We start from the raw sequence: 55,364 nt of genomic DNA on the forward strand, positions 1-55,364 counted from the left end.
GCTCGGTCTCCTCCAGCCAGCGCCAGGCCGCCGCTGCCAGTTCCAGATCGGGCGCGGGGACCACGGCCGCCTGCGCCTCCTCGGCGAGCTCGGCCATCCGCGCGCGCACCCAGTCCTGCCAGGGCTGGTCGTAGGCCGTCAGCGACAGCCAGGTCTCCAGCTGGGTGACCACCCGGATCCCGGACAGCTCCCCCTCGGTGTCGGAGAGGAAGACGGTGAGCGCCAGCGCGTCGCGGCCGGCCCGGAACTCGAAGGACGTCGGCGGCATCAGGTCTCCCGACCGCAGCAGCTCGTCGGCGATGTACTCGGCGTACAACCAGGCCATGGGGACGGTCAGTTCCCCGCCGCCGTTGCCGTCGGTGCTCTGATGACCTCTGTGCTGCATCCCTTCCTGCCTTCCTCCGGTGCGTGCGCGTCGCCCGACCCCGGACCCCGTACTGAAGGGCCCATCCGGAACACGGATGAGGACAGCCGATTACTCAACCGGGGTCCCGGGCAAGGCACTTTACGGAGGCTTGACCCGGCTTTCGGTTTCACCGCAGGTCGGCCGCGTATCCCGGTAGCACCCGGCGCAGGGCGCGCAGCGCGTAGTAAGCGCGGGACTTCACGGTACCGGGTGGAATGCCGAGGGTTTGCGCGGCTTCCGCCACACTCGCCCCTTGGAAATACACGAGCACCAGGACTTCACGGTGCTCCGGAGTGAGTGTCTTCACAGCCTCGCGCACATCCACGGTCGCGGCCGACCGTTCGGCGTGGTCGGCGCAGACCCGCGCGCTGTCCAGCACGGCGTCCCCGACCTCGGCCGGACGTGCCTGGCGGGCCCGCCGCGCGTCGATGGCGAGCCGCCGCGCCACGGTCAGCAGCCAGGGCCGTACGGATTCGAAGGCGTCGGCGCGCAGCGCCTCGGGGTGCCGCCAGGCGCGGACCAGGGTCTCCTGCACGAGGTCCTCGGCGCGTTGCCGGTCGCCGTCGCAGAGCCGCAGGAGCAGTGCGAAGAGGGGCCGGCCGTGCTCCCGCTGCAAGGCGGCGAGCTCGTGCTCGGCGGTCGTCGTCCCGGGGGTGAGAGTCGTCACGGCCGTCATGGGCGTATGGCATCGCAGCGATCCGTACCGGGACAGGGCGTGCGCACGGATGTGCGGCGGACGGTCGAACGCGTCGGCGAACGGTTCGACGAACGGTCCCGGACACCTCCATCCGCGCGGACCGGACGGGTTAAAGGGGGTGTGGAGGCCGTTTGGGGTGCCGGTCACCTTCGTACCTATTGGTCAGTAAATATGACCAATATGAGGTGAACGGATGATCGCACGCAGACGGCAGGTCGCCCTCGTCCTGACCGCACTCCTCACCGCGGGCGCCGCTTGTCAGGCCCAGCGCCACGAACCCGGAGCCGGACACCCGGCCCCCAGAGCCGCCGCCCCCCGCGGCTTCACCCTCGTCGCCTCCGGCGATGTCCTGCCGCACAGCTCGATCATCGACCGGGCCCGGTTCGACGCGGGCGGCACGGGCTACGACTTCCGCCCGATGCTGTCCGGGATCGAACCCGTCGTCGCCCGCGCCGACCTGGCGCTGTGCCACATGGAGACCGTCTACGGCGAGAACGGCGACTACACCGGCTACCCCGCCTTCAAGTCCCCGCCCGAGATCGCCCCGGCTCTCGCCGCCACCGGCTACGACGGCTGCTCCACCGCCTCCAACCACAGCCTCGACGACGGCGCGGCGGGCATCCTGCGCACCCTGGACGCCCTCGACAGGGCGGGCGTACGGCACGCGGGGACGGCCCGCACCGAGGCCGAGGCACGCACGGTCACCGTGCTGCGGGCCGGCACGGCGGAGGTCGCCCATCTGTCCTACACGTACGACACCAACGGCTTCCCGCTGCCCGCCGGACAGCCGTGGGCCGTGAACCTCATCGACGAACAGCGCATGATCACCGACGCCCGCGCGGCCCGGCGGGCGGGCGCCGACGTGGTCGTGGTGTCCGTGCACTGGGGCACCGAGTGGCAGGACGCCCCCGACGACCGGCAGCTCGCCCTGGCCCGCGCCCTCACCGCCTCCCGCACCGGGAGCCGCCCCGACGTCGACCTGATCCTCGGCACCCACGCCCATGTCCCGCAGGCCTACGAGAAGGTCAACGGGACCTGGGTGATCTACGGCATGGGCGACCAGATCGCCGGCGAGATGACCAACCACGAGGGCGTCCGCGACCCGCGCGGCAACCAGTCGAGCGTCGGCCGCTTCACCTTCACGCCGCCGGCCCGGCCGGGCGGGCGCTGGGAGGTCACCAGGGCCGAGTTCGTGCCACAGCTGTTCGACGTCGACGCGGGCCGGGTCGTCGACCTCAACGCCGCGCTCCGCCAGGGCGCCGACGTCAGAGCCGTGCGCGACCGCATCCGTGACGTCGTCCTCAGCCGGGGCGCGGCCCAGGACGGACTGGTGATGGCGAAGTGACGGCTTCTTGGGGACCGCCGGACACGGGCACCCTAGGGAACCACGGTCACCGGCCACCGCCCGGCCTTCACCAGCCGGATCGCCACCGAACCGACGATGCGGTGGCCGGCCTGCTCCGAGGCGCCGACGACCACGGCGTCCGCCTTGAGCTCGTCGGCCGCCTGCACCAGACCGGCGAAGGGGTCACCGCGGAGGGTGTGGAACTCCCAGCGCACGTCGAATATCCCCTTGACCCGTTCGGCCGCCTCGCGGATCTGCGCCACCAGGTCCTCCGCGATCCCGCCCGTCGCCTCCGCCACGGGCGCGCCCAGCGCCGCGCCCGCCGCCAGCACGGGCTGCACGTACACGACCGCGAGCAGCGCGCGCTGCCGCCGGGCCAGACCGCCCGCGTAGGCCGCGGCCCGCAGCGAGGAGTCCGAGCCGTCGACCCCGACCATGATGACCTTGGGGCCGTCGGTGCCCCGCTCGAACCGGTGCTGATCCGTCACAGCCGGAAATCTATCGGAACCCACGGCTCCGGCCCCGCCGGGGAGCCCGCACCGCCCGGCCGCCCCAGGGTCCGCCCCCGCCGGGCCGCTGCCGGAGAGCCCGCCCCGCCCGGACTCCGCCGGCGGCCGCCCCCGCCCGCCGTCTGCTGGCCGCCTGTGCCCGCTCGCGCAGTTCCCCGCGCCCCCGAAGGGCGGCACGCAGCCACACCACGCCGTCCGACGAACGGTCAGAACACCCCGACGCCCAAGCTGCCAACCCCCGGGGCGCGGGGCCGTATCGACATGCGGCTCCGCCGCGCGGGCGCGAACAACCCACCACAACCCGCACCCCGTCCCCGCCCGGCCGCCGCCAGGGGCCGCCCTCGCCCGGCCGGTCCGCGGCGCCCGCCCCGACAGGCGCCTCCGCCCTGGTACCTGCAGTCGGAATCATGAGCGCCACCCCTGAAGGCGGGATCATGACCGCCATCGTGCGGGCGGACTCGTGAGCGCCGGAGTGCGCGCCCCGCCCCAGCCCCGAACGCCCCAGCCCCGAACGCCCCGGCCCGGAACGCCCCCGCGCGGACCCGGCGGCCCGGCGGCGGCCACCTCGCCGAGGGGCCCCAGGCCTTCGCCGTCTTCTTCGGCGCCCTCAGCCTGCTGTGCGCCCTGCCGGCCCTGGTCCCGCCGCTGCGCGCCCCCTGCGGCCCGTCGTCCGTCAGCTCGACACCCTGATCGTCCCGGTCGGCGCGAACCGGCCTCCTCGTCCTGCTCTCCTTCGTGCCCAGGGGCAGCGAAGGCGTCTCGCGCCGCCGAACCGCGGGCGCGCTGGGCCGGGCGGGTGCATTCGCACCGCCTTACCGGTGGCGTGGTGGTGCGTCAGCCGTCCGCAGGGCGACTGATGAGTCATGAAGAAGGATCAGTTGTTCACCAGGCGCCGGGTGTTGATCGCCGGCGCGGCTGCCGCAGGTGCGGCCGGTACGGCCGGTCTGTTCGCGCTGGGCGGCGAGTCCGCCGCCCCTGTCGCCCCCGCGGCCGGTGCCCCCGCCCGCCGCTTCCCCCTCAAGCCCTCCGCCTACCGGCTCCAGCCGCTCACCGGCTACGGACCCCCGCGCGCCGCCCCGGCCAGGACGCTGGTGCGTCACGAGCCGCTGCTGCGGATCGCGGACCGCGGCCGCACGATGGTGCTGACCTTCGACGACGGCCCCGACCCCCGCTACACCCCCGACATCCTCGACACCCTGGGCGAGTACGACGTCCGGGCGATGTTCTTCGTGTGCGGGGGGATGGCCGCCGAGAACCCGGAACTGCTGGAGCGCATGGCCGACGAGGGGCATGTGGTGGGGAACCACACCTGGTCGCATCCGCTGCTGACCAAGCTCTCCCGATCCCGTATCCACTCCGAGATGAAACGTACCTGCGACGTCATCGAGGAGGCCGTCGGAGAGCGGCCCGAGTGGTTCCGCGCCCCCTACGGCGCGTGGAACCGCGCGGCCTTCCAGATCGGTGCCGAGCTCGGCATGGAGCCGCTGGCCTGGACCGTGGACACCCTCGACTGGACGACCCCCGGCGCCCGCGCCATCAGCCGCCGTGTCGAGAACGGCGCCGCCCCCGGTGTCGTGGTGCTCTCGCACGACGCCGGGGGCGACCGCTCCCAGAGCGTCCGGGCGCTGCGCGCGTATCTGCCGCAACTGCTGGACGACGGCTACCACGTCACCGTGCCGAGCCGGCAGCACCTCTGACGCCCGGCGCCCGCCCGGCCGGGGATCCGCTCAGCGGACCTCGACCAGGCGGGCGAAGGCGACCACGTTCCCGTCGTAGCCGTTCTGCTGGGAGAAGCCTCCGCCGCAGGTGATGACCCGCAGTTCGGGGGCGCCCTTGGAGGCGTAGACGCGGTCGCCGGGGAAGTCGTTCTTCTCGAACACCTCGATGCCGTAGATCTCGAACACGGCCGTCTTCCCGTCCTTGCGGGCGACCTCGACGCGATTGCCCTTCTTCAGTGCCCCGAGGCCGTAGAAGACCGCCGGGCCCTGCTTGTTGTCCACGTGCCCGACGACGACGGCCGTGCCCTTCTCGCCGGGGGAGACGGCGCCGGTGAACCAGCCCGCCAGATTGGGGTCCTCCGGCGGCGGCGCGCCGACCCAGCCGTCCGCGTCCAGACCGACGGACATCATGGGCGCGTCGACCCGGATCGCCGGGATCCGCACCCGGTCCGGTACGCCGTAGGGCAGCGGGTCCGGGCTCCGGCCGAGGACGCCGCCCACCGCCGTGCGGCCGTCGGCGGCCGCCGCGGACGCCGGCTGTGGCGGACCCACGTCGAATTCCCCGGACCCGTTGCGAATGAGCGCGAGGCCGGTCAGCAGAACAAGCGCTATCACGCCCCAGGGGGCGCGCTTCTTCCGCCGCTCCTCCTCTTCGGCCAGCTCGGACGCAGACATTCGCCATCCCCTCTCGACGCGGCCGTCGCCACGTCGTTTCGCGCATACGGGAACGCTAAGTCCCGCGCACGGAACCGGCGACGGGGGAGAGTCGAACGGGTTAAGCGGGGGACGGCCGGTGCGCCATCCGAGTAGCGCGGAACAGGATTTTTCTGACGGTCCGTGACCTGCGGCAATATCCGATTGTGCGGTTGTCTTACGGCGTGTTGCCTCACCAGGACGGACCATCGCCGAAATGCGGTCGTCCGCACGGCATCTGAGGGTCGTTCCGGGAGGCGCTTTCTCGCCGATCGACCGGGGACGGGCCCCGGGGCGTCTTCCGCGGAGGATCACATGCGCAATTCTCGTGCTCTGGCGGTCTCCGCCGCGGCGGTCGCAGCTCTCGGGCTCGCCGCCCCCGCGGCCGTCGCGTGGGACAGTGCCAGCAACATCGTCGCCCTGCCCAGCGTCATCGCGCGCGGTGGCCAGATGACCATCACCGTCGACGGCTGCCCCCAGGGCGGTACGGCGACGTCCAGCGCCTTCCCGTCCACCCACCTGTCGCCCATCAACGGCGCCAACGAGACGTCGAAGGGCACCGCCACCATCAACAACGACGCGGCCCCCGGGTCGTACAGCATCACCGTCAACTGCACCGGCCGTCAGCCGCTCACGCGGGACGCGGCGTTCACCGTCATCGGCGGTGTCCGCGGCGGTCTGGGCGGCAGCAGCACCACCGGCGCCACCCCGACCGACATGGCCATCGGCGGCGGTCTGGTGGCGCTGGCCGCCATCGGCGGCGGCGTGTTCTGGATGCGCCGCCGCGCCGAGAAGCGCGTCTGACACCGCCCGCGCGCAGCGACAACGGGCCGGCCCCGGATCCTGGGATCCGGGGCCGGCCCGTTGTCCGCCGCGAGCAGGGCCCTGGGGCCCTGCTGATGGGTCTCCGCGGCGTCACGGCGTCCGGCACGCACCCTCGACGCACGGTGCGAAGGGACAGGTGGCTCCGCCACACGACCCTCCGCACCGCACGCCGATCGCACGCACCGGACGCCGCTCCTACTCCCACGGAGACCCATCAGAAGGGCCCTAGCTCTCCTCGCCCGTGCGGCGGCGGGAGAAGTGGTACGCCGCCCCGATCGAGCCCGCGATCAGCGCGGCGCCGAGCCCGATCTCCTTGAGGTCGAACCCGCCGAAGGTGCCGCCCTCGCCGGCGTGCACACCGTACGGAGGGGTGAGGGGCACCGGGGTGTGGTGGTTCGGACGGCCGCCGGCGACGGTCAGGTCCGTGGAGCCGCTCACCCCGTCACAGGTGAACGTCACCCGGTACATCACCCCGGGTTTCGCGTCCCAGTCCACCGTCGCCGTGGCCTCGGAATGGTGCGGTTTGATGTGCACGGTGTCGAAGACGCCCGAGGTCACCGTGACCTTGCCCCGGCAGCCGCCGTCGCGGTCCACGCGGAGGGTGACCTGGCCGCCCGCGGCGATGGTCGAGGGCAGGACGCTGAAGCCGAACGGCGTGATGTCGTGGCCGCCCTCCGCGGCGGCGGCCGGCGCGAAGCAGGCGAGTGCGGTGGCCCCCAGCAGTGCGGCCGAGGCGACGCGTATCGCGCGCATGGTCAATCCTCCGGTCCCCGAGGAGCAGCTTGCGGACCTTTTCCGCTTGCGTCAGAAATGCACCTCGATGACCGAAACGCTAGAAAGGTGCGCACAGGTGCGCGAACGCTGTCGGGCGAATGGGGCACCTGCGTGCGCCGGGCGGGGGACGACGGCGGCGTGGCGGCCGCCGCCGGGCCGCCGGACGGTGAAGGGGCGTCAGTCCGAAGCCGCCCCGGCCGCGGGCGCCGGGTCTCCGCGCGCCTGAGCCCGGCGCGAGCCTGCTCCGGGGGCGGCGGCCCCGCCCCTCCGGTCCGTCAGTTCTCCACGCCCGGGAAGAGGTGCAGGAACGGCTCCGCCGACGCCGTGATGCCCCGGCTGTAGGGCGCGTCGAAGTCCCAGATGAGGAACAGCAGGAAGGCGATCAGCGCGGAGAACAGTCCGGCGAGGACGAGTTCGCGCGGTGTCCGCCGGATCTGGAGGGCCAGCACCATGCCGATGGTGATCACCGCCCCCGCCAGCAGCCCGAACCACACCACCCCCGGCATCGTCGCCCCGATCGAGGTGGCCCGGGAGGTGCGGGCCTGGTCGGCGGCGGCGACCTGGTCCACCAGCGGCTGGTAGGCCTGGGCCTCGAAGTCGCTGGCGGGCTCGTAGTCGGTGACGTCCTGGCGGATGCGCGACAGCAGCTCCTCGCCGCGCTCGGTCACCTCGCCCTGGTCGGTCATGTGCTGCCACTCGGTGTGCACGACGTGTCCGACATAGGCGTTGACATCCTCCCGGATCCGGTCACGCACGTCGGCCGGATAGACCCGGACCCGTTCCGAGATCTCGTGCAGCGCCTGGGCCTCGGCCCGCACCTGGTCCTCGGCGGCACTGCGGGCCTCCCAGACGCCCGCGATGGCGAGGCCCAGCACGATGGCGTACACCACACCGATCCACATCGTCATGTACTCGATGACGTCCGGGGTCTCGCTGGGGTCCTCGTCGTCGCTCGCCGCGCGGTGGCGCAGCAGGGTGATCGCGACGACCACCCCGCACGCGGCGAGCATCGCGAGGGTGAGAACAAGCCATTCCGGCAACAGGAGCCTCCAGGTTCAGCGCGCCCGCAGGGCGGCCACGGCGATCACCGCGGGAACGGTGATGAGCAGGACGAAGGTGAGCGGCGTGGTGCCGTGGCGCACGACGCGCTGCTGACGCGGTGCCTTGTACGGCGGGTAGCTCACCGGGGTCGCCGAGGTGCGCGGCGTGGGGGTCGGCTTCGGCTTCGGCTGGGGAGGGGGCGTGGGGGCGGGGGGTGGCTCCGGTGCCGGGGCGGGCGGGGGTGCCGGAGCCGGGGGCGTGGGCCGCGGGCGTGGCTTCGGCGGAGGGGGCGGCTCCGGCGGGGGCGGAGGAGCGGGCGTCGGCTTCGGAGGCGTCGGCTCGGGCGGTTCCGGGGTCGGTGTCGGGGTGGGGGTGGGCGTAGGCGTCGGTGTGGGCTCGGGGCAGGGCGGGGGAGGGGGAGGGGGCGGCTCGGGGCACGGTGTCGGCCAGGGCTTGCCGCCCGCGACCGCCACCGCCACCGTGCCGCCGGGCCCGGTCGACGCGTAGGCGCACGCGTCGGCGGCCGCGTCCCCGACCGGCAGGCCCGCCAGGGCCCAGGAGAGCGCCACCAGGGCCAACACCCGCACGACGACCGCGCGGCGGGTCGGTTCTGCTCGATGCACGACCAAGATCCTGAGCCCTCCCGGGATCCGCCATGCCCTGTCCCGGGGGTATTGCCCCGAACGGGGGACGTGAGGGCCGGGAGGTTCGAACGGCGTTGACGCGGCGGCGAGTCGGGCGCGGCGGTGTGACGCCTCGGACGCGCACGGTGACCCGCTGCCGGACGTCCCGGCGAACCTTCCGAAAAAGAAATCCCCCACCGGCTGAACACCGGCGCGCCCGCCTGCGTACTCCATGCCGTGCGGCGGCGGCAGCAGTCCGCCGCAACAAATTTGGAATCATGGGGAGTTGACGATGAAGACCTCCTGGCGGAGCGCCTCGATCGTGGCGAGCGCCGTGGCCGTGCTGGCGCTGACGACGGCGTGCGGTCAGGAAAAGGCGGACGGAGCGGGGGCCCAGAACGTGGGCGCGACCGTCCCGGCCGGTGGATACGGGGCGGACGCGGGCGGCGGGTACGACGTCGGCAGCGGAGGCACCCAGGACGGACAGGCCGGCGGGGCCGATGCCGCCGGACAGGCCGCCGAGGGTGCCGGCAAGCTCGCCGTCTCCGAGAACGCCGAACTGGGCGAGGTGCTCACCGACAACGCGGGCCGCACCCTGTACCGCTTCGACCAGGACACCGCGGAGCCGCCCAAGACGAACTGCGACGGCGACTGCGCCGCGGCCTGGCCGCCCGTGCTGTCCGACGACGCCAGCGCCGGCGAGGGCGTCGACCCGTCCCTGCTGGGCGAGGTCACCCGGCCCGACGGCACCAAGCAGCTCACCGTCGGCGGCTGGCCCGCCTACCGCTACGCCAAGGACGCCCAGCCCGGCGACACCAACGGCCAGGGCGTGGGCGGCACCTGGTACGCACTCGCCCCCGACGGCAAGAAGGCCAACACGGCGTCCGATCTGCCCGGCCTGTCCACTCGCAAGGACCCCAAGCTCGGGGAGATCGTCGTGGACGGCAACGGCATGACCGTGTACCGGTTCATGAAGGACGAGGCCTGGCCGAAGCCGGTCTCCGCCTGTGTCGACGCCTGCCTGGACAAGTGGCCGGTCGTCGCGCCGGTCGCGGTCAACGACACCAAGGGCGTCGAGAAGAAGGGCCTGATGACCTTCACCCGGCCCGACGGGGCCAAGCAGCAGACGATCGACTGCTGGCCCATCTACACCTTCGCGGGCGACAAGGCCCCCGGCGACACCAACGGTCAGGGCGTGGGCGGCACATGGTATGCCGTGTCGCCCGAAGGCAAGCCGATCGGCGCTCCCAAGGAGTAGCCGGAAGCCTGCCCCCAGTGGTCCGTCCCTCCGCCCCCTCGGAGGGGCGGACCGCTTTGGTGTGTTTGCAGTGGTTCACCGCACGTCTCCATAACGGCACGTGCCACAGGCAGTGACCGGGAACGGATGGTCAATTTCCGTTTCGGCTCGCTCCTTTGGCGGGCGATCAGTAGCCTCTGCTCGAACACCGGATCGCCAACGCCCTTGGAGAGATAGATGGAGCGTCCCGCCTGGGCCCCACGGAGCATCGACATCTCGGTGCCGAGCGTTTCCCGGATCTACGACTATTACCTCGGCGGTTCGCACAACTTCGAGGTCGACCGGGAAGCCGCTCGAAAGGCGATGGAGTTCATGCCGGGCCTGCCCAAGATCATGCAGGCGAACCGGGCGTTCATGCGCCGCGCGGTGCGGCACGCGGCCGGGGAGGGAATCACCCAGTTCCTCGACATCGGCTCCGGTATCCCCACGCACGGCGCCGTCCACGAGGTCGCCCAGGCCGTACACCCCGACGCGCACGTCGTCTACGTCGACCACGACCCGGTCGCCGTCGCCCACGGCCGGGCGGTACTGGCGGGCAACGAGCGCACGGACGTCGTCGCCGCCGACCTCAGGAAGCCCGAGGACATCCTCGGAAGTCCCGAAGTCGGCCGGCTGATCGACCTGAACCGACCGGTGGCGCTGCTTCTGGTTGCCATACTGCACTTCGTGGAAGACACGGACGACCCGTACCGAGCGGTGGCCGGGCTGCGCGACGCGCTCGCCCCCGGCAGCATGCTGATCCTCACGCATGCCTCGTACGAGGGAATCCCGGTCCCCGCCGAGCGGGCCGAGGGCGCGGTGGACGTGTACCGGGACATCCGCAACCCGCTGATCATGCGCTCGCGCGACGAGATCGCGCGGTTCTTCGAGGGGTACGACATGGTGGAACCCGGACTGGTGGCGATGCCGCACTGGCGGCCCGACACCGCACCGGAGGACGAGGATCCCTACGCGTTCTCCGGTTTCGCGGGCGTGGGGCGTACCGCGTGACCGCGGAACCGGACGGGCCCGAGGACAGACTGCGCCGGTTCGCGACGATCTGGAGCCGGGCCGTGTACCCGGTCACGGCGACCTCGCTGACCCGGCCGGAGTTCGAGACGCAACTGCTGCCGCTCGCCCGGCGGCTGAGCGCGGCGCTGCATGCCAGGGCGTTCGACGCGGCCGAGGGCCGGGCGGTCGGCGCCGCCCTCGTCGACGTCCACTGCACCGACCCCGAGGCCCTCAGCCGCACCCTCGACTGCGTCGACGCCTATCTGGTGCTCTACTGCGGCGAGGACGGCGTCCAGGAGGACCTGCGGGCCCGCTCCTCCCGCCTCCAGCACGCCATGGCCGCCGGGTTCGCCCAGGAGCTGCGCGAACGCACCCTCGCCGAGCAGGAGTCCATCGCGCAGGCCGCGCTGCGCGCCCAGGGCGTCGTGGCCCACGCCCTGCACGCCAGCGAGGCCCGCTTCCGCGCGGTCTTCGAGGGCGCCGCCATAGGGATCGGCATCTCCGACCTCGACGGCAACATCCTGGAGGTCAACGACGCGCTGCTGCGCATGTTCGGCGGCTTCGAGCAGAACGTACGCGGCCGCAACGTCCGCGACTGGACGCACGCCGAGGACGCCCCGCAGGTGTGGCGGCTGTACGAGGAGCTGGTGCGCGGCGAGCGCGAGCACTACCACGTCGAGAAGGCCTTCTACCGTCCCGACGGCACCGTCCTGTGGACCAACCTCACCGTGTCCCTGCTGCGTGACACCGAGGGGCGCCCCCAGTACCAGCTGGCACTGATGGAGGACACCACCGAGCGCCGGCTGCTCAACCTGCGGCTGCGCTACGAGGCCACCCACGACGCGCTCACCGGCCTGCCCAACCGCACCCTGTTCTTCGAGCGCCTGGAGAAGGCCCTCAACGCCGCGCCCGGCCAGCGCTTCGGCCTGTGCTACCTCGACCTGGACGGCTTCAAGACCATCAACGACAGCCTCGGCCACGCGGCCGGCGACAGGCTGCTCGTGGAGATCGCCGACCGGCTCCAGTCCTGCGCCACCGCGCCGGGCGAGATGGTCGCCCGTCTGGGCGGTGACGAGTTCGTGGCGCTGACGACCGGCCCGGACACCCGGACCGAGGTCGACGACCTGGCCGCCCGCATCATGAACGCGCTGCTCGCCCCGGTCCGCATCGACGGCCGTGAGCTCACCGTGCGCGGCAGCATCGGTGTCGTCGAGGGCCCGGCGGGCGGCGAGCGCAGCGCGGCCGAGGTGCTGCGCAGCGCCGACATCACCATGTACCGGGCCAAGTCGGCGGGCGGCAACCGCTTCGAGCTGGCCGACCCCGAGGCCGACGCCCGCGCGATCACCCGGCACGGCCTGACCACCGCGCTGCCCACCGCCCTGGAGCACGGCGAGTTCTTCATCGAGTACCAGCCCATCGTCCACCTCGGGGACGGTGGTGTCCGGGGTGCCGAGGCCCTGGTGCGCTGGCTGCACCCGCAGCACGGTGTCCTCGGCCCGGACCGTTTCATCCCGCTCGCCGAACACACCGGACTCATCGTGCCGTTGGGCCGCTGGGTGCTGGAGCAGTCGGTCCGCCAGGCCCGCCAGTGGCGCGAACGGCACGTCGGGGACGTCCCGTTGCGCATCAACGTCAACCTCTCGCCCTGCCAGCTCAGCCATCCCCGCCTGGTGCAGGACACCGTGGACATCCTGGAGGCCGAGGGCGTCACCCCCGACGCCCTGTGTCTGGAGGTCACCGAGTCGGCCCTGATCGGCGCCGACGACGCCCTGCTGAAGCCGCTGCGCCGACTGGCGGACATGGGCGTGGACATCGCCCTGGACGACTTCGGCACCGGCTACTCGAACCTGGCGAACCTGCGCCGTCTGCCGGTGAGCGTGCTCAAGCTCGACCGCTCCTTCACCCAGAGCATGCAGCAGTTCCCGGCGGACCCGGTCGACCTGAAGATCGTGGAGGGCATCGTCTCCCTCGCCCACAGCCTCGACCTCGCGGTCACGGTCGAGGGCGTGGAGACCGGAGCCCAGGCGGAACAACTCCGCATACTCGGCTGCGACACGGCCCAGGGCTGGTACTACGCCCGCCCCGGCCCCCCGGAACGCCTCCACGAACTGGCCCTGGCAGACGCCACGGGCTGAGCCAGGCCGCCCTGCCTTTCAACGCCGCGGAGCCGTACCACCCCACGGCTCCGCCGCCCTGCTTTCAGGGGCGCGGGGCTGTATGGATGTGCGGCTCGCCGCGGGGTCGTGACCGACTCCGGGGTGACGTCGTGGGCCGCGGGGCAGCAACGCCCTGCTTTCGGGGGCGCGAAGAACTGCGCGAACAACCACGACGAACGGAAAGGCCCGAAACCAACCCCGAGCCCCACGGCGAACAACCACGACGAACGGAAACCCCGAAACCACCCTGCGCCCCACGGCGAAACCGTCACCGCTCCAACAGCATCCGCTGCAACTCCCGCGCAGCCCGCGGCGGCGCCACGTCACTGCGATGCGCGAGCGCGATCGTGCGATGCAGTCCGGGCCGGGCCAGCGGCGTCACCCGCAGCCCGAGCCCCGACCGCGCCGCGACCATCCGCGGCACCACCGCCACCCCCAGCCCCGCCCGCACGAACCCCAGCACCGCGTCCATCTCCCCGCCCTCCACCGCGAAGTCCGGCTCGAACCCGGCGGAGCGGCACGCGGTGACGGTCAGCTCCCTCAGGTCGTACCCGTGCCGGAACATCACCAGCCGCTGCCCCTCGAGGTCGGCGACGGCCACCGTCCGCCGCGCGCCCGGCCACGGCGAGTCCGGTGAGGAGATCACCACGAGGTCCTCCCGCAGCAGCACCACCGTCGTCAGCGCCGGCGCCGGCGTCGGCAGCGGCTGCACCACCAGCGCGAGATCGAGCACGCCGCGCGCCAGCTGGCGTACGAGGTCGAGCGAGCCGCCCTCCTCGATCAGCAGCCGGATGCCCGGATAGCGGTCGTGGAAGGCCCGCAGCACATCCGGCAGCAGCCCCGTGCACAGACTCGGCGTCGCGCCCAGCCGCACCCGCCCGCGCTGGAGCTGCACCAGCTCCTGCACCTCGTGCCGCGCGGTGTCCGCGTCCGCGAGGATCCGCCGGGCCAGCGGCAGCAGCGCCTCACCGGCGTCGGTGAGCGTGATGTTCCCGCGCGCCCGCAGGAACAGATCGGCCCCCAGCTCCCGCTCCAGCGCCTTGATCTGCTGGGACAGGGACGGCTGGGCGACGTGCACCGCCTCGGCGGCCCGGGTGAAGTGCCGGGTCTCGGCGACCGCCACGAAGTACTGGAGCTGCTGGAACTGCATCCTGCAAGCATAGTCAGTGCCTATGGAAACGAGCCGGACCATGTCTTGGACCGATGGGGTCCGACGGCCCTAGCGTCATGACCCATGGCTCTGGCAACGCGGACGGACCGACGGCCGTCCTTGGCGCGCACCATCTGGGACAGCACCGTCGGCAAGAAGACCGTGATGGCCGTCAGCGGTGTGATCATGCTGCTGTACCTGGTCGTACACGCTTTCGGCAACCTCAAGATCTTCTTCGGTCCCGGGGACTTCAACCACTACGCCCACTGGCTGCGTACGCTCGGTGAGCCGTTCGTGCACTACGGCTGGACGCTGTGGCTGTTCCGTGTCGTGCTGATCGTCGCCGTGGTCGCGCACGCCGTCTCCGCGTACCAGCTCAGCCGCCGCGACATCAGGGCCCGGCCGGCCAAGTACGCGCACAGCAGGCTCCGGGCGAGCTACGCCACCCGGACCATGCGCTGGGGCGGGATCATCATGGCCCTGTTCATCGTCTGGCACCTCCTGGACCTGACCACCGGCCATGTGCACAGCGGCGGCTTCCAGGAGGGCCGTCCCTACGAGAACGTGGTCGACACCTTCTCCACCTGGTACGGCAACGTGATCTACATCGTGGCCATGCTCGCCGTCGGCCTGCACGTACGGCACGGCTTCTGGAGCGCCGCGCAGACCCTCGGCGTCGGCAGCCGCACCCGGGACCGTGCCCTGAAGACGAGCGCCGACGTCCTCGCCCTGCTGCTCACCGCCGGCTTCGTCGCCGTGCCCGTGGGCGTGATGACCGGAGTGGTGAGCTGAAGATGAACCCGTACACGCAGTACCGGACCGGTGAGCCGGTCGCCGACGGCAAGGCGCCCTCCGGGCCCGTCGACGGGCGCTGGGACAGGCGCCGCTTCGAGGCCAGGCTGGTCAACCCGGCAAACCGGCGCAAGCACACGGTGATCGTCGTCGGCACCGGCCTCGCGGGCGGCTCCGCCGGGGCCACCCTCGCCGAACAGGGCTACCACGTCGTCCAGTTCTGCTACCAGGACTCCCCGCGCCGCGCGCATTCCATCGCGGCCCAGGGCGGCATCAACGCGGCGAAGAACTACCGCAACGACGGCGACTCGGTGCACCGGCTGTTCTACGACACCGTCAAGGGCGGCGACTTCCGCGCCCGCGAGTCCAATGTGCACCGCCTCGCGCAGATCTCCGTCGAGATCATCGATCAGTGCGTGGCCCAGGGCGTGCCCTTCGCCCGTGAGTACGGCGGCCTGCTCGACACCCGCTCCTTCGGCGGCGTCCAGGTGTCCCGGACCTTCTACGCCCGCGGCCAGACGGGCCAGCAGCTGCTGCTCGGCGCGTACCAGGCGCTCAGCCGTCAGATCGCCGCGGGCAACGTGGAGCTGCATCCGCGCACCGAGATGCTCGACCTGATCGTGGTCGACGGCCGGGCGCGCGGGATCGTGGCCAGGGACCTGGTCACCGGCCGGATCGACACCTACTTCGCGGACGCCGTCGTCCTCGCCAGCGGCGGCTACGGCAACGTCTTCTACCTGTCGACGAACGCCATGAACTCCAACGCCACCGCGGTCTGGCGGGCCCACCGGCGCGGGGCGTACTTCGCCAACCCGTGCTTCACCCAGATCCACCCGACGTGCATCCCGCGCACCGGCGACCACCAGTCCAAGCTGACGCTGATGAGCGAGTCGCTGCGCAACGACGGCCGGATCTGGGTGCCGAAGGCCAAGGGCGACACCCGCCCGGCCAACCGGATCCCCGAGGACGAGCGCGACTACTACCTGGAGCGCATCTACCCGTCCTTCGGCAACCTGGTGCCGCGCGACATCGCCTCCCGCGCCGCGAAGAACGTCTGCGACGAGGGCCGCGGTGTCGGCCCCGGCGGCCAGGGCGTCTACCTGGACTTCGCCGACGCCATCGCGCGGATGGGCCGCAAGGCCGTGGAGGCGAAGTACGGCAACCTCTTCGACATGTACCAGCGGATCACCGACGAGGATCCGTACGAGGTGCCGATGCGGATCTACCCGGCCGTGCACTACACGATGGGCGGCCTGTGGGTCGACTACGACCTCCAGACCACCGTCCCCGGTCTGTTCGCGATCGGCGAGGCCAACTTCTCCGACCACGGGGCGAACCGGCTGGGCGCGTCCGCGCTGATGCAGGGACTCGCCGACGGCTACTTCGTGCTGCCGTCCACCATCAACGACTACCTCGCCCGTAACCCCCACCAGGAACCGGTCACCGACGAACACCCCGTCGTCCAGGAGGCGTTGGCGGAGACCGAGGACCGGCTCAATCTGCTGCTCTCGGTGGACGGCGACCGCACCCCGGACTCCTTCCACCGCGAACTCGGTGAACTGATGTGGGAGTTCTGCGGCATGGCCCGCAGCGACGCCGGACTGCGCAAGGCGCTGGAGCGCATCCCGCAGATCCGCGAGGAGTTCTGGCGGCGGATCAAGGTGCCCGGCACCGGCGAGGAGTTCAACCAGTCCCTGGAGAAGGCCAACCGCGTCGTCGACTACCTGGAGCTCGCCGAGCTGATGTGCCTCGACGCGCTGCACCGCGCCGAGTCCTGCGGCGGGCACTTCCGCGAGGAGTCCCAGACCCCGGACGGCGAGGCGGCCCGCCGGGACGAGGAGTTCTCCTACGCGGCCGCCTGGGAGTTCACCGACACCGGCGAGGCGCCCGTCCTGCACCGGGAAGACCTGGTCTTCGAGTACGTCCACCCCACTCAGCGGAGTTACGCATGAGGCTCAATCTGCGCGTATGGCGCCAGCGCGACGCCGACGCCGACGGCGCCATGTCCACGTACGAGGTGGACGGCATCTCGCCCGACATGTCCTTCCTGGAGATGCTGGACACCCTCAACGAGGAACTCATCCTGCGCGGTGAGGACCCCGTGGCCTTCGACCACGACTGCCGCGAGGGCATCTGCGGCGCGTGCTCGCTCGTGATCAACGGCGACGCGCACGGGCCGGAGCGCACCACGACCTGCCAGTTGCACATGCGGTCCTTCGAGGACGGCGACACGATCGACGTCGAGCCGTGGCGGGCGTCGGCGTTCCCGGTGATCAAGGACCTGGTCGTCGACCGGACGGCGTTCGACCGGATCATCCAGGCCGGCGGGTACATCACCGCGCCCACCGGCTCCGCCCCCGAGGCCCACGCCACGCCCGTGCCCAAGCCCGACGCGGACCTCGCCTTCGAGCACGCGGAGTGCATCGGCTGCGGGGCGTGCGTGGCGGCCTGCCCGAACGGCGCCGCGATGCTGTTCACCTCCGCCAAGATCAACCATCTGAACGTGCTGCCGCAGGGCGCGCCCGAGCGGGAGACCCGGGTGCTCGACATGGTGGCGCAGATGGACGAGGAGGGCTTCGGCGGGTGCACGCTCGCGGGGGAGTGCGCGACGGCGTGCCCCAAGGGAATCCCGCTGGTGTCCATCACCGGCATGAACAAGGAGTGGCTGCGGGCCGTGCGCAAGGCCAAGCGGTAGCGGCGTACGGGTGATGCCGTAGGGGACCTGCCGTGCGCGGATGCGTACGGGTGGTGCCGTGAGGGTCGGCCGTCGTCCGGACGTGGCCGTGCGGCCGCGGGGGCGCCGGCGCCCCTCGGGGCGTGATGTGAACGTTCGCCGGGAAGCGCGGACGGGCGGGGCCGGGGAGCGGTGCTCTTCCCCGGCCCCGTCTCGCGTCACGCCGCTCCGCCCCTGCCATTCAGCATCCTCACATCCGCGCTCCTGGCACAGGTCACGTACACGACAACCGGCATCGGGAGAACAGGGGTGTCCCCAGCCCCGCTCGACCGGCCCGTGCCCAGGAGAGAGCCATGTCCGGTGTCACCACCCTCGACCGCCCCCCACAGCCGGCGGCACCCACCCGCTACACCGTCACCCTGGCCCGCACCGAGGACGACGTGCGCGCCGCTCAGCGTCTGCGCCACGAGGTCTTCGCCGGGGAGATGGGAGCCCGCCTGGCCACCGCGCGGCCCGGGCTCGACATCGACGAGTTCGACGCCTACTGCGACCACCTGCTGGTCCGGGACACCCTCACGGACCAGGTCGTCGGAACCTACCGGCTGCTCCCGCCGGAGCGCGCCGCGGTCGCCGGACGGCTGTACTCGCAGGGCGAGTTCGAGCTGTCACGGCTGGACGGCATCCGGTCCGGCCTGGTCGAGGTCGGCCGCTCCTGCGTGCACCCCGACCACCGCGACGGCGCGGTCATCGGCCTGATCTGGGCCGGCATCGCCCGCTACATGGTCGACGGCGGCCACGAGTGGCTCGCGGGCTGCTGCTCGCTGCCCCTCGCCGACGGCGGCGCCCTCGCGGCCGGCACCTGGGACCGGGTGCGGGCCAAGCACCTCGCCCCGGAGGAGTTCCGGGTACGGCCGCTGGTGCCCTGGAACACCGAGGGCGTCACCCGCCCCGCCGGCCGCACCGAGCTGCCGCCCCTGCTGCGCGGCTATCTGCGCCTCGGCGCCTGGGTGTGCGGCGAGCCCGCGTACGACGCGGACTTCGGGGTCGCCGACCTGTATGTGCTGCTGTCGATGCGCCGGGTCGACGCGCGCTACCTCAAGCACTTCCTCTCGCTCGTCCCGGTCTGATGAGCGGCTGGCTGCCCAGCGCGCCCTGCACCTCCCGCGCGTGCGTGGAGGCCCCGGGGCCGTCCGCCGTGGCCGTGGCACGTGGTGTGCTGCGGCTCACGGCGGTGCTGGGGCTGGTCCTCGCCGGGGTCCTGGCGTCCCCGCTGGGCGGGCGGATCCCCCCGGACCTGGTGCGGCGCTGGTGCCGGTGGATCGTGCGCTCGGCGGGCGTGCGGCCGCGCATCACCGGTGACGCCGCCTCCTCCGGCGGGCTGCTGCTGGTCGCCAACCACATCTCCTGGCTGGACATCCCGCTGCTGGCCGCCGTACGCCCGGCCCGCATGCTGGCCAAGAAGGAGATCCGCGACTGGCCCGTGGCGGGCCCGCTCGCCGCGCGCGGCGCCGTGTTCATCGACCGGGACCGGCTGCGGGCGCTGCCCGACACGGTCGCCCGGCTCGCCGACGCCCTGCGCTCCGGTGCGGCCGTCGGTGTCTTCCCCGAGGGCAGCACCTGGTGCGGCCGCGCCCAGGGCCGGTTCCGGCGGGCGGTGTTCCAGGCCGCCCTGGACGCGGGCGTCCCCGTCCAGCCGGTCCGCATCCGCTACCGGCTCGCCGACGGCTCGGCCACCACGCTGCCCGCCTTCATCGGCGACGACTCCCTGCTCACCTCGGTGTGGCGGGTGGTCACCACCCGCCAGGTGATCGCCGAGGTCGACCTCCGGCCGCCCATCGCCCCCCTGTCCCACCCCGACCGCCGCACGCTGGCCCACGCGGCGGAACTCGGCACGGTGGGCGGCGGCCCCGACCGGACCCACGCGGCCCTCGTCGCCTAGGGACGGCCTCCAGGGCCCTTTGGCGGATCACCGCGGCGTCGTCAGAAGGGCCCTGGACCCGGGGTCCGGTGCCCGTCGCGGCCGTGCCCCACGGCGCAACGCCCGCGCCGGATACGGCGCCGTGGCGCTCCCTGCCGCCGCGCCCGCCTCCCGCGCGCTCCCCGCGGCTCTCGCCACCTCCCGCGCGCTCCCCGCGGCGACGGTCCGGCCGCCCGCCTCGCCGCCGCCCGGGCCCAGGTCGATCACCCGGTCCGCGCCCACGCGCAGGGAGTTGGAGAGGCTGGTGACCGTGCCGAGAGGCGGGCGCGGCGGCGGACGGTCGAGCCCGGCCGGGTGATCCGCCGGCCGACTCACGCCGTACCCGCCTACGGTGAAGCCCTGACCAGGCCCCTGGCGGCCTGGGCGCCGGAAGTGCCCGGTGCGCCGGTCACGCGTACTTCGTGGTTCGAACCCATGCGGGACCGCCCCTGGTCCTGTCGCCCGTCGGGGGCACCGCGTCACCACCTCGATCTCGGGCACTTCCGCGGCCCCTCCGGGCCGGGCGTACGCGGGCCGGCCCCGGGGACAGTGACTCCGCCCGCCGGAAGCCGGCGTTCCCGCTCCAGGGCCCTTCTGAGGGATCTCCGCGGCGTCGCGACGCCCGGCACGCCCTCCCTCACCGCCTCAGGGGCGTGGGAGGTGCCCCCAGCCGCACGGCGTGAAGGGACAGGTGGCTCCGCCACACGACCCTCCGCACCGCATACCGATCGCACGCACCGGATGCCGCTCCTTCTCCTGCGGAGATCCATCAGAAGGGCCCTAGGGTGAGCGCGTGACCACTGACAGCCGACGGCCGCTCGCCGTGTTCGACCTGGACAACACCCTCGCCGGCACCGCCCACCGCCAGCGCTTCCTGGAGGCCAGGCCGCGCGACTGGGACGCGTTCTTCGCGGCCGCGCCCCATGACCCGCCGATCCCGCAGGGGGTCGCGCTGGCGCTGGAGAGCTCCGGGGAGTGCGAGGTCGTGTACCTCACCGGGCGGCCCGAGCGCTGCCGCCGGGACACCCTGGAGTGGCTCGCGGCCCACGGACTGCCCGAGGGGCCGCTGCACATGCGGCGCAACGGCGACCGCAGGCCCGCCCGGCACACCAAGCTGGAGGTCCTGCGCCGCCTCGCCCGGACCCGTGAGGTCCGGATGCTGGTGGACGACGACGAGCTGGTGTGCGAGGACGCCGAACGGGCGGGCTTCCGCGTCGTACGCGCCCGCTGGACCGCCCCGTCGGGGGAGCTGAGGGCGGCCCAGGAGGGCGAGGGGCGGACCTGAGCGGGCTCAGCCCGTCTCGTCCAGGCGGAAGCCGACCTTCAGGCCGACCTGCCAGTGCGCGATGGTGCCGTTCTCGATCTGGCCCCTGACCTGGGTGACCTCGAACCAGTCCAGATTGTGGAGGGTCTGCGAGGCGCGGGCGATGCCGTTGCGGACGGCCTGGTCGACCCCGTCGGGCGAGGTTCCGACGATCTCGGTGACCCGGTAGGTGTGGTTCGACATGCGGGTGCTCCTCCTGAGACGACGGCAGCGCCGCGTGTGGCGCGCGTCACTCCACCGTGCCCCAGGCGGCGGCCGAGCGCGAGGCGTCGGCCGCCGCCCCTTGACCTTCGCATTGGTACATACCAAAATCCTGCTTCACCCGTGCGGGCGCCTTTGCCCGTCCCCCCACGTCGGGTTCCTTTGCCCTGTCCGTCAGGCAGAACAGGACCGACCCCGTGAAACGCCGCCTCCTCGCCCTCGTCTGCGTGTCCGCCTCCCTCGTCGGGGGATGCGGAATGCTGCCGGGCAGCACCGAACGGCAGACCGTCACCGTCTGGCTCATGAAGGACAGCGCCTCCGGCGAGTACATCGAACGCTTCACCGAGGACTTCGAACGCGCCCACGCCGACATCGACCTCGACATCCGCATCCAGGAATGGACCGGCATCGGCGCCAAGGTCCAGACCGCGCTGGAGGCGAAGGGCGAGGAAGCGGAGCCCGGCCCCGACGTCATCGAGGTCGGCAACACCCAGGTGCCGCAGTACGTCGACGGCGGCAGACTCCTCGATCTCACCCTGGAGTCCGTGCGGGACTGGGGCAGCGCGCAGTGGCTGCCCGGCCTCGCCGAACCCGGCAAACTCCGCGGCCATCAGTACGGCATCCCCTGGTACGCCGCCAACCGCGTGGTGATCTACCGCAAGGACCTGTTCGCCGAGGCCGGCGTCAAACCGCCCAAGACCCGCGAGAAGTGGCTCGAGGTCACCGAGAAGCTGGACTCCGACGGCAACCAGGGCATCTACCTGGCGGGTCAGGACTGGTACACCCTCGCCGGGTTCATCTGGGACGAGGGCGGCGAACTCGCCGAGGACACCGGCGGCCCCTGGCAGGGCGCCCTGGACAGCCCGGAGGCGCTGCGCGGCATGGAGTACTACCGCAGCCTCCAGGCCCTCGGCGACGGCCCCGTCGACGCGGACGAGGAACACCCGCCGCAGTCGGGCGAGTTCGCGAAGGGGCGGATAGCCCAGATCGTGGCCGTCCCCGGACTCGCCCGGGCGATCGTGCAGCAGAACCCCGAACTGGAGGGCAAGCTGGGCTTCTTCCCCGTGCCCGGCCGCGACGCGTCGCAGCCCGGCGCCGTCTTCACCGGCGGCAGCGACCTCGTCGTGCCCGAGAACACCGATGTACCCGACCGCGCGATCGAGGTCGTCGAGGCGCTCACCGGGGCCAAGTGGAACACCGACCTGGCCCGCACCATGAACTACGTGCCCAACAAGACCACGCTCGCCGCCGCCGTGGCGGGCGAGGAGGGCGTCGCCGCCATGGCGGCCGGGGCCGCGCAGGGCCGGGCCACCCCCACCACCCCCGAGTGGGCCAAGGTGGAGGCGGAGAACCCCATCAAGCCGTACATGACCCGGGTGCTGGGCGGCGCCGACCCCGAGACCGAGGCCCGCCGTGCCTCCGACCGGATCACCGACCAGCTGTCCCTGTACTGAACCGGCCGAGCGCCGGGCGGCCGCGCGGAGTCCCGCCCCGCCCGGTGCCGTACCGGGCGGCCGGACACCCGGGCCGCCCGGTACGCGCGCTCACCGCCCGGTACGCGCGCTCACCGCGCCGTGCTCAGCGAGAGCGCGAACCGTCCCTCGGAGTCCGTCCACCAGTGGCTCAGTTCGAGCCCGGCGGCGGCGAGTTCGCCGCGCACGCCCTCCTTGCGGAACTTCGCCGACACCTCCGTGCGCAGCTCCTCGCCGGCCGCGAAGTCGACCGCGAGGTCCAGCGCCGGGATCTTCACGGTCTGCTCGGCACGCGAGCGCAGCCGCATCTCGATCCACTCCCGCTCGGCGTCCCAGAGCGCCACGTGCTCGAACGCGGCCGGGTCGAAGTCGGCTCCCAGCTCCCGGTCGACCACGGTCAGCACGTTCTTGTTGAACGCCGCCGTCACCCCGGCCGCGTCGTCGTACGCCCGGACCAGCACCCCCTCGTCCTTGACCAGGTCCGTGCCGAGCAGCAGAGCGTCCCCGGGGGAGAGCAGCGCCCGTACGGAGGCCAGGAACGCGGCCCGCTCGGCGGGCAGCAGATTGCCGATCGTGCCGCCGAGGAAGGCCAGCAGCCGTGGGCCCGGCGTGTCCGGCAGACTCATCCCCGCCGTGAAGTCGGCGATCAGCCCGTGCACGGCGAGCCCCGGGAACTCCTCCACCAGCGACTCCCCGGCCTGCGCGAGGGCGCTCTCGCTGACGTCGACGGGGACGTAGGTCTCCAGCGAGGTCAGCGCGGCCAGCAGATGCCGGGTCTTGTCGGAGGAGCCCGAGCCCAGCTCGATCAGCGTCCGGGCGGGCAGCGCCGCGGCGATCTCGCCGGACCGGCCGAGCAGGATCTCCCGCTCGGCGCGCGTCGGGTAGTACTCGGGCAGTTCGGTGATCTGCTCGAACAGGTCGCTGCCGTGGGCGTCGTAGAACCACTTCGGCGGCAGCGTCTTGGGCCGCGCGGTCAGACCGTGCAGGACGTCGGCGCGCAGCGCGGCGTCCATGGCGTCCTCGGCCAGCAGGCGGGTGAGAAGGAACGGGCTCACGTACGGGGCTCCTTCGGGGTTGCGGGGGCCGAGGCGTCACTCGGTTCCTTGAGCGGGGAGAGCTGCACGTCCGTGGCGCTCGCCACGAGCAGCGTGCGGTCGGGCACCTCCTGCCAGAGCGGATCGTCGTCGTACGGCTCGGAGGCCACGGCCGTGCCCCGGCCCGGCTCCGCGCGGTACCAGAGCGTGTCGCCCCAGGCCGTCGCCGCGACGGCGGTGCCGTCGGTCAGAAGCAGGTTCAGCCGGGAGCCCGGGGCGGCCGAGGCCACCTCGGGCACGGTGTCGCCCAGCGCCCGGCCGAGGTCGTCCCCGGCCCTGAGCCGGGCCAGGACCAGCGCCCAGACGACCGCCGAGTCGCTGCGCGCCGCGAGCCGCAGCAGATCGACCGGGGGGAGGCCGGTGGCGATCCGGGCCAGGGAGTCCGGCCAGCCCGCCACCGCGCCGTTGTGGCTGAACAGCCAGTGGTCCGCGGCGAACGGGGCCGCCGCGGCCTCCCCGTCCGCGCTCGGCACGGTGGCGTCCCGGACCGCCGCCAGCAGCGCGGTCGTACGCACCACCCGGGCGAGATCGGTGATGCCGCCGTCGGCCCAGATCGGCCCGGAGCGGCGGTAGCGGGCCGGCACCGGATCGCCCTCGGCGTACCAGCCGACCCCGAAACCGTCGGCGTTCACGGTGCCGTGCCGCTGCCGGCGGGGCGCCCAGGACTGCCGGTACAGCGAGTGCGGTGGCTCGAACAGCAGTCGGCCGATCGGCAACTCGGGCCCCATGTAGGCCAGATGACGACACATCAGACGTCCTCCGAGCGGGCCGTGCGGAACCCGGAGAAGATCTGCCGCCGGATCGGATAGTCCCAGTTGCGGAAGGTGCCCCGGCAGGCGACCGGGTCCACGGCGAACGAACCACCGCGCAGCACCTTGTGCTCGGGGCCGAAGAACACCTCCGAGTACTCCTTGTACGGGAACGCGGAGAACCCCGGGTACGGCAGGAAGTCGCTCGCCGTCCACTCCCACACGTCGCCGATCAACTGCCTCACCCCGAGCGGGGACTCACCCGCCGGATAGCTGCCGGCCGGGGCCGGGCGCAGATGGCGCTGGCCGAGGTTGGCGTGCTCGGGCGCGGGGGCGGCGTCGCCCCACGGGTAGCGCCGGGAGCGCCCGGAGGCCGGGTCGAAGCGGGCGGCCTTCTCCCACTCCGTCTCGGTGGGCAGCCGCCGCCCGGCCCAGCGCGCGTACGCGTCGGCCTCGTACCAGCACACGTGCACCACCGGCTCCTCGGGCGGCACCACCTCGGTGACCCCGAACCGGCGGCGCAGCCACTGCCCGCCCTCGCGGCGCCAGAACAGCGGGGCGTGCAGGGAGTTGCGGCGCACATGCGCCCAGCCCTCGGCCGTCCACCAGCGCTCGGACCCGTAGCCGCCGTCCTCGATGAACCGGAGGTAGGCGCCGTTGGTGACCGGCGTGGTGTCGATCCAGAAGGGCGCCGTCTCGCGGACGTGCGCGGGGCGTTCGTTGTCCAGCGACCACGGCTCGGCCGAGGTGCCCATGGTGAACGGGCCCCCGGGCACCAGGACTTCGGGCGGCCCGGTGAACAGCGGCACCGGCTCCGGGTCCGGCGCGGTCAGCGCCTGCGGGCCGCTGCGCAGCTGATGGGTGATCAGCATGGTCTCGTCGTGCTGCTGTTCGTGCTGCGCGATCATCCCGAAGGCGAACCCCGCCTCGGTCAGCCGCGTGCCGTGCAGCGCGGCACCCTCCAGCACGTCCAGCACCCGGCCGCGCACCTCGGCGGCGTACCTGCGGGCCTCGGCCGGGGCCAGCAGCGGCAGCGTGGGCCGCTCCGAACGCGGGTGCTCGAAGGCGTCGTACAGGCTGTCGATCTCGGGCCGTATCGCCTCCTGCCCGGCGACGGCCCGCAGCAGCCACTGCTCCTCCTGGTTGCCGATGTGCGCCAGGTCCCACACCAGCGGCGACATCAGCGGCGAGTGCTGGGCGGTGAGATCCGGGTCCTCCACGCAGCTGGTCAGCAGGGTGGTGCGGGCGCGGGCCGTGGTGAGCGAGACCAGCGCCAGGTCGCGCAGGGCCTCGGCGTCGTGGGCGGGCTCGGTGGTCATGCGGGGATGTCCTTCCCGTGCGGCACGGACCTCTTCCCGGCGACCGGGGGGAGAGCCGTGTCATGGACGCGGTCGAGCAGATCGTCGGCGGGGCAGCGCCCGCGGGCCACGTAGCGCTCGGTGTACGCCGCGACGGTGTCGGTGATCTCCCGGCCCGCCCCGAGCCGGGGCAGCGCCTCCAGCGCGGCGGCGAAGCAGATCTCGGCCACCTCGCGCAGCTCCGGGTCGGTGAGTCCGTCGCGGGCCGCGTCGCGCCAGAGCGGATTGTGCGGCGCGGGCAGCGACCGCGACCGCTCCGCCAGCGGCTTCACCGCCCGGTAGGCCGTCTCCGCGGCCTCCGGGTCGTCGAACAGGGCGGTCGTCACCGCGAGCGGCACGATCCAGCCGTCGTCGCCCGGCTGGGCGTCGATCATGCGCAGTTCCAGATGCCCCCGCGGCCGCACCGGGGGGAACAGCGTGGTGATGTGGTAGTCCAGATCCTCACGGGTGGGCGGCCGTGGCACGCCCGAGCGGGTCCACTCCCGGAAGCTGAGCCCCTCGGGCACCTGCCAGGTCCCGCCGTCCCCGCGCACACACATCACCGGCGCGTCGAGCACATGGCGCGCCCAGGCGCCCCGCGGATCGCCGTCCAGCGCGGGCGCGCCCGCCCGGCCGGGGCCGATCCGGGTCCAGGTCAGCTGCCGGGTGGAGCGCCAGCCGGTGACCCGCCGGCCGGCCAGCGGAGAGTTGGCGAACGCGGCCACCAGCACCGCGCCGAGCTGGTGTGCGAGCCACCAGCGCCGACCGAGTCCGAGCGGACCCGGTTCCTCGTGACCGGCGTCCAGGCACACCTGGACGGAGGCCGAGGTGCACATCATGGCGCGGCCCTCGGGGCCGGTGCGGTCCAGGCAGGTCTCCATCGCGTCGTAGCGCGGGGAGTGCAGATAGCGGCGCGGCGGACGCCAGGGGTCCTGGCCGACACCGAGGAGCGCGAGTCCGTCCTCGCGCAGGGTCGCCCGCACGGCGGAGAGGTCCGCCGAGACCAGGGTCACCGCCTCCGTCAGGGACGGGGCGGGCGGCGAGCTCAGCTCCAGCTGGCCGCCGGGTTCCACGGTGAGCGCCGAGCTCAGCGGGACGGCGCGCAGTGCGGCGTACGCCGCGGAGAGTCGTTCGGGTGCCACCGGCTGCTGTGGCCGGAGCGGCTCGTGGATCAGCCACTCCACCTCCACCCCGACCGTGCGGGGTGGACCCGTCTTGAAGCAGATGCCGTGGACCAGCGCCTCGACCTCTGCCTCCGTGATCGCTGTACGGCCGCCCGTACAGTCGCCTACCGAATCGGACACGTCGGGGTCCTCCTGAGATTCCCGTATGCCGCCGACCCGGTTCCCGAGGGTCCCGGTCGGCATCACCCGTCCCACCCAAGACCCCCGTGACGGATTGCACAAGGGCACCCTTCGCGACTTCCAGGACGCCGAACCTCCGATTCCGCGGTGTCGTGGCCGTCCTCCCGAGGTGAGTCGGGGGCCGGGGCCCGGCACGCCTCCGTCCGTTTCCGGTCCGTTCCCTCCGCGCTCTCGCGATGTCGGCCCGGGTGCCCGGGCGGGGCGCGGGAAAACCCTTTGCCCGCCCCGTACAGCATCGCGCAGGATCTCTCCATGAGCACGACGGGGGAGGGCACGGGACGCGCGTTCACGGCGGCTACGGGGGTGGCGCCGTGAGCGCGCGCCTGCGTGGCATCGCCCGGCAGACAGAAGAGATCGTCGCGGCCGGGAGCTACCGCTCCGCCGCCGGACGGCAGGTTCCGCTGGCCGCGGCGATCGCGGCCGCCCGGGAGGGCACGCGGATGTACGGACCGGCTCCGGTGGCACCCCCACCGGCCGATCCGGTACCCACGAAGACCGAGGTCACCGGCGAGAGCAGCCTCGAGGCGGCCCGCCGCGTCGGCGGCCGGGTGGCCGTCCTGAACTTCGCCTCGGCCCGCAATCCGGGAGGCGGCTTCCTCAACGGCGCCCAGGCCCAGGAAGAGGCCCTGTGCCGCGCCTCGGCGCTGTACACCTGCCTGCGCGAGGCTCCGGAGTTCTACGACCACCACCGCACCCACCGCGACACGTTCTACACGGACCGTGTCATCCACTCACCCGCCGTGCCCGTCTTCCGCGACGACCACGGCGGCCTGCTGGACGAGCCGTTCCTCGCGGGCTTCCTCACGGCCGCCGCGCCGAACGCGGGCGTGGTCCTGCGGACGTCCCCGGAGCGGGCCGCCGAGATCCCGCGCGCGCTGCGCGGCCGGGCCGAACGCGTCCTGGAGGTGGCCGCCGCCGAGGGGTATCGCCGACTGGTGCTGGGCGCCTGGGGCTGCGGGGTCTTCCGGAACGATCCCGCGCAGGTGGCGGGCGCGTTCCACGCGCTGCTGCGGCCCGGCGGCCGCTTCGAGGGGCGTTTCGAGCACGTGGTGTTCGGGGTGCTGGACCGCACGCGGGGAGCGGTGGTCAGAGGCGCCTTCGAGCGCGTGTTCGTATAGGGTGTCGCTTCCGGACGCCCTGCGCGCGCCGGCCGCCCTCAGGTCCAGCCGTAGCGCTCCCGCAGCCGGTGGCGGACCAGGTTGAACCGCATCCGGTCCAGGGCGCAGGCCTCGCGCCGCATGCCCCGCTCGTGCAGCCGCAGCACCCGGTCTACGTCCACCCAGGACTCCCGCCCGGTGCGGTCCCAGGGGCCGCTGCCGATCGGCACCCAGTCGCGCCGGCCGTCGTGCCGCTTGCTGGAGAGCCGCACGGCGAGCAGGGTGCCGGCCGCCTCGCGGGCGACGACCAGTACGGGCCGGTCCTTGCCCCGCCCGTCGTTCTCCTCGTACGGCACCCACGTCCAGACGATCTCCCCGGGGTCGGGGTCGCCGTCGTGCACGGGCGCGTACTCCGTCCGCACTCGGCCCACCTCACGCGGCCGGGCGTCGGTGGTGGCGTACGGGCCGTGGCGGCCGGGGGTGTTCTCTTCGGTGGACGCGGTCACGGGGGCACCCTACGGGCTGCGGACGAGCGGGCGCCGGGCGCACCCCGGTTCGCGCCGAGCGACCGGGAACCGGCTCGCTCCCGGGCGATGGCCTGCGGGCCGGGACGGTTGCGAGGCGCGGCCCGGTGGCCGGACCGGCAACGGCCTCGTGGCGGGGGCAGTCCGTGACGCGCGTGCCCCGGTCAGGCCCGGCAGCGGCTTCGTGGCGGATCCGTGGGACGGCCGACGGGAACGTGGGTCCGTGGGACGGCCGACGGGAACGTGGGTCCGTGGGGCGGCTGACGGGAACGCGGGCCGTGGGAAGGCCGACGGGAACGCGGGTCCGTGGGACGGCCGACGGGAACGCGGTCACGGGGGCGAAGTCGACGCTCCCGTGACCGCGCTGGCCGACCGAGGATCAGGCTCCGTCGGCTCCGACCTTGTTCACGGCCGGCGTCGCGGTCCCGTTCAACGCTGAAGTGCCGTTTTCCGAGGGCGAGTTCTGCGTGTTCATGGACGCGAGGAGCTGCCGGGCCAGACCCAGCCCGGTGCCGCCCATGGTGAGCGCCTTAGCGAACAGGTCGGCCATGCCGTCGGCGCCGTTGAGCAGCACCATGTTGTCGACGTTGCCGAAGGCCGACGCGCCGGCCCGGACGATCTCCGGCCAGTTCTCGGCGAGTTGCTGGGCGACCACGGCCTCCTGGTTCTCGGCGAGGGCCGCCGCCCGTGCCTTGATGCCCTCGGCGTCGGCGAGCCCCTTGGCCCGCAGCGCCTCGGCCTCCGCCAGCCCCCTGGCCTGGGTGGCGGCCGCCTCGGCCTCACCGGTGGCCCGGGTCTCGCGCGCCTTGGCCTCGGCCACCGAGATCCGTGCGTCACGGTCGGCCTCGGCCAGCGTGCGCTTCTCGTAGGCCTTGGCGTCGGCGGGCTTGCGCACGTCCGCCTGGAGCTGCTGTTCGCGCCGCTTGGCCTCCAGTTCGGCGACCCGGGTCTCCTGGACGACGACCTCCTGTCTGGCCCCGGCCTCCGCGAGCGGCCCCGCCTGCCGGGCCTTGGCGGCGGCCTTGTCCTGCTCGGCCTGGTAGCCGGCCTTGAGGATCTCGCTGTCCCGGGTGGCCTCCGCCATCCGCGCGAACGCCTGCTGTTCGGCCTCGGTGGCCAGCCGGTCGGCCTCGGCCTGCGCGATGCGCGCGTCGCGGTGCACGGCGGCGGTGTGCGGGGCGGACAGGTTCTTGATGTAGCCGGTCGGGTCCTCGATCTCGTGGATCTGGAGGGAGTCGACGATCAGTCCCAGCTTCTCCATCTCCGTGCCACAGGCGGCCCGCGCCTGCCCGGTGAGCTTCTCGCGGTCGCGGATCATGTCCTCGACCGTCAACCCGCCGACGATGGCCCGTAGATGACCGGCGAACACCGTGTGCACCCGCTCCGCCATGAGCTTCTGCTGGTCCAGAAAGCGGCGGGCGGCGTTGGCGATCGACACGAAGTCGTCGCCGACCTTGAAGATGACCACGCCCCGCACCTTCAGCGGGATGCCCTGGTGGGTGACGCAGTCCACGTGCAGCTCGGTCTGGTTCAGGTCGAGCGAGAGCTTGCGCACGGCCTGCACGCCGGGCAGCACGAGCGTGCCCCGGCCGGTGACGATACGGAACCCCATGCCCTCCTCCAGGCCCTCCACCTTGTGCTTGGAGCCGGAGATGATCAGGGCCTCGTTGGGTTCCGCGACGCGCCACATCAGTTTGAACAGACCGGTCAGAACGAGCAGGGCGCCTAAGGCCGTCCCCGCGATGACGCCGACAGACATCGGCACACACCCCCTGTTCCGGGTGCCGTGAGGGCACCGAACGTACCGGGAGTGTGAGGCAGGGCACAGCGGGGTGTACATACACCACCGAGGGCCTGTTGCCCTCTTGGTACAGAGCACTTACGGGACGTGGGCCCTCAACCGCCGTACACGGCCGATACGTAGACCGTGCGGGGCGGCAGGTACTCGACGACCGTCACCACCGTGCCGCGCTCGATGCGGTCGGTCCCGGTGGCCGCGTAGGCGAGGAAGTGCTCGGCGCCGCCGCGCACGCGGACGATCACCTCGCCGACCAGGCCGGGCCCGATCGTGCCGGTGACCCGCCCGAGGAGCCCGACCATCGTGGTGTCGTCCATGGTCACAGCGTACGGGCCCGGCCCGCTCACGCGGCCGGTGAATCCGCGCTCAGCTCCCGCGGCGGCCACCGCTCGTGCCAGCGCAGCTCGGCCTCCAACTGCGCGGCGAGGGACACCAGCAGGGGTTCGCTCGCCGCGGGCCCGAGGAGCTGGGCGCCGACCGGCAGCCCCGCCCCGGTGAACCCGGCCGGGACGTTCACCCCGGGCCAGCCCAGCACGTTCCACGGCCAGGCGTAGGGACAGGCGGCGATCATCGCCCGGTCGGTGGCGAAGCCGCCGAGGCTCGCCAGCGCGCCGATCAGCGGCGGGGGAGCGGCCGTCGTCGGCGCGAGGATCACGTCGTACGAGGTGAGGAAGCCGCCGAGCCGGCGGTGCAGCGTGGCTTCCGCCCGGCGGGCCGCGCGCAGCGGGGCCCCGGACAGCAGCCGGCCGAGCCGGGCCGCCTCGCGCGTGCGCGGGTCCAGCAGCGCGGGGGAGGGCACGTCGCCCGCCCACTCGGCGAGCCCGGCCGTGGCGCGCGGCACGAAGGTCAGCCCGATCTGCCCGTAGGGCGGGTCCGCCTCCTCGACGTGGTGTCCCAACGCGGCCAGTTTCTCGGCGAGTTCGACCGTCCGGGCGCGGATCTCCGGGTGCAGCCGGGTGGGCAGCGCGGTGAACGGCGGTTTGAGCGCGAGGGCGACGCGCAGCCGTCCGGGGTCGCGGCCGGCCGCCGCCGAGATGTCCAGGGGCGCGGGCCGGTGCGGGTCGAGGGCGTGGTTGCCGCTGGCGGCGTCGAGCAGCAGGGCGGCGTCGGCGACCGTGCGGGCGAGCGGGCCGTTGACGGTGATGCCCTGGAAGGACTCGCCGCGCGGCCAGGTCGAGATCCGTCCGCGCTGCGGCTTGATGCCGACCAGGTTGGTCCAGGAGGCGGGGATGCGCACCGAGCCCGCGCCGTCCGAGCCGAGCGCGGCGGGCACCAGGCCCGCGGCGACCGCGGCCGCCGACCCGCCGGACGAACCGCCGGGCGTGTGACCGTGGTTCCACGGGTTGCGGGTCGCGCCGAAGGCGGGTCCCTCGGTGAACGGCCACTGTCCCAGTTCGCAGGTGTTGGTCTTGCCGACGACCACGGCTCCGGCCGCCCGCAGCCGCCGCACCGCCTCACCGTCCTCGGCTGCCGCCGGGAACTCGCCCGGGCAGCCGAACGCGGTCGGCTCCCCGGCCACGTCCATGTCGTCCTTCACCGCCACCGGCACCCCGAGCAGCGGCCCCCGCGCCCCCTCGGCGAGCGCCCTGTCCGCCGCGTCGGCCTCGGCGAGAGCCGCCTCGGCGCGCACGATCCGGAAGGCGTTGAGCGACCCCTGGGTCGCCTCGATCCGCGCCAGGGACCGCTCCACGAGCGCCCGCGCGGTCACCTCCCCGGCGGCCAGCGCGCGGGCGGTCTCCACCAGTCCGGCGGAACGGTCGAGCGTCATACGGGACACCTCCGGGAGCACAACTGTCCTACCGAACGGTAACGTCAGAAGCGGGCCCGCGGAACGCCCTTGGCCGAGAAGCCGGCCACCGGGTCCGCCGGGCCGGGTCTTACGGACCCATGACGTCCCCGGCAGGGCACGCCCTCGCGAGGCCCGGTCCGGCCTAGCGTGACGGCATGCGTGTACTGGTCACCGGCGGTGCCGGGTTCATCGGGTCGCATGTCGTCGAGGCGCTGCGGCGCCGCGGGCACGAGACGGTCGTCCTCGACGTCCGCCGGCACAGCGGCGACGACGTGCGCGCGCCGGACGCGGTCGCCGGGGTGCTGGCCGGCGTGGACGCCGTGTGCCACCAGGCCGCGAAGGTCGGCCTCGGTGACGGGGTGTCCGACGCCGCCGCGTACGTGTCGGCCAACGACCTCGGCACGGCCGTGCTGGTCGAGACCATGGCGGAGGCCGGGGTACGCCGGCTGGTGCTGGCCGGGTCGATGGTCGTCTACGGGGAGGGACGCTACACGTGCCCCCGGCACGGCGCCGTGCGGCCGGGTCCGCGGGCCGTCGCCGACCTGGACGCGGGCCGGTTCGAGCCGGCCTGCCCCCGGTGCCGCGCACCGCTGTCGCCCGGGCTGGTCGGCGAGGACGCCCCGGCCGACCCCCGGAACGTGTACGCCACGACGAAACTCGCCCAGGAACACCTCGCCGCCGCCTGGGCCCGCTGCACGGGCGGATCGGCGGTCTCCCTGCGCTACCACAACGTGTACGGGCCCCGGATGCCCAGGGACACGCCCTACGCGGGAGTCGCCTCGTTCTTCCGTTCCGCGCTCGCCCGCGGCGAGGCACCCCGGGTGTTCGAGGACGGGCGGCAACGGCGGGACTTCGTCCATGTCCGGGACGTGGCGGCGGCCAACGTCCTCGCGCTGGAGGCCGACTTCGCACCCGGCCTGCTGACCCCGTACAACACGGGCAGCGGTGACCCGCGAACCGTCGGTGAGATGGCCGGCGCCCTCGCCGCCGCGCACGGCGGGCCCGAGCCCCGGGTCACGGGCGAGTACCGGCTGGGCGACGTACGGCACATCACCGCCGACTCCGCCCGGCTCCGCCGCGACCTCGGCTGGCGGCCCGGGGTCGGATTCGCCGAGGGCATGCGGGAGTTCGCGGCGGACGAGCGGGCTTAGGGCTCTTCTGACGGATCTCCGCGGCGTCGCGACGCCCGGCACGCCCTTGAGGGCGTGGGAGGTACCCCCAGCCGCGCGGCGCGGAGGGACAGGTGGCGCCGCCACATGACCCTCCACACCACACGCCGAGCGCACGCACCGGACGCCGCTCCCACTCCCACGGCGATCCGTCAGAAGGGCCCTGACCCCACCGCGACCCCGCACGGGGCCTCGTCCCCGCCCTACGGCACCGTCGGCAGCGTCACCTCGAAGCGGCAGCCGCCCGGGATGTTGCGGACGGTGGCCCGGCCCCGGTGGGCCTCCACGATGCCCCGGACGATGGCGAGGCCGAGCCCCGCGCCCGCCGGGGGCGTACGGGCGTCGGTGCCGCGCCAGCCGGTGTCGAACACGCGCGGCAGTTCCTCCTCCGGGATGCCTCCGCAGCCGTCGGACACCGAGAGCACCACGCCGTCCGGGGAACGCTCGGCGGCCACGGCGACCGTGCCGTCGGCCGGGGTTCGCCGGATCGCGTTGACCAGCAGGTTCCCCAGTACCCGGCTCATCTCCCTGCCGTCCACCTCGACGGGCAGCGGCTCGACGCCGTCGCCCACCAGCCGCACTCCGTGCTCCCGGGCCAGCGGGTCCGCCCCCGCCAGCGCGTCGCCGACCAGGTCGTACAGGGACATCCGGGTGGGTGTGAGGGCCAGCGCGCCCGCCTGGATGCGGGAGAGCTCGAAGAGGTCGCCGACCATGTCGTTGAGGCGGTCGACCTCGGTGCGCATCTGCCGCAGATAGCGGTCCGGTTCGGCCGCGACCCCGTCCTCCAGCGCCTCGGACATGGCCCGCAGCCCGGCCAGCGGGGTGCGCAGATCGTGCGAGATCCAGGCGACCAGCTCGCGCCGCGAGGTCTCCAGTGCCCGCTCCCGCTCGCGGGATTCGGCGAGCCTGACGCTGGTGGCGGCCAACTCGCGGCTGACCGCCTCGAGTTCCGCCGTCGTCGGTCCGTCCGGCGCGGCGAAGGCGCCGCCGTCGCCGAACGAGCGGGCCGCGACGGCGAGGGCCCGGCTGCGGGCCACGACCCAGCGGCCCAGCAGCAGCGCGGTCGCCAGCGACACGACCGCCGCCATGGCGACGACCGTGGTGACGACGGTCAGGTCGTGCGGCGACAGGAACATCGCCCAGGCCACCGCCAGGGTCCCCGAGAGCATCGCCACCACTCCGACGGCCGCGACCACGGCCAGCGACGCGGTCAGCGAACGCCGCCGGATCAGGAACAGCGCCCCCGCCCCGGCCAGACCGGTCGCGGCGGCGCCCGCGAAGGCGTACAGCGCGATCAACAGCGTGTCGGACACTCAGTCCGCCTCCCCGCCGGGCTCGAAGCGGTACCCCACACCCCACACGGTCCGGATCAGCAGCGGCCGGGCGGGATCGTCCTCGATCTTGCCGCGCAGTCTGCGGATGTGGACGGTGACGGTGGACAGGTCGCCGAACTCCCAGCCCCACACCTCCCGCATCAGGTCCTCCCGGCCGAACGCCCTCCCGGGGTTGCGCAGGAAGAACAGCAGCAGGTCGAACTCCCGCAGGGTGAGCGCGAGTTCGGCCCCGTCCTTGGTGGCGCGGCGGGCGCCCGGATCGACCGTCAGGCCCGCCGCGGACATCCGCCCGCCCACCGGTGCGGGGCGGCTGCGGCGCAGCACGGACTCCACCCGCAGCACCAGTTCGCGCGGGCTGAAGGGCTTGGTGACGTAGTCGTCCGCCCCCACCTCCAGCCCCAGGACGCGGTCGTCCTCGTCGCCGCGCGCGGTGAGCATGATGACCGGCACCGGACCGGATCCGCGCAGCCGCCTGCACACCTCCAGTCCGTCCATGCCGGGCAGCATCAGGTCCAGCACCACCAGATCCGGCCAGTGCGCGGCAGCCCGCCCGAGGGCCGCCGGCCCGTCGTCGGCACGGTCGACGACATACCCGGCGCGGTCCAGATAACCGGCCACCACCTCGGAGACGGTCGGATCGTCGTCCACGACCAGGACGCGGGCCGGCGCCGGGTCTCGTGAAGGATTGTGCTGCTCCATGCCCCCAGCCTGGCATCTCACCCGCGGGACCGGGCGGGGGCGGAGGCGACGTCCGCGTTTCGTAAGGACCGGAAGTCCGAAATGCCCGGTGCGGATTCGTAGGGTGACAGCGTGACGACCCCTTCAACGGACGTCGACGTGGTGCTGCCCTGCCTGGACGAGGCCGAGGCCCTGCCCTGGGTCCTCGCGCGGATTCCGGCCGGCTGGCGCGCCCTGGTCGTCGACAACGGCTCCACCGACGGCTCCCCGGAGATCGCCCGCGCCCTCGGCGCCACCGTCGTGCGCGAACCACGCCGGGGCTTCGGCGCGGCCTGCCACGCCGGACTGACCGCGGCCACCGCCGACGTCGTCTGCTTCTGCGACTGCGACGCCTCCCTCGACCCGGCGCTCCTCGTGCCGTTCGTCGACGAGGTCCGCGCCGGGGAGGCGGACCTCGTCCTCGGACGCCGCCGCCCGAGCACCCGGGGAGCCTGGCCCGCACACGCCCGCGCCGGGAACCTCGCCCTCGCCCGGCTGCTGCGCCGCCGGACCGGACTGCGCCTGCGCGACCTCGGCCCGCTGCGCGCCGCCCGTCGCGAGCCACTGCTCTCCCTCGGCCTCTCCGACCGGCGCAGCGGCTATCCGCTCCAGATGGTGGTGCGGGCCGCCGACGCCGGATGGCGGGTCACCGAGCACGACGTGCCGTATCTGCCGCGCGCGGGCGCCTCCAAGGTGACCGGCACCTGGCGGGGCACCTGGCAGGCCGTCCGGGACATGCGCCGTGTCCTGGCCGAGCCCGGCGTCGCGTCCGGCGCGGACGGGAGGCCCGTACGGTGACCACGCTCCTCGTCATCGCCAAGGAACCGCGACCCGGCCGGGTCAAGACCCGCCTCACCCCGCCGTTCACCCCCGAGCAGGCCGCGCGGCTCGCCGAGGCGGCCCTCGCCGACACGCTGCAGGCCGTGGCGGCGACCCCCGCGGCCCGGCGCGTGCTCGTGCTCGACGGCACTCCCGGCCGCTGGCTCCCGCCCGGCTTCGACGTCGTACCGCAGTGCGCGGGCACCCTGGACGAGCGGCTCGCGGACGCCTTCGCGCACTGCACGGGCCCCGCCCTGCTGATCGGCATGGACACCCCGCAGGTGACGCCGGCCCTGCTCGCCGGAGGCCTGGACGGGCACGACGCCTGCTTCGGCCCCGCCGAGGACGGCGGCTTCTGGGCGCTGGGCCTCGCCGAACCCGATCCCGCGCTGCTGCGTGGCGTGCCCATGTCGACGCCGCAGACCGGAGCCGTCCAGCGGGAGCGGCTCGGCGCTGCCGGGCTGCGGGTGCGCGAACTGCCCCGGCTGCGGGACGTCGACACCGCGGCCGACGCCCACGCGGTCGCCGCCCTCGCCCCGCACGGCCGGTTCGCCGCCCGGCTGGCCCGCTGCGCCACGGCGGACCACCGGTGACCACGACCGCACCCGCCTGGGCGGCCGCCGACCCCTACGCCGGGGCCCTGCGCACCGGCCGGGGCCCGCTGTTCCTGCGCCGCGCCGACGGCTGGCTGCTGCCGCTGGAGGTGGAGCGCTGGTGCGCCCGCGCCGACGCGGCCGACCGTACGGCACTCGACCGCTGCGAGGGCGCGGTCCTCGACGTGGGCTGCGGGCCCGGACGGCTGGTGGCCGAACTCGCCGCCCGCGGCGGGACCGTGCTCGGCGTGGACGTCAGCCCGGCCGCCGTCGACCGCACCACACGGCTCGGCGGACCGGCCCTGTGCCGCTCGGTCTTCGACCGGCTGCCCGGCGAGGGCCGTTGGGGCACCCTGCTGCTGATGGACGGCAACATCGGCATCGGCGGCGACCCGCGCACCCTGCTGGAACGGGCCGCCCGGCTGCTGCGCCCCGGCGGGCTGCTCATCGCCGAGACCGACCCTTCGGACGTGGACGAGCGCGCCCAGGTGCAGGTCGTCGACCTGGTCGGCGCCCGGAGCGCGCCCGGCGCCGCGTTCCCCTGGGCCCGGCTCGGCACCCCCGCCCTGCTGCGGCACGCCCGCGCGGCCGGCTGGCGGGACGCCGGTCAGTGGGCCGTCGGCGACCGCCGCTTCGTCGCCCTGCGCAGCCGCAGCGCCAGCAGCAGCGCCGAGCCGCCGAAGAGGACCGCCGTGATCAGCAGCCAGCGCGCCAGGAAGCCGTCCGGGGACAGCCCCGTGACCGACCGGTAGCGCTCGTCCACCCGCCCGCCGATCAGCGGGAACCAGACGAGCAGCAGCAGGGCCGACAGGGCGGCGGGCACCCGCACATGGTTCACCCACGCCCGCCGGTCCACCGCCTCCGCCCCCCTCACGAGGGCCCGGTCGCAGGCGCCGTAGAGCGGCACCAGCACCAGGTCGTGCAGGAGGGCGACGCCCACGAACCACAGCGCGACGCTCCACGGGTCGCGGTCGAGCAGCCGGACACCGGCGTAGCCGGCCAGTGCGAACGAGCAGGCCAAAAGGAGGAGTTGGAACGGGCTGCCGAGCGGGATCCGGGTGCGCATCACAGGTCTCCGAACGTCATCCGGGCCACCCACTTGGTGTTGAGCACCCCGGGCGCGGCGGGCACGATCACCCGCGCCGGGTGGCCGTGGTCGGGGGAGAGGGGCTCGCCGTTGACGAACAGGGCGAGCAGGGAACGCTCGTCGGCGACCTGGTTCGCCCGCAGGGCCGCCCGGCGGAACGCGCCGCGCCGCTGGAGCGACTCCACGAGAACGTCGGGCGGATCGTCCGGGTGGCCGACCAGGGCCGCCAGGTCCCGCAGCCGCACCCCGCGCCACCACTGGTCCGAGGTCGACCAGCCCTCCACACAGGCGATCGGCAACGCGGCGCTGTACAGGGGGAGTCCGAGCAGTTCCGCGCGGCTGAGCCGGACCGTGCCGGTCCGGCCGGTGACCACCAGGCGCCACGCCTCCTCGCTCGTCTCCCGGGGCGAGACGCCCGCGTGGGCGGCGGTCTTGTTGATCTGGAAGCCGTTCGGGCCGCTGCCGGGCTCCGCCCCGCCGTGCGGTGCGAGCAGCGCGGTGCGCCGCAGCACACCGTCGAAGTTCTGCCCCACCGTGGTGAGGAACAGCAGCAGTGACCCGCCCCCGACGAACCACAGCGCGCCGCGCCGTGACACGGTCGGCTCGGCGGGCCGTGGCGGCACCAGGCCGTCCGCGTCCGTCGGCTCCTCCCGGACCACGTCCCCGCCCGGCCCCTTCCGCCCCGCGCGCTCCTCCAGCATCAGCCGTGCGTTCCGTACGGCGACGGGGAGTCTGAGCACCACGTGCACGGCGAAACCGGCGAAGAACACCCACGCCCCGTAGAAGTGCAGGCGGTAGAAGGAGCCGGGGAAGACATAGTCGAGCTGGATGTTGAGCACGCCGGTGACGAACTCGAAGAGCGCACCACCGACGAGGAGCAGCAGGGAGACCCGTTCCAGCGCGTGGGCCACGGACCGGGCGGGCGGCAGCGCGAACAGCTTCGGCACCACGGACCACAGCTTGGCCAGCAGCACCGGGATCAGCGTGATGCCGAGGGTGACGTGCACGCCCTGGTTCAGCCGGTACAGCCAGTAGGGGTTCGTCGGCCAGGGGAACAGATAGAAGCCGAGGAGGCCCTTGTCGGGCGTCTTGTCGTTCACCGGGGACAGATCCGGGTTGTAGGCGGCGTAGGACACCAGCCCGGTCAGGAACAGCACGGTGATGCCGACGAGCAGGACGAGGCCGAGGGCCGAGGTGAGAGCGGTCCCACGCAGCGGGCTGCGCCAGAAGCCGGGCGAGGTGGGGAGCCGGTGTGCGTCGCGCATGGCACGACGGTAGGCCCGCACCGGGCACCGGACGGGTGCGCGACCCGTGACGAAACGCTGACGTCGGGCGGGGTGACGCCCGTGCGGCGCTCCGCGCGGCCGGGACGGAACGCTGGCGTCCGGCAGGGGTGACGGCCGGGCGTCGCCCGCGCGGTCGGTGATGACACGCTGGCGTCCGGCAGGGCGGCGCCCCGTGCGGCCGGGAAGAAGCGCCGGCGTCCGGCACGGGTGACGGCAGGGCGGCGCTCCGCGCGGCCGGGACGGAACGCTGACGTCCGGCAGGGGTGACGGCCGGGCGTCGCCCGCGCGACCCGTGACGAAACGCTGACGTCCGGTACCGCCGGCGTGTTCGTGGCGCCCGCGCGGCCTAGCGTGCCGCTGTGAGCCGATCCCTCCGCCGTGATCTGTACGCCGTCCTGGCCGCCGCGCTGCTCGTGACCGTGGCCGTGCTCGTCGGGCGGCACATCCAGCACACCCGGCACACCCTGTTCGTCGGCTGGCCCCCGCTGCTGGCCACCTGGGAGCCGCACCTCGGCCCCGGCACCCCGGCCGCCCTGCTGGTCGGGGCCGCCGTGGTGGCGTACGGCCCGGCCGTCGCGGCCCGCCCGCGCTGGGGGCGGCTGCTCGCCGCGGTCTGGGCCGCGGGCACGGCCTGGACCGTCTCCCTCGCCCTCGTCGACGGCTGGCACAAGGGCATCGCGGAGCAGCTCACCACCCGTAGCGAGTACCTCCGCTCGGTCCACCGCTTCCCGGACATCCCCGCCGCCCTGCGGGACTTCACCGCGCACATCCTCATCGACGCCCCCGACAACTGGCCCGCCCATGTCGCCGGACACCCGCCCGGGGCCACCCTCAGCTTCGTGCTGCTCGACCGGATCGGGCTGGGCGGGGGCGGCTGGGCCGGGACCGTGTGCATCGTCCTCGGCGCGACCGCCGCTCCGGCCGTCCTCGTCGCCGTCCGTGCCCTGGCGACCGAGGAGCTCGCCCGGCGCGCGGCTCCGTTCCTGGTGCTCGCCCCGGCCGCCGTGTGGATGGGCACCTCGGCCGACGCCTACTTCGCCGCCGTCGCCGCGTGGTCCGTGGCCCTGCTGGCCCTCGCGGTCACCGGCCGCTCCCTCGCCCCGGCGGCCGCCTCCGGACTGCTGTTCGGCCTGACCTGCTATCTCTCCTACGGTCTGACCCTCATCGCCCTCGTCGGCGCCGCCGTACTGCTGTTGTGCCGTGCCCGCGTCCGCGAACGGCCTCTGGCGCTGTGCACGCTGTTCCTCGGTGGCCTGGCCGTCGTCCCGGCGGCCTTCACGCTCGCGGGCTTCGACTGGTGGGAGGCCTACCGGCTGCTGGTCACCCGCTACCACCAGGGCGCCGGAGGCGTCCGGCCGTACGGCTACTGGGTGTGGGCGAACCTCGCCTGTACGGTCCTCGTCACCGGCCCGGCCACCGTCGCCGGACTGCGGCGGACCGGCGCGCTGCTGCTCCGCGGGGGCGGCGGGAAAGCGGGCGGGTGTGGAGCGGCGAGGCTGGCGCTGCTCGTCGTCGCCGCGCTGCTCGCCCTGCTGGTCGCCGACCTCTCCGGCATGAGCAAGGCGGAGACGGAACGCATCTGGCTCCCCTTCGCGCTGTGGCTGCTCCCGTGCTGTGCGTTCCTGCCGCACCCGCGCGCCTGGCTCACCGCGCAGGCGCTGCTGGCGCTGCTGCTCAACCATCTGCTGCGCACGGGCTGGTGAGACGTACCAGGACCGTGACCCGGCCCCGCGTGCACCGCGGACGGCCGACCGCCATGGACCAGCGGAGGGCCGCCGACGCGGCGGCACGGTCGTCGTCGCGGCGCCCCCGGCCCCCGCGCGGCAACCGGACCGGGCACCGGACAGCCTGTTCACCGAACCCGCGTCCGACTTCGACGCGCTGCGCGCCGCGCCCGCCCGCGCCGATCGCCGGCCCCCGGCCACCCCGGCCTGGTCCTCGGCTACTCCGCCACGCCGCCCGGCGTCATCGCCGAGGGGATGGCCCTACTGGGCCGCGCCCTGCGTGAACTCTCCGGCGGGCCCGCTGAGCGGCACGGCGACGGGCCGCTGTGCGGGCGGTGACGCGGTACCGGTCCGGGGCGGCGGCGCGGATGCGACCGGATCGCGCGCGATCCCGGCCCCGGGGCTAGCCTGAAGCACAGGGACAAGGCGCATACGCGCCCGTATCGGCGCGCCCTGGTGCCACGTCGCCCTCTCCCCGTCGCCGGCACAGCTTCTGTCCCACTGGAGGTAGCGGCCATGGCCGACTGGCGCGGACGTGCGGTACGAGCGGGCAAGCGGCCCTTCACCCGGCCGGCCGCCGCACCCGTCGGCGACGAGGAAGAGGCGCCCGAGCACACCATGGACCCGCGCGCCGACGACGAGGAGCAGGACGAGGCCTCGGTGTCCCTGGCGCACAGCGTCGTCGACGCCGCCCTCTACCGCAACGGACACCGCATCCCCGCGCCGTCCTCGCTCGCGGAGATCTACGCGAAGCTGCCCGGCGAGCCCGGCACGATGGCCTGGATCGGCCTCTTCCGGCCCGCGGCGAGCCAGCTGCTGGCCGCCGCCGAACAGTTCGACCTGCACGAGCTGGCCGTCGAGGACGCCATCGTCGCCCACCAGCGGCCCAAGCTGGAGCGCTACGGCACCACCCTGTTCGTCGTCCTGCGCGCCGCGCGCTACCTCGACGAGGCGGAGGAGGTCGACTTCGGCGAGATACACCTCTTCATCGGCCCCGACTTCGTGCTGACCGTCCGCCATTCCCAGGCCCCCGACCTCGGCGCGGTGCGGGCCCGCCTGGAGAAGGACCCCCAGCTGCTCGCCCTCGGCCCCGAGGCGGTGCTCTACGCCGTGCTGGACGCGGTGGTCGACGGCTACGCGCCCGTCATCGGCGGTCTCCAGAACGACATCGACGAGATCGAGACCGAGGTCTTCGGCGGCGACCCCAAGGTGTCCCGGCGCATCTACGAACTCTCCCGTGAGGTGATCGAGTTCCAGCGCGCCGCACGTCCGCTGCTCGGCATCATGCGGGATCTGGAGGCCGGTTTCGAGAAGTACGGCACCGACGAGGAGCTCCAGCGCTATCTGCGGGACGTCGCCGACCACGCCACCACGGCCGCCGAGCGGGTGGACGGCTTCCGGCAGATGCTGGTGAACATCCTCACCGTCAACGCCACCCTGGTCTCCCAGGCGCAGAACGAGGAGATGAAGCTGCTGGCCGAGGCGAGCCACGCGCAGAACAACGAGCTCAAGAAGATCTCCGCCTGGGCCGCCATCCTCTTCGCCCCGACCCTGATCGGCACGGTCTACGGCATGAACTTCGACCATATGCCCGAGCTGCACTGGGTCATCGGCTACCCCTTCGCCCTCGCCCTGATGGCCCTGGTCTGTGTCAGCCTGTACCTCGTCTTCAAACGACGCGACTGGCTGTGACCGCCCGCCGCGGCCGTCCGACCGCACTGCGGCCGGGGCCTCTCGGCACATGCGGAAGGGGCCGCGGTCCGAAGACCGCGGCCCCTTCCCGGGCTGTGGCGCCGCTCAGGCCGCAGCCGGCTCGCCCGCGTGGCCGTGCACACGCGCGAGGACCTCGGTGAGCTGCTCGACGACCTCGGCGTCCTCGGACGGGTGGGTCTCGGCGAAACGGGTCACGGAGCCGGGGATGGACAGCTTGACGTCGTCCAGGACCTTGGCACCGGCGATGCCCACGGCCTTGCGGGCCTCGTCCTGCGCCCACACGCCGCCGTACTGGCCGAAGGCGGTGCCGACCACGGCGACCGGCTTGCCCGACAGGGCGCCGGCGCCGTACGGGCGGGACAGCCAGTCGATGGCGTTCTTCAGTACGGCCGGGATGGTGCCGTTGTACTCGGGGGAGAACAGCAGGAGGGCGTCGGCGGAGCCGGCGGCCTCGCGCAGCGACTGGGCGGCGGCCGGGACGGAGCCCTCGACGTCGATGTCCTCGTTGTAGAAGGGGATCTCGGCCAGACCCTCGAAGAGGTCGACCTGCGCGCCCTCGGGAGCGTGCTTCACGGCCGCCTCGGCGAGCTGGCGGTTGTGCGAACCGGCGCGAAGGCTGCCGACGAGCGCGAGGATGCGGACAGACATGACTACTCCTGATGGCTGAAAGCTATGCCGCTTTTATGGGGTCCGAGCTGGATCCCAGGGATCCGGACCGGGGTCCGTTGAAAGTTGTATCACTAGAACCGGACCGTGGTCCAGTTGGCCCGTCCAGGGAATCCGGACTGCGGTCCACTTCTGTGTACCAGGTAACCGGACCGGGGTCCAGTTCCATTCCCGATGGTTTACGCTGTCTTCATGTCCGCCGACCTCCCCCTCCTTCCGCCGCCTTCACCGCAGCCGGACACGGGTGTCGAACTGATCCAGCTCGGAGCACCCGAGGACGGGCCCTGCCTGCGTGCCGACGCCGCGCGCAACCGTGCCCGCCTGCTGGACGCGGCCGCCCGGCTGATCGCCGAGCACGGCGCGGCAGGCGTCACCATGGAAGCAGTGGCGACGGCGGCACAGGTGGGCAAGGGGACGGTTTTCCGCCGCTTCGGCGACCGCACCGGACTGCTCACGGCACTGCTCGACCACTCCGAGCGCCGGTTCCAGGCCGCGTTCATCAGCGGCCCGCCCCCGCTCGGCCCCGGCGCCCCGCCGGTGGAGCGGCTGCGCGCCTTCGGCGTCGCCGTACTGCGGCGCACGGTGGAGCAGTTGGACCTCATGCTCGCGGCCGAGCCCAGCAGCGACCGCCGCTTCGCCGCGGCGCCCGGGCGCGCGCTGCACGCCCATGTCGCGATGCTGCTGCGCCGCCAACTGCCCGAGGCGGACGGCGAACTCCTCGCCCACACCCTGATGGGCTACCTCAACCCCGTCCTGATCCACCACCTGACCAGGCAGTGCGAGATGCCCATGGAGCGCCTGGAGGCGGGATGGGCCGACCTCGTCGCACGGGTGACCGGCACCGAGGCCCCGCACTGAGGCCGCCGCCGGACTCCAACTGCCGTCTACGCGCGGCACGTTCGTAGAAGCCTCAAGGACCAGGTCCCGCGCGGAGCCCCGTACCCCGGCTCTGCCAAGATGCCTGTGTCATGGTGCAGATACCGAAGCAGTCCACGCCCTCGTCGCCCGCACAGCCCGCCGTGCCCACGAGTGCCGACGTGGCCCGTCTGGCCGGAGTCTCGCGCGCGACCGTCTCCTACGTCCTGAACAACACCAGCGCCGTCCGCATCAGCGAACCCACCCGCCGAAGAGTGCACGAGGCCGCGAAGGAACTCGGCTACGTCCCGCACGCCGCCGCCCGCAGCCTGCGCGCCGGCCACAGCCGCACCGTCCTGATGCCCGCCCCGACCATCCCCGTCGGCCCGCTCCACAGCCAGTTCCTCAACGACCTCCAGTGGGCCCTCGGCCGCCTGGACTACACCGTCGTGCAGTACGGCACCGCCGGCCTCTCCGGTGACGACGCCGCCCGCGCCTGGGCGGAGCTGCGCCCCGTCGCCGTCCTCGTACCCGGGCCCGGCGGTCTCGGCCCCAAGGGCGTGGCCGTCCTCAAGCGCTCCGGCGCGCGAGCCGTCGTCACCATCGGCCCGGCCTCGGTCGACGGCGCGCACGCGTTACTCATGGACCACGAGGGCGTCGGCCGCGCGGCCACCGCCCATCTCCTCGAACGCGGCCGCCGCCGCATCGGTGTCGTCGTCCCCGCCGAACCCGGCCTCGACGAATTCTCCGTGCCCCGCCTCGCCGGCGCCCGCCGCGCCCTGCACGGCACCACCGCCACCCTGCGCGAACTGCCCCTCGCCTACGAGGAGGAAGCCGCCGCCCGGCTCGCCGCCCGCTGGCACCACCTCGGCCTCGACGCCGTCTTCGCCTACAACGACGAATACGCGATGCTGCTCATGCGCGCCCTCCAGGACGAAGGCATCGCCATCCCGCACGACACCGCCGTCATCGGCGCCGACGACCTCATGCTCGGACGGCTGCTGCGCCCACGGCTGAGCACCGTCCACATCGAACTGCCCTCAGGCCGCCACCTGGCCGAACTCGTCGACCGCGCCGTACGCGACCCGGGCGCCGCCCCCGAGACCCACCGCGTGCTCGGCGCCACGGTCGTACACCGCGACTCCAGCTGAGCCGGGCCCCGACCCCGGGGCCCGGCGTCCGCAAGCGGCACCCCGGATCACTCGCCCTGGGCCCCGGCCGCCTGCTGCGCGGCCACCGCCTTGCGCACCTCGTCCATGTCCAGCTTGCGCGCCTGCCCGATCACATCCGTCAGCGCGGGCTCCGGCAGCGCGCCCGGCTGCGCGAACACGGCCACCTGGTCGCGCACGATCATCAGCGTCGGGATCGACTGGATGCCGAACGCCGCCGCCAGCTCCGGCTGCGCCTCGGTGTCGACCTTGCCGAACATCAGGTCGGGATTGTCCTTCGCCGCCTTCTCGTACACCGGCGCGAACATCCGGCACGGGCCGCACCACGACGCCCAGAAGTCGATGAGAACGAAGTCGTTCTCCTTCACCATCTGGTCGAAGTTCTCCTTGGTGAGCTCCACAGTGCTGCTCATGGCGTTGATCCCTCTTCCTGCTGTCGGGGTGAGCCGTCCGCACCAACGCCAGGGGAGGCGGGGGTATTCCGTGCGTGCACGGTCACGTACCGCGCGCGTACCCGTGTGGCCGCGCCGCACACCACCCGCAAGACTGACCCCATGACGGAATCGGATTCCCATGCTTACGACGTCGTGGTGCTCGGAGCCGGGCCCGTGGGGGAGAACGTCGCCGACCGCACCCGTGCGGCCGGCCTGTCCACCGCGGTCGTGGAGAGCGAACTCGTCGGCGGTGAGTGCTCCTACTGGGCCTGTATGCCGAGCAAGGCCCTGCTGCGCCCGGTCATCGCCCAGGCCGACGCTCGCCGCCTCCCCGGCCTGAGCGAGTCGGTGCGGGGCCCGCTCGGCGCACCCGAGGTGCTCGCCCGCCGCGACCACTTCACCTCCGACTGGAAGGACGACGGCCAGGTCCGCTGGATCGAGGGGATCGGCGCCGACCTCCACCGGGGCCACGGCCGCCTGGCCGGCCCCCGCGCGGTGGAGGTCACCGCCCCGGACGGCACCCGCCGCACCCTCACCGCCCGGCACGCCGTCGCCGTGTGCACCGGCACCCGCGCCCAGCTCCCCGACCTGCCAGGCCTCGCCGACGTACGCCCCTGGACCAGTCGCGAGGCGACCAGCGCCAAGGCGGCGCCGGGCCGGCTCGTCGTCGTGGGCGGCGGTGTCGTGGCGACCGAGATGGCGACCGCCTGGCAGGCCCTCGGCTGCCGGGTCACCCTCCTCGTCCGCGGCAAGGGCCTGCTCAACCGGATGGAGCCCTTCGCCGGCGAGCTGGTCGCCGAGGGCCTGAAGGAGGCCGGCGTCGAGGTCCGTACGGGCACCTCCGTGACGTCGGTGACCCGCCGGGACGGCACGGTGACCGTCACCACCGACACCGGTGAGCACCTGGAGGCCGACGAGATCCTCTTCGCCACCGGCCGGGTCCCGCACACCGAGGACATCGGCCTGGACACGGTCGGCCTGGAACCCGGCTCCTGGCTGTCCGTCGACGACAGCCTGCGGGTCACCGGCACGGACTGGCTGTACGCCGTCGGCGACGTCAACCACCGCGCTCTCCTCACCCACCAGGGCAAGTACCAGGCCCGTATCGCGGGCGCCGTCATCGCGGCCCGCGCGCAGGGCGTGCCCATGCTGGAGTCGGACCCCTGGGGCGCCCACGCCGCCACCGCCGACCACCACGCCGTGCCGCAGGTCGTCTTCGCCGACCCGGAGGCCGCGGCCGTCGGCCTGTCCCTGGCCGAGGCGGAACGGGCCGGCCACCGCGTGCGGGCCGTCGACGTCGAGTTCTCCTCCGTCGCGGGCGCGGGTCTGTACGGCGAGGGCTACCGCGGCCGCGCCCGCATGGTCGTCGACCTCGACGACCACATCCTGCGCGGCGTGACCTTCGTCGGCCCCGGCGTCGGCGAACTCATCCACTCCGCCACCGTCGCCGTAGCGGGCCAGGTCCCCATCGAACGCCTCTGGCACGCGGTCCCCTCCTACCCCACCCTCAGCGAGATCTGGCTACGCCTCCTGGAAACAAACCGAGACACCTGACCCACACCCCCGGCCCCTTGAAGGGGCCGGGCCGCCCACCCCCCATCCACCACGGCAGAGGCCGACCGCCCCAAAGGGACACGGAGAACGGCGCGACCAGCCGCACTCACCCGGCATCCGGAGCCCCCGGCTGCCGGGCCTCATCCACCGCCGCAGAGGGCAACCCCCAAGGGGCGCGGGGAACTGCGCGAGCGACCACACTCAACCCGCACTCACCAACCCCGGCCCCCCACAACTCCCGCCAACCCCGCAGACGCGTCACGGCAACTCGAACCCCAACTCCCGAGCCGCGACAACCGGCGTAGCCGCACCCCACCGCTCCGCCATCGCCCGCGCGGACGCCAACGACCGCAACTCCGCACGGTCGAGATACAGCGTCCCGTCGAGATGATCCGTCTCGTGCTGGACGATCCGCGCGGGCCACCCCGTGAACACCTCGTCCAACGCCCGCCCGTCCTCGTCCGCACCGGTCAGCCGGACCATCACCGGCCGCGCCACCACCGCCTGCCAGCCCGGCACACTCAGACAGCCCTCGTAGAACGCCGCACGCGCGGAACCGACCGCCTCGTACGAGGGGTTCACCAGCACCCGGAACGGCTGCGGCACCCGCCCCCGGGCCAGCCGCACCTCCTCCGGCACGGTCGCCGGGTCCTCCATCACGGCGATCCGCAGCGGCACACCCACCTGAGGCGCCGCGAGCCCCACCCCCGGCGCCGCCCGCATGGCCACCCGCATCGCCGCGACGAGCCGCCCCAGCAACGCCGGGCCCAACTGCCCGTCGTACGGCTCGACGCCCTGCCGGAGCACCGGTTCGCCCGCCGGGACGATGGTCAACGGACCGTCCTGTGAGAGGAGTTGTTCGACCTGCTCGGCAAGAGGTGCGCCTGCGGCGGGAGTTGTCATCCGGCCAGCATGTCACGCCCGGTCAGACGCCTGACACCCGAACCTGACACCTGTCACCTCCCGCGCCGGCCCTGTGGTGCAGGTCACCTCGCACGCAGGGAACTCACCCCTCCGTTCTCCCGACCCCTGGACCGGAACGGCCGACGGAACCGTTCACCCAGCCACGGAGAGACCCACCGATGACCACCGCTCCCTCGCCCGCCGTGGACGAGGCCCCACCGCGCGCCAACCCGCCCGCCCAGCCGCGCGGTTGGGCGACCCTGCGTCCCCTGACGCTGCGCCTGCACTTCTACGCCGGCCTGCTCGTCGCACCCTTCCTGCTCGTCTCCGCCCTGACCGGCTTCCTCTACGCCGCCTCGTTCGAGGCAGAGAAGATCCTCTACGCCGACCGGACGACCGTCTCCGTGGGCGACACCAGACTGCCCCTCGCCCGGCAGGTGGCCGCCGCCCTCGAGGCGCATCCCGAGGGCGCCGTCGCCGCCGTACGGCCCTCGCCGCAGGACGACGCCAGTACACGGGTGCTGCTGTCCGGGGTCCCGGGTGTGGACGAGGAGCACAAGCTCGCCGTGTTCGTCGACCCGTACACCGGCGAGGTGCGCGGGTCCCTGGAGCAGTACGGCTCCACCGGCGCGCTGCCGCTGCGCACCTGGATCGACGTACTCCACCGCGATCTGTTCCTCGGCGAGAACGGCCGCCTGTACAGCGAGCTCTCGGCGAGCTGGCTGTGGGTCGTGGCGGGCGCCGGGCTCGTGCTGTGGTTCTCGCGGACCCGGGCCCGGCGCCGGCTGCGCGGCACGACCGGCCGCCGCCGCGCGCTGGGCCTGCACGGCACCCTCGGCGCCTGGGCCGCGGTCGGCTTCCTGTTCCTCTCCGCGACCGGCCTGACCTGGTCCGCCCACGCGGGCGCAAGCATCGACGAACTGCGCACGGCCGTGGGCCACTCCACGCCCTCGCTCTCCGCCGCGGCCAGCGGGGACCACGCCGGGCACGGGGGCGGGGCCGGGCAGGGCGGGGACACGGCGGGCGGCACCGGCGTCGACGTCGGCCTCGACCGGGTCCTCGCCGCCGCCCGGGCCGAGGGCCTCGGCGACCCGGTGGAGATCGTCCCGCCGGCCGACGCGTCCTCGGCGTACGTCGTCAAGCAGATCCAGCGCACCTGGCCCGTGAAGCAGGACTCGGTCGCCGTCGACCCGGCGAACGGGCGGGTGATCGACGTCCTGCGCTTCGACGACTATCCCTTCCTGGCCAAACTCACCCGCTGGGGCATCGACTTCCACACCGGCACGCTGTTCGGGCTCGCCAACCAGATCCTGCTGATGGGCCTCGCGCTCGTCCTGGCCGCGCTGATCGTGCTCGGCTACTGGATGTGGTGGAAGCGCGGCCGCGGCTCCGCCTTCGGCAGGCCCCTGCCGCGCGGGGCGTGGGCCCAGGTGCCGCCGCAGATCCTGGTGCCGCTGCTGGCCGTCGTCGCCGTCCTCGGCTACTTCCTACCGCTGTTCGGCATTCCGCTGGCCCTCTTCATAGCTGTGGACGTGACCCTGGGGGAGTTCGCGTACCGGCGGGGGAGGCGGCGCCACGGGATGGACACGGCCGCACGGGCGTGACAGCCGCGGCCGCCAGGACGAAGGGCCCGGCATCCGGGGGGATGCCGGGCCCTTCGGCGTGCCCGTCACGGCGTCGGCCCGTCACGGCGGGACCGCTTCGTCCGGGCGGCTACTTCGTGCCCGCCTTCAGGGCGGCCAGTTCCGCGTCGGCGCGCTCGGTGATCAGGGTCAGCACGCGGCCCGCGACGGCGAGGTCCCCGGCCGGTATCCCGGCGTAGATCCGTGCGGAGACCGGGGCGGTCTCCGCGGTCGTCGTGGCGTACAGCTCGCGCCCGGCGTCCGTCGCCAGGACGGCGGTGCCCTCCGCGGCGGCCAGGCCGCGCTCGACCAGCCCGTCGACGACGGCGAGGACCTCCGCCTCGGGGATCTTCAGGGACGCCGTCACCTGCCCGGCGAGGACGGCCCGTTCGACGGGCGCCTCGGCGGTGACGATCAGACGCAGCGTGATCTGCTGCTGGAAGGTGGCGCCGTGGCGGTCGAGGACGTGTTCGAGCACGGCCCGTCCGGCGTAGTGGGCGAGCCCGATGACGCGGGGGTCGACGGAGGGGGCTGCGGTGGTGGTCATGACTGCTCCTGCCTGTTCTCGTGGATCCCGGTCGGCCGGGGTGGATCGAGCGGTGCGTCGAGCAGGGCGGCGAGGTCGTGGCCGAGCCGCCGGGCGCGTTCGCCGTCCAGTCCGCCCAGCGGGGCGAGGAGTTGCTCCAGCAGGGCGTGCACGACCTCGACGGCGGCGCGGGTGGTCTCGTGCCCCTGTTCGGTGAGCGAGAGCCGGACCGCGCGCGGGTCGCGCGGGTCGCGTTCGCGCCGCACCAGCCCGGCGCTCTCCAGGGAGCGCGCCAGCTTGGACACGTACAGCGGTTCGAGTCCGGTGTGGTCGGCGAGCTGCCGCTGACTCGGCTGGTCACCGCCGCGGTGCATGCCGTACAGCGAGGCGACCAGCGAGTACTGGGCGTGGGTGAGTCCGAGCGGGGCCACCGCGCGGTCGACCGCGGTGCGCCACTTCATGGACAGCCGCCAGACCAGGAATCCGGGCGTCGCGCCCTCGGAACCGTTGCTCATACCGAATACAGTACATGGCTATTATATCCATGGCTACTATTTCTGGTCGAAGCCCCTCCGTCGCCCGGACGACTCACTGACGGAAGGGTCCCGGCGGGGCTAGGTTGTCCGGCATGAGCAATCTCGACCGCGAGGCGGTTCCCGCCGTGTGCGGTGGCCGCGGCTTCGTGGTGGCGGAACCCGTACGCGAACTCCTCAGCCCCCGCACCGTCAGGCTCGGCGAATCGTCCGAGGTCCGCAGGCTGCTGCCGAACCTGGGCCGCCGGATGGTCGGCGCCTGGTGCTTCGTCGACCACTACGGCCCCGACGACATCGCCGACGAGCCCGGTATGCAGGTGCCCCCGCACCCGCATATGGGCCTTCAGACCGTGAGCTGGCTGCACGAGGGCGAGGTGCTGCACCGCGACTCCACCGGCAGCCTCCAGACCATCCGCCCGCGCGAACTGGGCCTGATGACCTCCGGCCGGGCGATCAGCCACTCGGAGGAGAGCCCCCGCCCGCACGCCCGCCTCCTGCACGGCGCCCAGCTGTGGGTCGCCCTGCCCGACAGCCACCGGCACACCGACCCGCACTTCGAGCACCACGCCGAACTGCCCGTGGTGACCGCACCGGGCCTGCGCGCCACGCTCGTCCTCGGCTCCCTGGACGGGGCCGTCTCACCCGGCACGGCCTACACCCCGATCGTCGGCGCCGACCTCGCCCTCACCGGCGGCGCCGACGTCCGGCTGCCCCTCGACCCGGACTTCGAGTACGCCGTGCTGTCGATGTCCGGCGAGGCCCATGTCGACGGCGTCCCCGTCCTGCCCGGTTCCATGCTCTACCTCGGCTGCGGCCGCACCGAACTCCCCCTGCGCGCCGCCTCCGACGCCGGTCTGATGCTCCTCGGCGGTGAGCCGTTCGAGGAGGAGCTGATCATGTTCTGGAACTGGATCGGACGGTCCCAGGAGGAGATCGTCCAGGCGCGCGAGGACTGGATGGAAGGGACGAGGTTCGGCGAGGTGAAGGGGTACGACGGCGACCCCGTTCCGGCCCCCGCGCTGCCGGTGACGCCGCTGAAGCCGCGGGGGAGGACGCGCTGAGCCGCTGACGACACGGCGGCCGGGGGCCGTCGGGCGCCCCGTCCCGTCGGGCGGCCGGCTCAGCGGCCTCCCCCGAAGGCCGCGTCGAAGGAGGCCGACGGGGGAGAGAAGTCGTACTCCTTCAGCCGGGCCAGAGCCTCGGGCGCGCCGTGCAGGCGGTCCATTCCGGCGTCCTCCCACTCGACGGAGACCGGGCCGCCGTAGCCGATGGAGCGGAGCATGCGGAAGACGTCCTCCCAGCGGACGTCGCCGTGGCCGGCCGAGACGAAGTCCCAGCCGCGCCGGGGGTCTCCCCAGGGCAGGTGGGAGCCGAGGCGGCCACCGCGCCCGTCGAGGCGGGTGCGGGCCTCCTTGCAGTCGACGTGGTAGACGCGGTCGCGGAAGTCGTAGAGGAAGCCCGCCGGGTCGATGTCCTGCCAGACGAAATGCGAGGGGTCGAAGTTGAGGCCGAAGGCCGCGCGGTGGTCGACGGCGCGCAGTGCGCGGTCGGTGGTCCAGTAGTCGTAGGCGATCTCGCCGGGGTGGACCTCGTGGGCGAAGCGGACGCCCTCCGCGTCGAAGACGTCGAGGACGGGGTTCCAGCGGTCGGCGAAGTCCTGGTAGCCGCGCTCTACCATGGCCTCGGTGACGGGCGGGAACATGGCGACCAGATGCCAGATCGCCGAACCGGTGAACCCGATCACGGTGTTCACGCCGAACGCGGCGGCCGCGCGGGCGGTGTCCTCCATCCTGGTGGCGGCCCGCCGCCGTACGCCCTCGGGGTCGCCGTCGCCCCAGACCTCGGCCGGGAGGATCGCCCGGTGCCGCTCGTCGATGATCGCGTCGCAGACGGCCTGGCCCACCAGATGGTTGGAGACGGCCCAGCACTGAAGGCCGTACTTCTCCAGGAGCTGGCGCCGGGAGTCCAGATAGCCGGGGTCGGCGAGTGCCTTGTCGACCTCGAAGTGGTCGCCCCAGCAGGCGAGTTCCAGCCCGTCGAACCCGGCGTCGCGGGCGATCCGGCAGACCTCCTCCAGCGGCAGGTCCGCCCACTGGCCCGTGAACAGGGTGAAGCGATGGGTCATGACGTACGTCCTTCGCCGAGGCCGGAGGGGGAGACGAGGGTGTAGACGCTGTCCTTGGACGCGCTCTCCTGGACGGCGGCGAGCACGCGCTGCACCTGGAGGCCGTCGGCGAAGGACGGGGCGGGCGTGGCGGCGTCGGCGACGGCGTGCACGAGGTCGCGGGCCTGGTGGACGAAGGTGTGCTCGTAGCCGAGTCCATGGCCGGGCGGCCACCAGCCGGAGAGGTAGGGATGGTCGGGCTCGGTCACCAGGATCCGGCGGAAACCGGCCTCGGTGGCGGGCCCGGTGCCGTCGAAGAAGTGCAGTTCGTTCAGGTGCTCGAAGTCGAAGCAGAGGGAGCCGTGTTCGCCGTTGACCTCGAACCGCAGCGCGTTCTTGCGGCCGCCGGCGAAACGGGTGGCCTCGAAGGAGGCGAGGGTGCCGGACGGGAAGCGGCCGGTGAACACGGCGGCGTCGTCGACGGTGACCCGGCCGCGGCCGGGCCCCGCCGGAGTGCCCGTCGTGGCGTCGGCCGGCAGGGGGCGCTCGGCCACGAAGGTCTCGGTGACCGCGGTGACACCTGCCAGCGGCTCCCCGGCCAGGAACTGGGCGAGGTCGACGAGGTGCGAGCCCAGGTCCCCCAGCGCGCCCGACCCGGCCGCCTCCCGCCGCAGCCGCCAGGTCAGCGGGAACTCGGGGTCGACGAGCCAGTCCTGCAGGTAGGCCAGGCGGATGTGCCGGAGCGCACCGAGCCGGCCGGCCGCGATGACGGACCGGGCCAGTGAGACGGCGGGCGTACGGCGGTAGTTGAAGCCGACCATGGCGATCCGGCCCGGGTTGCGCGCCGCCGCGGCGACCATGGCCTCTGCCTCCTCGACCGTGTTGGCCAGCGGCTTCTCGCACAGGACGTGCTTGCCGGCGTCGAGCGCGGCGACGGCGATCTCCGCGTGGCTCTCGCCGGGGGTGCAGATGTCGACGAGGCCGATGTCCTCGCGTGCGATCAGCTTCCGCCAGTCGGTCTCGCAGGACGCCCAGCCCAGCCGGTCCGCGGCAGCCCGTACCGCCCGCCCGTCGCGCCCGCACACCGCGGTCAGCCGCGGCGCGAGCGGCAGGTCGAAGACCCGGCCCGCCGTGCGCCAGCCCTGTGAGTGCGCGGCGCCCATGAAGGCGTAGCCGACCATGCCGATGCCGAGATCCGGCTTGCGGACGGCGGTGGATCCCCTGCCCGGGGCTTCCTCGTGCGCTGTTTCCATGTACGCGTGTCCTCCTTGACGTGGCCGGGGCGGGCGCGCAACCGCGGGCCGGCCCCGGCCCTCGGCGTTGGTCGGGGCCGGCAGGCGGGAGCGGCTCAGTTGAACCCGGTCGCCATGTAGCGGTCGACGTTGGACTTGTCGACGGCCGCCGAGTAGAGGGTGACGGAGGTCGGGATCTCGGACTCCGCCATGCCGCCGATCCCCTTGCCCTGGCCGAGCGCCCGCGCCAGGTCGACCGCCGAGGCGGCCATGGTCGGCGGGTACAGGACGGTCGCCTTCAGGACGCTGTCGTCGGCCTTGATCGCCTGGAACGCGGAGAGCGCGCCCGCGCCGCCGACCATGAAGAAGTCGTCCCGCCCCGCCTGTTCGATGGCCCGCAGCGCGCCCACGCCCTGGTCGTCGTCGTGGTTCCACAGCGCGTCGAACTGCTTGTTGGCCTGGAGCAGGGCGGCCATCTTCGCCTGGCCGGTCTCGACGGTGAACTCGGCCGCCTGCCGGGCCACCTTCCTGATGTTCGGGTAGTTCTTCAGCGCGTCGTCGAAGCCCTGGGTGCGCTGCTTGGTCAGCTCCAGGGTGTCCATGCCCGCGAGTTCGACGACCCGCGCGTTCGGCTTGTCCTTGAGCTTCTCGCCGATGTAGTGCCCGGCGTTGAGGCCCATGCCGTAGTTGTCGCCGCCGATCCAGCAGCGGTACGCCTGCGGGGAGTTGAAGATCCGGTCCAGGTTGACGACGGGGATGCCGGAGCGTACGGCCTGGAGCCCGACCTGGGTGAGTGCCTTGCCGTCGGCCGGCAGGATCACCAGCACGTCGACCTTCTTGTTGATGAGTGTCTCGATCTGGCCGATCTGCACGGCCGTGTCGTTGGAGCCCTCGGTGATCTCCAGCGTGACGTCCTGGTACTTCTTCG

General features: G+C 73.4%; 53 protein-coding genes (2 of these 53 cut by a window edge). 25 read left to right on the forward strand and 28 right to left on the reverse strand.

The window, feature by feature from the left end:
• On the reverse strand, nt 1–385 hold the 5' portion of the coding sequence (locus tag ACFYR0_RS07950; protein ID WP_389323072.1) for a hypothetical protein. It extends 125 nt beyond the left edge of the window; 385 of the gene's 510 nt are visible here — the first part of the coding sequence; it begins with the start codon at nt 383–385; its stop codon lies off the left edge, out of view.
• Nucleotides 386–533: 148 nt separating this feature from the next.
• Nucleotides 534–1,082, reverse strand: a complete 549-nt coding sequence (locus ACFYR0_RS07955) for a sigma-70 family RNA polymerase sigma factor (protein WP_389323074.1) — start codon at nt 1,080–1,082, stop codon at nt 534–536.
• 214 nt (nt 1,083–1,296) lie between these two features.
• On the opposite strand from ACFYR0_RS07955, the gene ACFYR0_RS07960 reads away from it, so the two are divergent.
• Entirely contained in the window at nt 1,297–2,448 is a 1,152-nt protein-coding gene (locus ACFYR0_RS07960; RefSeq protein WP_389323076.1) for a CapA family protein, read from the forward strand.
• 32 nt (nt 2,449–2,480) lie between these two features.
• Here ACFYR0_RS07960 and ACFYR0_RS07965 read toward each other — a convergent pair whose 3' ends face one another.
• Complete coding sequence (locus ACFYR0_RS07965; RefSeq protein WP_389323078.1) at nt 2,481–2,936, reverse strand: universal stress protein; 456 nt, start codon at nt 2,934–2,936, stop codon at nt 2,481–2,483.
• 884 nt (nt 2,937–3,820) lie between these two features.
• On the opposite strand from ACFYR0_RS07965, the gene ACFYR0_RS07970 reads away from it, so the two are divergent.
• Nucleotides 3,821–4,654: a polysaccharide deacetylase family protein gene (locus ACFYR0_RS07970; RefSeq protein ID WP_389323080.1), complete on the forward strand. Its 834-nt coding sequence runs from the start codon at nt 3,821–3,823 to the stop codon at nt 4,652–4,654.
• A 30-nt stretch (nt 4,655–4,684) separates the two neighbouring features.
• On the opposite strand, the gene ACFYR0_RS07975 is transcribed toward ACFYR0_RS07970, so the two are convergent.
• On the reverse strand, nt 4,685–5,350 hold the full coding sequence (locus tag ACFYR0_RS07975; protein WP_389323082.1) for a class F sortase: 666 nt from the start codon (nt 5,348–5,350) through the stop codon (nt 4,685–4,687).
• Between the two features lie 333 nt (nt 5,351–5,683).
• Here ACFYR0_RS07975 and ACFYR0_RS07980 point away from each other — a divergent pair, with 333 nt between their 5' ends.
• Nucleotides 5,684–6,172, forward strand: coding sequence for a hypothetical protein (locus ACFYR0_RS07980; RefSeq protein WP_389323084.1), 489 nt, complete (start codon nt 5,684–5,686; stop codon nt 6,170–6,172).
• Nucleotides 6,173–6,418: 246 nt separating this feature from the next.
• Here the strand turns inward: ACFYR0_RS07980 and ACFYR0_RS07985 are convergent, their stop codons facing one another.
• The 3 genes from ACFYR0_RS07985 to ACFYR0_RS07995 all read right to left on the reverse strand — a co-directional run bounded on the left by ACFYR0_RS07985 (nt 6,419) and on the right by ACFYR0_RS07995 (nt 8,631).
• Nucleotides 6,419–6,946, reverse strand: a complete 528-nt coding sequence (locus tag ACFYR0_RS07985; RefSeq protein ID WP_389323086.1) for a hypothetical protein — start codon at nt 6,944–6,946, stop codon at nt 6,419–6,421.
• 296 nt (nt 6,947–7,242) lie between these two features.
• Nucleotides 7,243–8,007, reverse strand: a complete 765-nt coding sequence (locus ACFYR0_RS07990; RefSeq protein ID WP_389323088.1) for a hypothetical protein — start codon at nt 8,005–8,007, stop codon at nt 7,243–7,245.
• A 15-nt stretch (nt 8,008–8,022) separates the two neighbouring features.
• Nucleotides 8,023–8,631 carry a hypothetical protein gene (locus tag ACFYR0_RS07995; RefSeq protein ID WP_389323090.1) on the reverse strand — a complete coding sequence of 203 codons (609 nt, stop codon included), beginning with the start codon at nt 8,629–8,631 and terminating at the stop codon, nt 8,023–8,025.
• 292 nt (nt 8,632–8,923) lie between these two features.
• Between ACFYR0_RS07995 and ACFYR0_RS08000 the strand changes: the two genes are divergently transcribed.
• The 3 genes from ACFYR0_RS08000 (at nt 8,924) to ACFYR0_RS08010 (ending at nt 13,053) form a co-directional block, all read left to right on the forward strand.
• Entirely contained in the window at nt 8,924–9,889 is a 966-nt protein-coding gene (locus ACFYR0_RS08000; RefSeq protein ID WP_389323092.1) for an SCO0930 family lipoprotein, read from the forward strand.
• Between the two features lie 216 nt (nt 9,890–10,105).
• Nucleotides 10,106–10,918 carry an SAM-dependent methyltransferase gene (locus ACFYR0_RS08005; RefSeq protein ID WP_389323094.1) on the forward strand — a complete coding sequence of 271 codons (813 nt, stop codon included), beginning with the start codon at nt 10,106–10,108 and terminating at the stop codon, nt 10,916–10,918.
• Nucleotides 10,915–13,053, forward strand: a complete 2,139-nt coding sequence (locus ACFYR0_RS08010; RefSeq protein WP_389323096.1) for a putative bifunctional diguanylate cyclase/phosphodiesterase — start codon at nt 10,915–10,917, stop codon at nt 13,051–13,053. Before ACFYR0_RS08005 ends, ACFYR0_RS08010 begins: the two co-directional genes overlap by 4 nt.
• A 289-nt stretch (nt 13,054–13,342) precedes the next feature.
• Here ACFYR0_RS08010 and ACFYR0_RS08015 read toward each other — a convergent pair whose 3' ends face one another.
• The gene (locus tag ACFYR0_RS08015; RefSeq protein ID WP_389323098.1) at nt 13,343–14,224 is read right to left on the reverse strand and encodes a LysR family transcriptional regulator; all 882 of its coding nucleotides are present in this window, start codon (nt 14,222–14,224) and stop codon (nt 13,343–13,345) included.
• Nucleotides 14,225–14,344: 120 nt separating this feature from the next.
• Here ACFYR0_RS08015 and ACFYR0_RS08020 point away from each other — a divergent pair, with 120 nt between their 5' ends.
• The 6 genes from ACFYR0_RS08020 (at nt 14,345) to ACFYR0_RS08045 (ending at nt 20,932) form a co-directional block, all read left to right on the forward strand.
• Complete coding sequence (locus tag ACFYR0_RS08020) at nt 14,345–15,016, forward strand: succinate dehydrogenase (protein WP_389323759.1); 672 nt, start codon at nt 14,345–14,347, stop codon at nt 15,014–15,016.
• A gap of 2 nt (nt 15,017–15,018) precedes the next feature.
• Nucleotides 15,019–16,968, forward strand: coding sequence for a fumarate reductase/succinate dehydrogenase flavoprotein subunit (locus ACFYR0_RS08025; RefSeq protein ID WP_389323100.1), 1,950 nt, complete (start codon nt 15,019–15,021; stop codon nt 16,966–16,968).
• A complete protein-coding gene (locus ACFYR0_RS08030) occupies nt 16,965–17,711 on the forward strand; it encodes a succinate dehydrogenase/fumarate reductase iron-sulfur subunit (RefSeq protein ID WP_389323102.1) in 747 nt (248 codons plus the stop codon). The genes ACFYR0_RS08025 and ACFYR0_RS08030 overlap by 4 nt, the downstream gene beginning before the upstream one ends.
• A gap of 332 nt (nt 17,712–18,043) precedes the next feature.
• A complete protein-coding gene (locus ACFYR0_RS08035; RefSeq protein WP_389323104.1) occupies nt 18,044–18,817 on the forward strand; it encodes a GNAT family N-acetyltransferase in 774 nt (257 codons plus the stop codon).
• Nucleotides 18,817–19,629 (forward strand): lysophospholipid acyltransferase family protein, encoded by an 813-nt coding sequence (locus ACFYR0_RS08040; protein WP_389323106.1) that lies wholly within the window; start codon nt 18,817–18,819, stop codon nt 19,627–19,629. The genes ACFYR0_RS08035 and ACFYR0_RS08040 overlap by 1 nt, the downstream gene beginning before the upstream one ends.
• Before the next feature lie 811 nt (nt 19,630–20,440).
• On the forward strand, nt 20,441–20,932 hold the full coding sequence (locus tag ACFYR0_RS08045; protein ID WP_389323108.1) for a hypothetical protein: 492 nt from the start codon (nt 20,441–20,443) through the stop codon (nt 20,930–20,932).
• 6 nt (nt 20,933–20,938) lie between these two features.
• Here the strand turns inward: ACFYR0_RS08045 and ACFYR0_RS08050 are convergent, their stop codons facing one another.
• Nucleotides 20,939–21,154 (reverse strand): dodecin, encoded by a 216-nt coding sequence (locus tag ACFYR0_RS08050; protein WP_389323110.1) that lies wholly within the window; start codon nt 21,152–21,154, stop codon nt 20,939–20,941.
• 215 nt (nt 21,155–21,369) lie between these two features.
• On the opposite strand from ACFYR0_RS08050, the gene ACFYR0_RS08055 reads away from it, so the two are divergent.
• On the forward strand, nt 21,370–22,626 hold the full coding sequence (locus tag ACFYR0_RS08055) for an extracellular solute-binding protein (protein ID WP_389323112.1): 1,257 nt from the start codon (nt 21,370–21,372) through the stop codon (nt 22,624–22,626).
• A gap of 110 nt (nt 22,627–22,736) precedes the next feature.
• Here the strand turns inward: ACFYR0_RS08055 and egtD are convergent, their stop codons facing one another.
• From egtD to egtA, 4 genes are read right to left on the reverse strand one after another with little or no spacing between them, the layout of a single operon-like run.
• The gene (egtD, locus tag ACFYR0_RS08060; RefSeq protein ID WP_389323114.1) at nt 22,737–23,699 is read right to left on the reverse strand and encodes an L-histidine N(alpha)-methyltransferase; all 963 of its coding nucleotides are present in this window, start codon (nt 23,697–23,699) and stop codon (nt 22,737–22,739) included.
• Nucleotides 23,696–24,487: an ergothioneine biosynthesis protein EgtC gene (gene egtC / locus ACFYR0_RS08065; RefSeq protein ID WP_389323116.1), complete on the reverse strand. Its 792-nt coding sequence runs from the start codon at nt 24,485–24,487 to the stop codon at nt 23,696–23,698. Before egtC ends, egtD begins: the two co-directional genes overlap by 4 nt.
• Complete coding sequence (egtB, locus tag ACFYR0_RS08070) at nt 24,487–25,806, reverse strand: ergothioneine biosynthesis protein EgtB (protein WP_389323118.1); 1,320 nt, start codon at nt 25,804–25,806, stop codon at nt 24,487–24,489. The genes egtC and egtB overlap by 1 nt, the downstream gene beginning before the upstream one ends.
• Nucleotides 25,803–27,128: an ergothioneine biosynthesis glutamate--cysteine ligase EgtA gene (gene egtA / locus ACFYR0_RS08075; RefSeq protein ID WP_389323120.1), complete on the reverse strand. Its 1,326-nt coding sequence runs from the start codon at nt 27,126–27,128 to the stop codon at nt 25,803–25,805. Before egtA ends, egtB begins: the two co-directional genes overlap by 4 nt.
• A 371-nt stretch (nt 27,129–27,499) precedes the next feature.
• On the opposite strand from egtA, the gene ACFYR0_RS08080 reads away from it, so the two are divergent.
• Nucleotides 27,500–28,306: a TIGR02452 family protein gene (locus ACFYR0_RS08080; protein ID WP_389323122.1), complete on the forward strand. Its 807-nt coding sequence runs from the start codon at nt 27,500–27,502 to the stop codon at nt 28,304–28,306.
• 38 nt (nt 28,307–28,344) lie between these two features.
• Here the strand turns inward: ACFYR0_RS08080 and ACFYR0_RS08085 are convergent, their stop codons facing one another.
• From ACFYR0_RS08085 to ACFYR0_RS08100, 4 genes are all read right to left on the reverse strand, one after another.
• Nucleotides 28,345–28,791: a type II toxin-antitoxin system PemK/MazF family toxin gene (locus ACFYR0_RS08085; protein ID WP_389323124.1), complete on the reverse strand. Its 447-nt coding sequence runs from the start codon at nt 28,789–28,791 to the stop codon at nt 28,345–28,347.
• Nucleotides 28,792–29,188: 397 nt separating this feature from the next.
• Nucleotides 29,189–30,568, reverse strand: a complete 1,380-nt coding sequence (locus ACFYR0_RS08090) for a flotillin family protein (protein ID WP_389323126.1) — start codon at nt 30,566–30,568, stop codon at nt 29,189–29,191.
• A gap of 137 nt (nt 30,569–30,705) precedes the next feature.
• Complete coding sequence (locus tag ACFYR0_RS08095) at nt 30,706–30,909, reverse strand: hypothetical protein (protein ID WP_389323762.1); 204 nt, start codon at nt 30,907–30,909, stop codon at nt 30,706–30,708.
• A 41-nt stretch (nt 30,910–30,950) separates the two neighbouring features.
• Nucleotides 30,951–32,375, reverse strand: a complete 1,425-nt coding sequence (locus ACFYR0_RS08100) for an amidase (RefSeq protein ID WP_389323128.1) — start codon at nt 32,373–32,375, stop codon at nt 30,951–30,953.
• A 176-nt stretch (nt 32,376–32,551) separates the two neighbouring features.
• Between ACFYR0_RS08100 and ACFYR0_RS08105 the strand changes: the two genes are divergently transcribed.
• Nucleotides 32,552–33,547, forward strand: coding sequence for an NAD-dependent epimerase/dehydratase family protein (locus ACFYR0_RS08105; protein WP_389323130.1), 996 nt, complete (start codon nt 32,552–32,554; stop codon nt 33,545–33,547).
• Nucleotides 33,548–33,768: 221 nt separating this feature from the next.
• Here the strand turns inward: ACFYR0_RS08105 and ACFYR0_RS08110 are convergent, their stop codons facing one another.
• Both ACFYR0_RS08110 and ACFYR0_RS08115 read right to left on the reverse strand, forming a co-directional pair.
• Complete coding sequence (locus ACFYR0_RS08110; protein ID WP_389323132.1) at nt 33,769–34,878, reverse strand: sensor histidine kinase; 1,110 nt, start codon at nt 34,876–34,878, stop codon at nt 33,769–33,771.
• On the reverse strand, nt 34,879–35,598 hold the full coding sequence (locus tag ACFYR0_RS08115) for a response regulator transcription factor (protein WP_389323134.1): 720 nt from the start codon (nt 35,596–35,598) through the stop codon (nt 34,879–34,881).
• Nucleotides 35,599–35,709: 111 nt separating this feature from the next.
• On the opposite strand from ACFYR0_RS08115, the gene ACFYR0_RS08120 reads away from it, so the two are divergent.
• The 3 genes from ACFYR0_RS08120 to ACFYR0_RS08130 are packed head-to-tail and all read left to right on the forward strand — an operon-like array spanning nt 35,710 to nt 37,780.
• Complete coding sequence (locus ACFYR0_RS08120) at nt 35,710–36,414, forward strand: glycosyltransferase family 2 protein (RefSeq protein ID WP_389323136.1); 705 nt, start codon at nt 35,710–35,712, stop codon at nt 36,412–36,414.
• A complete protein-coding gene (locus tag ACFYR0_RS08125; protein WP_389323138.1) occupies nt 36,411–37,028 on the forward strand; it encodes a DUF2064 domain-containing protein in 618 nt (205 codons plus the stop codon). The genes ACFYR0_RS08120 and ACFYR0_RS08125 overlap by 4 nt, the downstream gene beginning before the upstream one ends.
• The gene (locus ACFYR0_RS08130; RefSeq protein WP_389323140.1) at nt 37,025–37,780 is read left to right on the forward strand and encodes a class I SAM-dependent methyltransferase; all 756 of its coding nucleotides are present in this window, start codon (nt 37,025–37,027) and stop codon (nt 37,778–37,780) included. The genes ACFYR0_RS08125 and ACFYR0_RS08130 overlap by 4 nt, the downstream gene beginning before the upstream one ends.
• Nucleotides 37,781–38,093: 313 nt before the next feature.
• Here the strand turns inward: ACFYR0_RS08130 and ACFYR0_RS08135 are convergent, their stop codons facing one another.
• The gene (locus tag ACFYR0_RS08135) at nt 38,094–39,380 is read right to left on the reverse strand and encodes a molybdopterin-dependent oxidoreductase (protein WP_389323142.1); all 1,287 of its coding nucleotides are present in this window, start codon (nt 39,378–39,380) and stop codon (nt 38,094–38,096) included.
• A 380-nt stretch (nt 39,381–39,760) separates the two neighbouring features.
• On the opposite strand from ACFYR0_RS08135, the gene ACFYR0_RS08140 reads away from it, so the two are divergent.
• Both ACFYR0_RS08140 and ACFYR0_RS08145 read left to right on the forward strand, forming a co-directional pair.
• Entirely contained in the window at nt 39,761–41,104 is a 1,344-nt protein-coding gene (locus ACFYR0_RS08140) for a hypothetical protein (RefSeq protein ID WP_389323144.1), read from the forward strand.
• A gap of 537 nt (nt 41,105–41,641) precedes the next feature.
• Nucleotides 41,642–42,817 (forward strand): magnesium and cobalt transport protein CorA, encoded by a 1,176-nt coding sequence (locus ACFYR0_RS08145; protein ID WP_389323146.1) that lies wholly within the window; start codon nt 41,642–41,644, stop codon nt 42,815–42,817.
• 105 nt (nt 42,818–42,922) lie between these two features.
• Here ACFYR0_RS08145 and ACFYR0_RS08150 read toward each other — a convergent pair whose 3' ends face one another.
• A complete protein-coding gene (locus ACFYR0_RS08150) occupies nt 42,923–43,486 on the reverse strand; it encodes an NAD(P)H-dependent oxidoreductase (RefSeq protein ID WP_389323148.1) in 564 nt (187 codons plus the stop codon).
• Between the two features lie 192 nt (nt 43,487–43,678).
• On the opposite strand from ACFYR0_RS08150, the gene ACFYR0_RS08155 reads away from it, so the two are divergent.
• Both ACFYR0_RS08155 and ACFYR0_RS08160 read left to right on the forward strand, forming a co-directional pair.
• Nucleotides 43,679–44,362, forward strand: coding sequence for a TetR/AcrR family transcriptional regulator (locus tag ACFYR0_RS08155; protein ID WP_389323150.1), 684 nt, complete (start codon nt 43,679–43,681; stop codon nt 44,360–44,362).
• 110 nt (nt 44,363–44,472) lie between these two features.
• A complete protein-coding gene (locus ACFYR0_RS08160; protein ID WP_389323152.1) occupies nt 44,473–45,510 on the forward strand; it encodes a LacI family DNA-binding transcriptional regulator in 1,038 nt (345 codons plus the stop codon).
• Nucleotides 45,511–45,557: 47 nt separating this feature from the next.
• Here the strand turns inward: ACFYR0_RS08160 and trxA are convergent, their stop codons facing one another.
• Nucleotides 45,558–45,941: a thioredoxin gene (gene trxA / locus ACFYR0_RS08165; RefSeq protein ID WP_389323154.1), complete on the reverse strand. Its 384-nt coding sequence runs from the start codon at nt 45,939–45,941 to the stop codon at nt 45,558–45,560.
• A gap of 141 nt (nt 45,942–46,082) precedes the next feature.
• On the opposite strand from trxA, the gene ACFYR0_RS08170 reads away from it, so the two are divergent.
• The gene (locus tag ACFYR0_RS08170; RefSeq protein ID WP_389323157.1) at nt 46,083–47,516 is read left to right on the forward strand and encodes a dihydrolipoyl dehydrogenase family protein; all 1,434 of its coding nucleotides are present in this window, start codon (nt 46,083–46,085) and stop codon (nt 47,514–47,516) included.
• A 258-nt stretch (nt 47,517–47,774) separates the two neighbouring features.
• On the opposite strand, the gene ACFYR0_RS08175 is transcribed toward ACFYR0_RS08170, so the two are convergent.
• Complete coding sequence (locus ACFYR0_RS08175) at nt 47,775–48,419, reverse strand: peptide deformylase (RefSeq protein WP_389323160.1); 645 nt, start codon at nt 48,417–48,419, stop codon at nt 47,775–47,777.
• 179 nt (nt 48,420–48,598) lie between these two features.
• Between ACFYR0_RS08175 and ACFYR0_RS08180 the strand changes: the two genes are divergently transcribed.
• Nucleotides 48,599–50,023, forward strand: coding sequence for a PepSY-associated TM helix domain-containing protein (locus ACFYR0_RS08180; protein ID WP_389323163.1), 1,425 nt, complete (start codon nt 48,599–48,601; stop codon nt 50,021–50,023).
• Between the two features lie 109 nt (nt 50,024–50,132).
• Here the strand turns inward: ACFYR0_RS08180 and ACFYR0_RS08185 are convergent, their stop codons facing one another.
• Together ACFYR0_RS08185 and ACFYR0_RS08190 are read right to left on the reverse strand one after the other, a co-directional pair.
• Entirely contained in the window at nt 50,133–50,588 is a 456-nt protein-coding gene (locus ACFYR0_RS08185) for a MarR family transcriptional regulator (protein WP_389323166.1), read from the reverse strand.
• Entirely contained in the window at nt 50,585–51,082 is a 498-nt protein-coding gene (locus tag ACFYR0_RS08190) for a MarR family winged helix-turn-helix transcriptional regulator (protein ID WP_389323168.1), read from the reverse strand. Before ACFYR0_RS08190 ends, ACFYR0_RS08185 begins: the two co-directional genes overlap by 4 nt.
• Before the next feature lie 113 nt (nt 51,083–51,195).
• Here ACFYR0_RS08190 and ACFYR0_RS08195 point away from each other — a divergent pair, with 113 nt between their 5' ends.
• The gene (locus ACFYR0_RS08195) at nt 51,196–52,161 is read left to right on the forward strand and encodes a pirin family protein (RefSeq protein WP_389323171.1); all 966 of its coding nucleotides are present in this window, start codon (nt 51,196–51,198) and stop codon (nt 52,159–52,161) included.
• Between the two features lie 59 nt (nt 52,162–52,220).
• Here ACFYR0_RS08195 and ACFYR0_RS08200 read toward each other — a convergent pair whose 3' ends face one another.
• From ACFYR0_RS08200 to ACFYR0_RS08210, 3 genes are all read right to left on the reverse strand, one after another.
• A complete protein-coding gene (locus ACFYR0_RS08200) occupies nt 52,221–53,225 on the reverse strand; it encodes a sugar phosphate isomerase/epimerase family protein (RefSeq protein ID WP_389323174.1) in 1,005 nt (334 codons plus the stop codon).
• On the reverse strand, nt 53,222–54,457 hold the full coding sequence (locus ACFYR0_RS08205) for a Gfo/Idh/MocA family protein (RefSeq protein ID WP_389323177.1): 1,236 nt from the start codon (nt 54,455–54,457) through the stop codon (nt 53,222–53,224). The genes ACFYR0_RS08200 and ACFYR0_RS08205 overlap by 4 nt, the downstream gene beginning before the upstream one ends.
• Nucleotides 54,458–54,552: 95 nt before the next feature.
• On the reverse strand, nt 54,553–55,364 hold the 3' portion of the coding sequence (locus ACFYR0_RS08210) for a substrate-binding domain-containing protein (protein WP_389323180.1). 235 nt of this gene lie beyond the right edge of the window; only the last 812 of its 1,047 coding nucleotides appear in the window; the start codon falls outside the window, past its right edge — the gene reads right to left on this strand; the stop codon is at nt 54,553–54,555.

Source organism: Streptomyces sp. NPDC005017 (genome assembly GCF_042873115.1).
Classification (GTDB): Bacteria; Actinomycetota; Actinomycetes; order Streptomycetales; family Streptomycetaceae; genus Streptomyces.

Excerpts from the sequence above, each read along its gene's own strand:
- ACFYR0_RS07955 (WP_389323074.1), bottom strand. The coding sequence starts at position 1,082 with ATGACGGCCGTGACGACTCTCACCCCCGGGACGACGACCGCCGAGCAC.
- ACFYR0_RS07960 (WP_389323076.1), top strand. The coding sequence starts at position 1,297 with ATGATCGCACGCAGACGGCAGGTCGCCCTCGTCCTGACCGCACTCCTC.
- ACFYR0_RS07970 (WP_389323080.1), top strand. The coding sequence starts at position 3,821 with ATGAAGAAGGATCAGTTGTTCACCAGGCGCCGGGTGTTGATCGCCGGC.
- ACFYR0_RS07975 (WP_389323082.1), bottom strand. The coding sequence starts at position 5,350 with ATGTCTGCGTCCGAGCTGGCCGAAGAGGAGGAGCGGCGGAAGAAGCGC.
- ACFYR0_RS07980 (WP_389323084.1), top strand. The coding sequence starts at position 5,684 with ATGCGCAATTCTCGTGCTCTGGCGGTCTCCGCCGCGGCGGTCGCAGCT.
- ACFYR0_RS07985 (WP_389323086.1), bottom strand. The coding sequence starts at position 6,946 with ATGCGCGCGATACGCGTCGCCTCGGCCGCACTGCTGGGGGCCACCGCA.
- ACFYR0_RS08000 (WP_389323092.1), top strand. The coding sequence starts at position 8,924 with ATGAAGACCTCCTGGCGGAGCGCCTCGATCGTGGCGAGCGCCGTGGCC.
- ACFYR0_RS08005 (WP_389323094.1), top strand. The coding sequence starts at position 10,106 with ATGGAGCGTCCCGCCTGGGCCCCACGGAGCATCGACATCTCGGTGCCG.
- ACFYR0_RS08015 (WP_389323098.1), bottom strand. The coding sequence starts at position 14,224 with ATGCAGTTCCAGCAGCTCCAGTACTTCGTGGCGGTCGCCGAGACCCGG.
- ACFYR0_RS08025 (WP_389323100.1), top strand. The coding sequence starts at position 15,019 with ATGAACCCGTACACGCAGTACCGGACCGGTGAGCCGGTCGCCGACGGC.
- ACFYR0_RS08030 (WP_389323102.1), top strand. The coding sequence starts at position 16,965 with ATGAGGCTCAATCTGCGCGTATGGCGCCAGCGCGACGCCGACGCCGAC.
- ACFYR0_RS08035 (WP_389323104.1), top strand. The coding sequence starts at position 18,044 with ATGTCCGGTGTCACCACCCTCGACCGCCCCCCACAGCCGGCGGCACCC.
- ACFYR0_RS08040 (WP_389323106.1), top strand. The coding sequence starts at position 18,817 with ATGAGCGGCTGGCTGCCCAGCGCGCCCTGCACCTCCCGCGCGTGCGTG.
- ACFYR0_RS08050 (WP_389323110.1), bottom strand. The coding sequence starts at position 21,154 with ATGTCGAACCACACCTACCGGGTCACCGAGATCGTCGGAACCTCGCCC.
- egtC (WP_389323116.1), bottom strand. The coding sequence starts at position 24,487 with ATGTGTCGTCATCTGGCCTACATGGGGCCCGAGTTGCCGATCGGCCGA.
- egtB (WP_389323118.1), bottom strand. The coding sequence starts at position 25,806 with ATGACCACCGAGCCCGCCCACGACGCCGAGGCCCTGCGCGACCTGGCG.
- ACFYR0_RS08090 (WP_389323126.1), bottom strand. The coding sequence starts at position 30,568 with ATGTCTGTCGGCGTCATCGCGGGGACGGCCTTAGGCGCCCTGCTCGTT.
- ACFYR0_RS08095 (WP_389323762.1), bottom strand. The coding sequence starts at position 30,909 with ATGGTCGGGCTCCTCGGGCGGGTCACCGGCACGATCGGGCCCGGCCTG.
- ACFYR0_RS08100 (WP_389323128.1), bottom strand. The coding sequence starts at position 32,375 with ATGACGCTCGACCGTTCCGCCGGACTGGTGGAGACCGCCCGCGCGCTG.
- ACFYR0_RS08105 (WP_389323130.1), top strand. The coding sequence starts at position 32,552 with ATGCGTGTACTGGTCACCGGCGGTGCCGGGTTCATCGGGTCGCATGTC.
- ACFYR0_RS08115 (WP_389323134.1), bottom strand. The coding sequence starts at position 35,598 with ATGGAGCAGCACAATCCTTCACGAGACCCGGCGCCGGCCCGCGTCCTG.
- ACFYR0_RS08135 (WP_389323142.1), bottom strand. The coding sequence starts at position 39,380 with ATGCGCGACGCACACCGGCTCCCCACCTCGCCCGGCTTCTGGCGCAGC.
- ACFYR0_RS08145 (WP_389323146.1), top strand. The coding sequence starts at position 41,642 with ATGGCCGACTGGCGCGGACGTGCGGTACGAGCGGGCAAGCGGCCCTTC.
- ACFYR0_RS08150 (WP_389323148.1), bottom strand. The coding sequence starts at position 43,486 with ATGTCTGTCCGCATCCTCGCGCTCGTCGGCAGCCTTCGCGCCGGTTCG.
- ACFYR0_RS08155 (WP_389323150.1), top strand. The coding sequence starts at position 43,679 with ATGGTTTACGCTGTCTTCATGTCCGCCGACCTCCCCCTCCTTCCGCCG.
- ACFYR0_RS08160 (WP_389323152.1), top strand. The coding sequence starts at position 44,473 with ATGGTGCAGATACCGAAGCAGTCCACGCCCTCGTCGCCCGCACAGCCC.
- trxA (WP_389323154.1), bottom strand. The coding sequence starts at position 45,941 with ATGAGCAGCACTGTGGAGCTCACCAAGGAGAACTTCGACCAGATGGTG.
- ACFYR0_RS08170 (WP_389323157.1), top strand. The coding sequence starts at position 46,083 with ATGACGGAATCGGATTCCCATGCTTACGACGTCGTGGTGCTCGGAGCC.
- ACFYR0_RS08175 (WP_389323160.1), bottom strand. The coding sequence starts at position 48,419 with ATGACAACTCCCGCCGCAGGCGCACCTCTTGCCGAGCAGGTCGAACAA.
- ACFYR0_RS08180 (WP_389323163.1), top strand. The coding sequence starts at position 48,599 with ATGACCACCGCTCCCTCGCCCGCCGTGGACGAGGCCCCACCGCGCGCC.
- ACFYR0_RS08185 (WP_389323166.1), bottom strand. The coding sequence starts at position 50,588 with ATGACCACCACCGCAGCCCCCTCCGTCGACCCCCGCGTCATCGGGCTC.
- ACFYR0_RS08190 (WP_389323168.1), bottom strand. The coding sequence starts at position 51,082 with ATGAGCAACGGTTCCGAGGGCGCGACGCCCGGATTCCTGGTCTGGCGG.
- ACFYR0_RS08195 (WP_389323171.1), top strand. The coding sequence starts at position 51,196 with ATGAGCAATCTCGACCGCGAGGCGGTTCCCGCCGTGTGCGGTGGCCGC.
- ACFYR0_RS08200 (WP_389323174.1), bottom strand. The coding sequence starts at position 53,225 with ATGACCCATCGCTTCACCCTGTTCACGGGCCAGTGGGCGGACCTGCCG.
- ACFYR0_RS08205 (WP_389323177.1), bottom strand. The coding sequence starts at position 54,457 with ATGGAAACAGCGCACGAGGAAGCCCCGGGCAGGGGATCCACCGCCGTC.